Genomic DNA, 57,671 nt, shown 5'->3' on the forward strand with positions numbered 1-57,671 from the left:
GAATTGGTGTACGACCAACAAATTGCTACCAATGCCTCGGTGTTTAACTACGAGCTACAAATGGCGTCCATTTTTGGTGTGACGGTTGACGTAAAAGACGGCGTTGACGTTGCGAGAGTGGAAAAAGAAATAGATAAAGTCATTAGCGAGTTTTTGCGTAAAGGTCCAAGCAAAGATGAAGTTAAATTGGTGTCGACTAAGCGACGTGCTTCAATTATTCGCGGGCTTGAAGAGGTTGGGGGCTTTGGCGGTAAAGCCGATACGCTTGCTAGTGGTGAGTTCATTGCTGGCGACCCTAACTACTTCAAAACTGAATTGAGTGAGCTAGGACAGGCTACTCCTAAAGGGGTTAAAGCGGCTGCGAATAAATGGCTAAAAGAAGGGTGGCATCAAATCACGGTTGTTCCATTTATTGAGCACACAGCATCTTCCGAAGGCGTTGACCGCAGCTCTGGCTTGCCTTCAATCGATGCAGAGACTCAACTGAGCTTTCCTGAGGTGACAGAAACTACGCTTTCTAACGGTGTAAAGGTAGTATTTGCAAAACGCTCTACGGTTCCATTGGTGAATGTTGCGGTGCAATTCGACGCAGGTTACGCTGCCGATGCGGGTGGCAAGTTAGGACTTGCGAGCTTTACCACACAGATGCTTGACGAAGGCGCGGGAAAATATGATGCGCTGGAGCTTGCGGCAGAGCTTGAGCAGTTAGGTACTGATTTAAACGCCGGCTCAAACCTAGATACCACCACAGTTAGCATGTCAATGTTAACGGAAAACATGGAGCCTTCTTTGGCGCTAATGGGTGATATCTTGAAATCACCAACGTTCAAAAAGGAAGAGATTGAACGTCAACGAGCGCTTATATTAAGTAATATTGCACAGCAAAAAACGCGCCCTGTAAGTATTGCACTTACGTTACTTCCGCCTCTTATTTATGGTGAAGGCCATGCGTACGGTATTCCGTTTACCGGTACCGGAACAGAACAAGACGTACAAGCGATTACGCGAGATGACCTTGTTAACTTTAAAAATACGTGGCTACGCCCAGACAATGCGACAATTTTTGTTGTTGGCGACACCACGTTAGGTGCCATTAAACCCATGCTTGAGAAAGAGTTTGGCAAATGGAAGGTAGAGGGTAGCAAAGGTGCGAAGCAAATTGCTGAAGCGTCAATGCCTGAGCAAGGCCAAGCGATTATTATCGACCGCCCTGGTGCACAACAGTCACTTATTCTGGCTGCACATTTAGCGCCACCAACAGGGGCTGACAACAATATTGCAATTAATGCCATGAATTTAACCTTAGGTGGTGCTTTTACTGCTCGCGTTAATATGAACCTGCGTGAAGATAAAAGCTGGTCTTATGGCGCGTACACCTTCCTGCAAGATGCTAGGGGACAGCGCCCGTTTATGGTTTATGCGCCGGTGCAAACCGATAAAACAGGTCCATCACTGCTTGAGCTTAAGAAAGAGCTTAACGCTTACTTAGGTGAAAAACCGCCAATGGCGAATGAACTTGAAAGGGCGCGGTTAGACGAAGTTCGCTCTTTGCCAGGTCAATTTGAGACGGCTAACGCGGTATTGTATAGCTTACTGTCGAGTGAAAGATTTAACAGACAATATAACTACCCAGAGTCCTTGGTCGAGAAATACAACAGCTTGTCTTTAGACGATTTGAGTAACGCGGCGAAAGAAGTGCTGCACCCAGAGAAATTAACCTGGATAATCATCGGAGATGCCGAGAAGATTAAAGCAGAAGTTGAAGCGGCTCAGCTCGGGCCTGTTAGCGTGCAAAGCATGAATTCACTGTAATTGGTAAATAATTAACCAAGAGATAAAGGGCCGATATCATTTTCGGCCCTTTTTTATGTGACAAATGCGTCTTTTGTAGAATAGATTGCGTTCAATAGATGCTTTATGGTTAAGAAAGTTTAATTTAATGTCTTGATTCCACTTTGAAGAATGCCTTCTTTGCGAGCATAACAAATCCTGTACTTGCACCAGTGCGCTTGTTTGCAATAGCTCTTCTCTGCCTGTTTTATGTTCCCTGTGTTTATCCATCTAATGCAGACAAGCTGATGAATGAGTATTCGGTTGAGCTTTTAACTGCCGAAGATGGCTTCGTCTCATCAGAGATTTATTCCATTATCCAAGATCGCCAAGGCTTTTTGTGGTTTGGTACTGCCGAAAACGGTGTAATGCGTTACGACGGTCGTAGAGTCACGTTGTTTGAGTCTGACAGCGATCCTAGCCAAGGGCTATCACACAACGACGCTGGCAATTTGATGTTGGATGCAGAGGGCAATATATGGATTGGAACGTGGGGAGGTGGAGTTAACAAGTACGACCCAACAACAGGTCGCTATTCTCGTTACTTGAATGATCCAGACGACCCTCGCTCCATATCTTCAAACCGAATCCAATCACTCTTCCACGACAAAACAGGCCAAATTTGGCTAGGTTCGTATGATCAAGGTTTAAATCGTTTTCTAGGAAATGGGGAATTCGAAAGGGTTCAGAAGAAAAGCAATGAGGACCACAGTCTGTCTCATAATCGCATTTGGGACATTATGGATAATAATGACAACAGCCTGTGGGTAGCCACCAGTTTTGGCTTGAACTTGCTAGACAAAAGAACTCTCACCGCCAAACACTTCTTTCCCGACCCTGATAATCGTACTGCAACAGGAGCCAATGAAATACGTAGCTTGCTGCGTACGTCGTCAAGCCAATTCTATGTGGCGACTCAGGAAGGCCCTTTTCTTTTCTTTCCAAGTTCAGGCGTGTTCCTTGCACAAACTACGCGAGACGGCAAAGCATTAGGCCAAGTGAACTCAATGATTGAAGATCACGAAGGGTGCATTTGGTTTGTGACCACCACGGGTCTTTATAGACATACAGGTGAGGGAAATTACGTAGAGAAGATGGACTTCGGCTATGACAACGGACTTCGCATAATATATGAAGACCACACTAAAACAAAATGGGTAACCAGTGAAGTTCACGGCATATTTAAACTATCTCCTCGCCGTAAAATCAAGCAGATCAATAGTGACTCATTGGTTTCACCCAGTGGCATTGAGCTAGATACCTTCAAAAATAGTGGCGATGTATTGATTGCTACAGCAAATGCTGAAATTTATACATGGAAAGTGAAAGAGCAAATACTCCAAAAGGAATTTGACTCGGTATTTAAAGAAGACAGTGAATATTCAAATAGGGGAGTTATAGAACGACCTATTATTGTCCCCGATAAACACGGCAATATTTGGGTGGCACAAGACAACTTTATTGCACATGTTAACAGAAAGAATGGAAATGTAAGTCGCTTAGAATATCCCAGAGAAAACAGCAAATATCGCCAGTTCAGAGAATTCAGAGCGTTAGCGCTAGATAACGAAGGCAATGTATGGATAGGTACCTACAAGCATGGTGTTTATATATACAACGTGCAATCTGGCGCCTTTGAGCATCTTTCAACGACTGACGGCTTAGCTCACCCAGAGATTCACGCCATTGTTAATGACTCTCAAGGAAATATGTGGATTGGCACTGGAAGCGGCGTAAATTTATGGTCCATTCAGGACAATACTTTCACTCAGATTGAATACAATAAAGATCACAATGCAGGTCTGTTGGGCAGCATTGTCGAAGATATTCATGAGACCAAAAACGGCCAAATTTGGATTGCAACCCAACGGGGGTTGAACCTTTATAAGCCCGAATCGAAATCCTTCGAGTGGTTTGGGGAGCAGAAAGGGTTGCCCGCTACCTTAGTAAGAGCGATTGCAGACGGCGACGAGGGCCAGCTCTGGCTTACCACGAATAAAGGGATCTTTCTTTTTAATCCGGCTACTGAAAGTGCCATTAATTACACTAGCACTGCCGGGGCTGTAAGTCAGAATTTCTATTCAAACAGTTTACTTAGAGCCACTAACAACACGTTCTTTACCAGTAGCCAGCGAGGTATTGAATACTTTGAGTATGTGCCAGGACAGTCTGAGTTGGTCGATTCTAAAATTGTGCTAACTGGCTTCAACAAAATGGGCGAAGCAGTAAGCCTTGATAAGCCACTATCCTACGTTACGGATATTAATCTTTCCTACGAAGACTATTTCTTCTCATTAGACTTTGCTCTTCTAGACTTCTCTGATCCCAAGCGTTCTCATTTTTCCTACAAATTAGAAGGGTACGATGAACAGTGGATTGATATCGGAAATCACAACAACGTTTCATTTACTAACCTAAATGGCGGCACCTATACATTGCTGGTCAAAGCAATGAAGCCCAATGGTGAATGGGGCAGCGAAGTCATGTCGGTTAATTTGCATGTAGCAGCAGCTCCTTGGAAAACATGGTGGGCATACAGCATTTACATTGCGTTTTTACTCGGCATTGTTCTGTTGATCATTTACTTAAGAACCCACTTACAGCAAACAGAAATTACCAAGCAGAAGCGCTTTGTTCAGGCGTTAGAGCAACAAGTTTCAGAAAAAACAGCCTCGTTGAAAGCTCAGGCCAACGATTTGAAAAAAGCGCTGGAACAAGCCGAAGAAGCAACAAAGTTGAAGTCTGAATTCCTTGCAAATATGAGCCATGAAATTAGAACGCCAATGAACGGCGTGATAGGGATGCTGGGTCTGCTTAAGAAAAGCAACCTAACTACTGAGCAATCACAGCGCGTCAACATCGCAAGCTCAAGCGCTAATTCTCTACTGGCCCTGATTAATGATATTTTGGATTTCTCTAAAATAGAAGCGGATAAGCTCGAGATTGAGTCCGTCGAATTTGATGTAAGGGAATTGATTGAGAGCATTGCTCAATCGGTCGCGCATTTAGCGCAAGAAAAAGGGCTGGATGTTGTTGTAGATTTGTCAAAGGTCAGTGAGTCGAAAATAAACTCAGATCCCAGCCGAATTCAACAAATCCTCACAAACCTTTTAAGTAACGCCGTTAAATTTACCGAGCAGGGAGAGCTCTCTGTCACGGCAGAATTGCTTCCTACTAACAATCAGAATACTGCGCTTATGCACATTGCGGTGGCAGATACGGGCATTGGTATTCCCGCGTCAAAACTACCTCACTTGTTCGATGCGTTTACACAGGTCGACGCTTCTACAACTAGACGCTATGGCGGAACAGGGCTTGGGTTGAGCATTACCAAAAAGCTATGCCAATTGTTAGGAGGAGACATAAGTGTTACCACCGAGCTTGGCAAAGGCAGCCGTTTTGATGTGACATGCGAAATTCGCTACGCCGAGCAACGCAACGCTGTGCGCCCTCAACTTGCTAAACAAGACATGTGTTGCCTGATTATTGACGACAATGCTTCAACAAGACGTGCCATGCAAAGCCAGCTGAAACTTTGGGGACTGCTTACGCTGACCGCATCTTCGATTGAGGAAGCGATTAGCTTATATTTGAAAGGCAGCGAGCAAGAGATACCGGCAATACCCATTGATGTTGTATTTCTGGAGAAAGCAGAAGAGGAGGAGTTTTCACAACACTTCGGCCAGATACTTTTAAATAACCCCAGAACAAAACATACGCGTTTGGTATTAATGACACAGCTAAGCGACATGGAGAGCTCTGTTGTCTATGGCGGAGTAGACGTTGATGAGAGTCTTCCTAAGCCACTGACCTCTTCAGATTTAATTCGAATTGTAGAGGAATCAGTAAATACATCTGACTATGAAGCTAAACCACGCTTTAAAAAACGGGAGGATGATCCGGTTCATATTATCGAAGGCAACACTCAGCACGTTCAATCACCTGAAGAAAACGCAAAGTCCACCTCTGATGATAATGCTTATCGAATCTTGTTAGTAGAAGACAATGCCATTAATCAAATAGTGGCCACCAATGTTCTAGAAAGCGAAGGGTATGTGGTTGACGTTGCCAACAACGGTGTAGAAGCGTTAGAACTGTTAAAAAGCAGCAAGCTAAAGGCGCATTACAGCGCAATTGTCATGGATTGCCAAATGCCGGAAATGGACGGGTTCGAAGCAACCAAGCTTATTCGCTATGGTGCAGCCGGCGAAGTTTACAAACGTGTACCCATCATAGCGATGACGGCGAATGCTATGCAGGGCGACAAAGATATGTGTATGAAAGCCGGTATGGATGATTTCCTCACCAAACCCATAGAGCACAATAAAGTAACTTCAACATTACAGCACTGGCTCAACAAAGTTAATTAGACCCTCGCCAACGGGGAAATAAACGCGTTAATATGCAACAAGTTTTTAACATATTGTGAGAGCGTTAATGCTAAACCGAGCATCAAAACCCTTCGTCAAACTCGTCGAACGATATCTTCCTGACCCCTACATTTTCGTTTTATTACTCACCCTAATTACGTTTGCGTTTGCAGTGGTCATTCAAAATCAGTCTCCACTTACCACTATTCAACAGTGGGGGGACGGATTTTGGGGGCTGCTCACATTTTCAATGCAAATGCTCTTGGTGCTAGTCACTGGGTTTATGTTGGCATGCACGCCATTAGTAAAAGCCTTACTTGAAAGGCTTGCGAGCTTAGCAAAAAGCCCTGGGAGCGCCATTGTGCTGGTCACGTTGGTGTCGCTTATCGCAAGCTGGATAAACTGGGGCTTTGGTCTTGTTGTAGGCGCGTTGTTCGCTAAAGCCTTAGCAAGAAAAGTGTCGGTTGATTATCGGTTATTGGTGGCAAGCGCGTACTCAGGCTTTATTGTATGGCATGGTGGTTTAGCGGGCTCTGTGCCCTTAACTATTGCAACGCCGGGTCATTTTTCAGAAGCACAGATTGGCGTAGTTGGCACTGGAGAGACTATTTTCAGTGGGTTTAACTTGCTGTTATTGGCAATCATGTTCGTGATTATTCCTCTTGTTAATCGTTTAATGTTACCGCCTGAATCTGAAAGCATTATTGTCGATAGCGCCAAGCTAAAAGACGACGCTTTGCCTTCGGCAACAAACGAGCGGCCCGCCGACAAACTTGAAAACAGCAAGGTGCTTGGGTTACTGGTAGGCTTTGCAGGGCTTGCTTATCTCACTAACTACTTTGTTTCAGGGGGCGGGCTTAATCTCAATATCGTTAATACGCTATTTCTCTTTCTCGCTATTGTCCTTCACGGTACACCACGCAATGTACTGCACAGCCTGCAGCAAGCCGTTCAGGGCGGTAGTGGTATTGTTATACAGTTCCCATTTTATGCGGGGATCATGGCGGTAATGGTTCAATCAGGATTGGCCCAAACCATGTCAGAATGGCTGATTAGCTTTGCATCTGCAGAGTCGCTGCCAGTATGGAGTTTTATTAGCGCAGGCATTGTTAATATTTTTGTGCCTTCGGGGGGAGGTCAGTGGGCAGTGCAAGCTCCAGTAATCTTGCCCGCTGCCGCTGAACTTGGAGCCGAAATAAATAGAGTTGCCATGGCGGTAGCGTGGGGTGATGCGTGGACCAATTTGATTCAGCCATTTTGGGCGCTACCCGTACTTGCCATAGCTGGCCTGAAAGCCAAAGACATTATGGGCTTTTGCTTAGTTCAGCTTATCGTAACCGGTGTCATTATTTCCTTGGTATTGCGGTTTGTGTGAGGATTTCGAGAGCAATTTAACGCCGTAAAACAAAGCGAAAAGAGCCGAATGTGAAGCCACAACTAACATACAAGCGGTGTGAATGATGCATTTAGACGAAGAAAAGGTAGGGTTGTTGATCGTAGATGTTCAGGGCGCGCTGGCTCGAAAAGTCAATGATAGCCAGACAATGATCTGCAAAACAGTAAAGCTAATACAGTGTTGTAAATTGCTCAATATTCCCGTAGTTGTACTTGAGCAAAATCCTGATGGCTTGGAGAGAACGGTCCCTGAAATTGAAACTCATGTCGCAAGCGATCCTCACTTTAAGAAATTTACTTTTAACGCAGTAGCAGGTACTGACCAGTGCTCGTCCGAAATACTGGCGTACATTGGTGAAATGGAATTAAGTCGATGGCTGGTTGTGGGAATTGAAGCGCACGTATGCGTTTATCAAACGGTAACGGGTTTATTGGAAAATAATCACATTGTGGAAGTAATACAGGACTGCATTTCTTCAAGAGAGTCTTCAAATGCTGTGCTCGCCATCCAAAATATGCGTGAGCAGGGCGCACGGATCAGCAGTTTTGAGATGACACTTTTTGGCCTTTTAAAATCATGCCAACATCCAAAATTCCGAGAAGTGTTAGCGCTCATCAAGTAGTCGAACAACGTGATGAGCGAAACAAGTCGGAGCTAAGCGAATGCGGTTTCTATCGATACAATGTCAATACCACGCACTTGCATAGAATCCAGCGCCAATAGATGACCAATGGCGTCACGCGTGCAGGTGCAAGGTTCAATGACTTTGGGGGAATACTTGGCAGCAGCTGGTGATAATGCTGTGTGAGTTACGCAGTTGTGCGTCATCATACCTGCAAGAAGAATTTCATCCACGCCCAATGACTGTAAGGTTTCTTCTAAATTGGTGTTCTCAAAACAATCGGCGTGTTGCTTTGTGATGATTGGTGCATCCGGGGCAGCGGCTATCACCTCTTTATGAATTTCAGCGCCATGAGATCCTTCATAGAAAAACAACCCTTCTCCGGCCTCAACAGGCACAAGGTGCTGTATGTGAATAATCGGAATGCTCTTTTCCTTTGCAATAGCCATCGCTTTAAGTGTTTCTTGCATCGCAAGCTCTGGTTTGTGTAAAGGATACTTCCCTTCAGGAAAGTAATCGTTTTGAATATCTATAACAATAAGTGCTTGTTTAACCACGGTCTTACCCTCTTTTTCCAAGAAATAGTCTCTAGCACGGTTTAAGTTGTGCTTACTCGATATTGACTATTTTGCAGATTTTCACGTGTAATAGAGAGTGACGATAATGACAAAAAGCGCGCCAAATGCGACAGCGTTCACAGAACGACAATGAAACGATGAAAGAAATAAAAATAGCAGTAATAAACTATCCAACCGCAAGCCAATCTGCGCTTTACGGCATCGTTGAGATGTTAGAGTTAGCAAATACGATGTGTGAGCAAATCAACGCTGATGTGGCATTTAGCGCGAGTATTTACAAAGCGGAACAGTTGAATTCAAATGCACTAGTTGATGTCGTCATCTTGCCGCCAAGCATTAGTGAAACATTTTTTGAGCATGACTTCACATCACTCATTAACTATATGGAAGTCATGCAGTCCCAAGGTGCATTGCTCGCATCTGCTTGCGTAGGTGCATTTATTCTAGGCAAAGGGGGCTTTTTAGATAACAAAGTGTGTACTACACACTGGCGAATTGCCGATCACTTCATGGCAGCCTTTCCCACAGCAAAACTAGATGCTAAGGCTATCGTGGTAAACGGGGAGGGCGTAATAACAGCTGGCGGGAGAATGGCGTGGATTGATCTTGTGTTTGAAATCATATCGACCTTAAGTTCACCCACCATTGCCTTGAATCTTTCTAAAGAGATGGTGGTGGATACAGGTTACAGGGAGCAAGGCTTTTATCACCAGTTTTCACCTAAAAAAGATCATGGCGATGCTCTCGTTGTTAAAGCGCAAAATTACTTGGCAAACCATTACAGTCAGCCAATTTCTCTTAGCGATTTAGCTAGCCACACTTTCGTTAGTCAGCGAACCTTACAGCGAAGATTTGCGCAAGCGTTAGGTATGTCAGTCATCGATTATCTGCAGAAGCTGAGACTTCATCATGCTTGTCAGCAAATTGAAGTATCAACGCGCAGCATTGCTGATATTGCATTCAACGTGGGCTATCAAAACGTCAATGCGTTTAGGAAGATATTCCGTAAAGAGTATGGGCTTAGTCCGGTGGAATACCGCAAGCGTTTTGCAATAAATTAATCATATCGTTATTTTCATTTTAATTGTTATGTTATAACATTTATTAAATTCGAGATTTAAAATGAAACTTAGCGAGTCGTTATGTCAATTCAAACTCAGCTTCCCGTTACCGTACTCTCGGGCTTCCTAGGCGCTGGTAAGACCACGGTTCTAAATCATATTCTGAATAATCGTGATGGATTAAGAGTAGCCGTTATTGTTAACGATATGAGTGAAATCACTATCGATGCTGCTACGGTGAAAAATGAAATTAGCTTTAATCGAGCCGAAGAAAAGCTAGTTGAAATGAGCAATGGCTGTATTTGCTGCACGTTGCGAGAAGATTTGCTTGAAGAGATAGAGCGTTTAGCGCATGAAGGTAAATACGATTATCTGGTAATAGAGTCTACAGGTATTTCGGAGCCTTTACCTGTAGCTGAGACCTTCACGTTTGCCGATGAAGACGGTAAAAGCTTGTCGGAAATATCACGCCTCGATTCGATGGTTACCGTTGTCGATGCATTGAATTTTCTTAAAGACTATGACGAAGCTAAGTTTCTCAACGAAGTGGGTGAGAGCTTGGGGGAGGAAGACGAGCGAAGTGTGGCAGACTTGTTGGTCGAACAAGTGGAATTTGCTGATATATTGCTAATAAGCAAAACCGACTTAGTCTCTGAACAAGAGTTGGCGCGCCTTAAAAGTATTCTGCAAACCCTCAACACCGAGGCTATTCAAGTTCCGATCGAGCATGGAAAAGTGCCCCTCGACAAAGTGCTGAACACAGGGCGATTTAGCTTCGAGCGTGCTCAGCAGTCGCCCGGTTGGCTGAAAGAAATGCGTGGCGAGCACGTACCAGAGACTGAAGAGTTTGGTATAAGCAGCTTTTCGTACGAAGCGCGACGTCCGTTTGATCCGCAAAAGTTTTATGATTTTATTCATAGTAAAGACATTGCAGGTAAATTAATTCGTTCAAAAGGCTTCTTCTGGCTGGCAACACGCCCTCAATTAGCGGGCAGCTGGAGCCAAGCTGGCGGTATGGCGAGATACGGGGCCGCTGGACTATTTTGGAAAGCCGTACCCAAAGAGCAGTGGCCAGAAGACCCTGAATACCTTAAAGCGATTGAAGAACAATGGATGGAGCCCTTCGGTGACATGCGTCAAGAGCTGGTGTTCATTGGGCAAGGGCTTAATAAAAACGACATTATCGAGCGGTTAGATAGTTGCTTGTTAACAGACGAACAGCTTATTCAAGGTCATCATGTTTGGGCTGAAATGCCTGACCCATTTCCTGCGTGGGAGCACTAATATGCAGGCGCTACAAGACCACATTACTTCCTTTGAACACAGCGAATCTTGGCGTTCAAGCGCCGATGCTATGGTGTTGGGCGATATCTTTGATAAAGGTATTAGCGTTGCCATATGGACAAGGCCCGAAACGCCACTCATCTCGCAATATTATGACGACATTTTTAAATCATTAGGAATGGGGATTCGCGGTGTTTTCTCTTTAATATCACTGAAAGAGGAAATCGCAAAGCTTTTACCTGATGGAAGAAATAGTGCCGGAAAGCAGGCTGCCATTGACGATATTTATTTGCTGTCTGACATGCTCACCACGCTATTTGACTGTGACAGTGTGGGCGTAAGGTTAGTGCCCCTTTCATCAGCAATGTGCCCAAGCTTTCATGTGGACAATATTCCTGTTCGGTTGGTGAATACTTATTTAGGCGAAGGTACAGAGTGGCTGCCGAAAGAAAGTGTGGTTACACGCCAAATGATTGGTCTTAACGACGCGAATACACAAGGGCTTACTAAGAATAGGTTGGGCCAGCACTATCGAGAGAGCAGCGTTAGGCAAATGAACGCGTTTGATGTGGGTTTACTTAAAGGTAAGTCGTGGCAGGGCCATGAAGAATTTGCCGCCGTGCATCGGTCCTGCAAAGTCATACCTGGTACTCATCGCGTGTTGCTTACCCTGGATCCCATGTAGTTTTTAAGTTCTTATTGTACCTCACCCTCGGTTACTTCGGCGCTATCACTTTTTCCATGAGTTTTCCCTTGTGATAGCGCTTTTTTCTTTCTCGGTACCTAGCCTCGCTAATATTTTTAAATATTAGCTTTTAAGCTTCCAGCTTTAAGGCTAATTGTCTTACAGGCAAGTGCCACACCTTTTTAGCGAAAACTTGAAAAGCCAAGGTTTTCAACATATACCCTTAAACATTATAGTCTTTTATATTTAACGTATTGTGAATGCTAGGAATGCGTTCTTCTGCATGGTGATTCACATACAGCAGTGTACTTGTGCCAGCCCTAGCCAATATATCAATAAGCTTAAGCGCTTTCTGTCGGTTGAAGTCATCTAAACCATTGCAAGGTTCATCCAAAATAAGCACGGCGGGGTGCTTAACCATAGAACGTGCAATAAGTACTAATCGCTGGTCACCAAAAGACAGCGACTGAAACGGCGAGTTCTTTTTCTGTTTCAAACCCAGTACTTCAAGCCACTGCTCTGCCACCATGCGTTCCGCTAGCGTGGGGCGAGTGTACAGACCAATACTGTCGTGAAAGCCTGAAATGATAACGTGCTCAACACTTGCATTCACTTTGTACTGCATGTGGAGCGCATTCGACATAATTCCAATGTGCTTTTTAATGTCCCATATGCTTTCGCCTGTGCCACGTTTTATGCCAAACATTGTTAAATCGTTGGTATAACAATGGGAATTATCACCGGTAAACATTTGAAGCAAACAGGTTTTGCCTGACCCATTTGGACCAGTGATCTGCCAATGCTCATTTTTGTTAAGCGTAAAGTTAAGCTTTTCAAATACGGTTCGCTCATCGAAGCGCACGAATCCATCTTTAAGCTGAATTAAGGTATGAGGAAGTGAATCTAACTCACTGTTTTGATCATTGAGGTTTCGGTTATTGCGATTGGGGTCATCGCCGTGTTTGTCTTTAGCGTTAAGGGCTGAGGGAACATCGATATCATCAGACTCTAGTGCAAACCAGGTGCTTAGTTCTGAGCGCAAACCGTCATAGTTAAGTTTATCTTCAGATTTCCACGTAATAGCCAAGTCATCCATGACAATCAACTGGGCTTGCATATTCTTTGGAATATCTGCGAGTTTGTTGGCGGTAAGTACTAAAGAAGCTTGCTGCTGAGAGACAAGAAAGCGACTAAATGCGCTTATCGCTTCAGCATCTAAACCTTCGAAGGGTTCATCAAGCAAAATAATAGAGGCATTACTTAACCATGCCAACATGATAATAATCTTGCGGGTTTCACCTGTTGAAAGTGAAAGAAACCCATTATCTAGCAAATGCTCAATTCTAAGCGCAGAGGCGAGTTCGTCGTAATAAGGGTGGTTTTGATAATCCTCATTAGTCTGTGCGAATAGTTCGCGAACCTGTGTTGGCTCAGCTATTACGTCTAAAATATCTGCACTGTCTTTTTGTTTTTCTTCTTCAATTATCGCTTGCTGTTTAAAAACCGATACCTCTGCAACAACCGAAGTACATTCACGACTACCGCTTGCTACCTTCCCATTACCGGCAAGCGCGGAAATTAAGAGTGACTTTCCGCTACTGTTTCTACCTGCGATAAGGAAGTGCGACGGCGCACTTTCAGTACAGAGCGCTAGCGAAAATGCAGGAGTAATGTATTGATTAGAAAGCTTTATTTGAAATTCAGAAAGGTACAGCATTAATGATCGCGAGTGAATATAAAGTAGAACCATTGTGAAGTTTTCTGTTTATGTGTCAATGGTGAATAAGACTTTCTGAAGCCAGAACTAGCTGGTAAGTTAGTCTTATAAAATTAGCGCCACGTTCAATGGCCAGTTAAGGGAATCAAATTGTGGGCAAGGTAGTTATTGTCACAGGTGCTAGTCGTGGTATTGGTGCCGCGACTGCTAAATTGTTGGGAAGTAGCGATTATAAAGTTTGCGTAAATTATCTTTCGGATAAAAACGCAGCTGATAGCGTGTGTGCGTCGATAGCTGACAACGGTGGCGTTGCATTTGCTCATAAAGCCGATGTTTCAGATGAAACGCAAGTGCTGAACATGTTTGAGACTGTGAACGTCCGATGGGGTGAAATAACGCACCTGGTTAACAATGTGGGTGTTTTATTCACCAAAACTGAGTTAATTAACGTCACCGCAGAGCGCTTCACTAAAGTACTTAATACCAATGTGCTTAGCGCATTCTTGTGTTCGAAGGCTTTTGTAAAACAAAACGTTGCAGGGGGCGCAATCGTTAATGTTTCGTCCATTGCCTCTCGTACTGGTGCTCCTTTTGAATACGTCGACTATGCGACGTCGAAAGGGGCAATGGATTCATTTACTAAAGGGCTTTCATTAGAACTTGCTGCGAAGAACATTCGTGTAAACAGCGTCCGGCCTGGTTTTATTAAAACAGACATTCATGCCGATGGTGGTGAACCTGGCAGAGTAGAACGGATAAGCTCACAAATTCCTATGCAGCGGGGCGGTACAGCAGATGAAGTCGCACAGGCGATAGCCTGGCTTCTATCACCTCAGTCTTCATATGTTACAGGGTCGTTTATTGATTTAGCGGGTGGGAAGTAAAGCGCGTGATAACACTCAGAGATTTTAAAATGAGCGATGTAGGTAGACTGGTAGATATTTTGAATCAACCGTCGGTCACGCAATTTCTGTCGACAAAAATTCCCAGCCCTTATACAAAAGAAGATGCCACATGGTGGATTCAAGAGGGGAGCAAAGAGGGTTTTATAAGAGCTGTAGAGTACGACGGCGAGTTAGTAGGGTGTATTGGTGTTAACCCAGGAAACTTTGAATATGAAAGAGCCGGAGAGGTCGGGTACTGGCTTTGTTCATCACATTGGCGAAAAGGGATTATGCGTGACGCGCTGCGCCAAATTATCGCCCTTACCTTCTCAAACACAAGTATAGAGCGCATTTTTGCCTGCGTATTTTCATCCAATCTTGCTTCGCAAAAGCTGCTGTTAGATGCAGGGTTTAAGCAAGAAGCGATATTGCAACGCGCCATTTTTAAAAATGGACGGTTTTACGATAGCCATATTTTTGCCATTTTGAGGTAGCTCTGCGATGGTGATTTTAGTACCCGCAAAGCGCTGAGTGGTTTCCATTGATACGGATTTTTATTTTACTGCTTTATTCGCGGCAACGCCTTCAATCACCCCTGCGGCTGCAAGGTTCATCAATCGACGAAACCTCGGACATTCCAAATGACTCGGTGCTGTGCAAGCAGCTGCATGGTGCAGACCATCACGCATTGCTTCTAATTTTTTGATTGTTTCATCTAATTCGTTCGCTTTTTTAAGTAGTAGATCGCGATCTATATCAGGCTTTGCATTGGTTCCTAATATCCCAGAAATTTCTTCCAGCGAAAAACCTGCTGCGCGGCCTAGTGCGATTAATTCAAGGCGCTCTAGTACGTTTGAGCTAAATACGCGACGTATACCTTGTCGACCAATAGATTTGATAAGGCCTTTTTCTTCATAAAAGCGCAGTGTTGATGCCGACACTCCTGACTTTTTGGCGACCTGAGATATTTCCATACTTTTTCCCAAAGGAATGCTTGACTTAAAGTTAACTTGAAGTTGTAGGCTAGCATCTCATGTTAATTGAAACTAGTTATTGAGAGTGAATATGGAAAGTATTGTTTTTATCTTGCTGATAGGTATTGGAGCTACTTTAGTGATGGATTTATGGGCCTTGTTGAGAAAGCAATTGTTTGGTATTTCCCCTACCAATTGGGGCATGGTGGGGCGCTGGATAGGGCACATGAGAAAAGGGCAGTTACGTCATACTTCTATTTCAAGTGCCCATGCTGTTCACGGGGAAAGTACTATTGGGTGGACAGCCCATTACCTAATTGGAATTGCCTATGCAGCACTGCTTATTTTCATATGCGGAGAGTCTTGGTTGTTCGAACCGACGCTAGGTCCAGCAGTGGCGCTCGGTATCGCTACGGTCGTTGCACCGTTCTTTATATTGCAGCCAGGTATGGGCGCTGGTATTGCCGCATCGAAAACGCCTAACCCTAATACCGCTCGGTTACACAGTATTATTAATCACGTCGTATTTGGCGTTGGGCTGTACCTTTCGGCTTTGTTAATTAGGCCTTTACTATCAATATGGCTATAAACGACTAATGATGACTTGAGTGAACTTCAGCTTATAATGGCAAGAAAGCAGCGTGCATTTATAAGAAGATAGGATGAAAATTTCACTGGAAGAAATAAACAAATCTAACTATGAGCAGGTTTGTGACTTGGATGTGGCTGATGATCAACAAGCGTTTGTAGCGTGCAATATGTGGTCGTTGGTTGAGTCTTTCTACAACGAGAACCATACCTGCAAAGCCATTTATTGCAACGACCAGCCCGTAGGGTTCTTGATGTGGGTTCAGGAAACGCCAACCAAAGTGTCCATTTGGCGCTTTATGATTGATGAGAGCCATCAGAATAATGGAATTGGCAGAGTTGCTTTATCTCAAGCTATCACGCTTATAAAGCAAACTTCTGAGCTCAAACAGATAGAGATATGCTATAACCCCAAAAATCCTGTCGCCAAAGCCTTCTATTCAAGCTTTGGTTTCGAAGAGGTGGGGTTAGATGAAGATGGCGAAGACATGCTTGCTGTTATTGCCATTTAGCCACGACTTAAATTTAAAGCAGCGAAATGCGAGGGATCTCAAGATATGGACGTCATAGATATTAAGACTTTTATTCCAAGCAAAAACTACGATATTTCTAAAGCATTTTATTCTGAGATTGGATTTAATGCTTCATACGTAAATGAAGACCTAACACTGTTTGAGAATGGTGATTGTCTCTTCTTTCTTCAGCGCTTTTATAATCCTGAATTGGCGAATAACTTTATGCTACAAATATGTGTAGCAGACATTCAGGACGCTTTTGATTTGTGCTCACGCTCGTTACATAAAACGAAAATTTCATCAATTGAGCAACAACATTGGGGAAGTGTTTTCTATCTATGGGGCCCGTCGGGCGAACTACTTCACATTACCGAATTAGGTAGCTTTTGCGAAAACGAGGGGCGGAATGACGAATGATGCATACGAATTACACCGTTAAAGAAAGTCCTCCGTCAGCTGAAGACTTTGCCAGTCTGAGAAAATTGATTGGATGGAGTAACCCGTGTTTATCGGTTGTTCAAAAAAGTATTGATGCCTCGTTGTTTTGGGCAACAATTTACCTCGACAGCAACCTTGTAGGCTGTGGTCGGGTGATTGGCGATGGCGCAATGTATTTTTATATTCAAGACGTCATTATTCATCCAGGACATCAGAATAAAGGCTTGGGATCGAAAATAATGAACACGTTGATTGCACATTTGGAGTCTTGCTGCGCACCTGGCGCAACCATTGGCTTGTTGGCTGCGCATGGTAAGGAAAGTTTTTATCTTAAATTCGGTTTTGAACCTCGTGACGGTGAAAGTTTAGGTTTAGGCATGTGCAGGTTTATTTAGCTAATTGGTCATTAACGCGGCATGAGAGTCCCGGGAGTTCTCAAGTTTTTTAATCACTTGGCATTGTGATCATTGCCTATTTAATTATCGGCAGCTTTCTGTCCTAAGGCGGCAAGTCGCCTCCGCTTTTCATGAATTGGATGGCGATGGATATTAAATTCCTTCAGCACTGAAAAACTATATCTCCCTGAAATTAGCCGCCTTATCTAACACGCTTAAAAGTAGCGTTCTCAATGCTACTTGTAGTCTCTCTTTGGTGTGAATTTTGCAAAAGCCTGTCTAAAGACACTGAAAATGTCGGTTTGCGTAGTAGCTGATCACTGTTTTTCGATGAGTTTTTGCTTCTTTCCGATAGAAATTTGACGTTTTTCACTGGACATGTGTAATGAAAAGTATGACAAAACCTGTCTCTCACGCTTTGCTGACAGAAAATGGTCGCTTAGTCGCGAAAGCCTTGGCATATACCGCGCTTCTCTTGGGCTTACTCTCTGGTTGCTCTTCATCTGACGAACCTAAGAGTCAATTTGCGCAAACCGATGCCAGCGACGTATCGGCATTGGGGAATGTGGAATACCATACCTATATGTTGGCAAACGAACTTTTTGCTGATGTGGGTCCAGCACGTCAGTCTCGCTATGCGGTAGTTGGCTTTGTACCTGCCGATACTATGAAATACAGTGCCGATCACCAACATCCGCTAATGTTGTTGGGCCATCAACTTGAACAGGGAATGATTACTGAGGCCACGAAAAGAGGCTTTTCTACTCAAGAATTTAAGCTTTCGAACGATATAATTGTTAGTAACGAAAGCGACAGAGTATTAACCCGCGATATCGACCAGCTTTCCAACATTGAGCGCGTCGATTTTTATATAACCGGCACTATGGTGTATCAAGAGTCTGGCGCGGTGGTTAACGCTCGAATTATCAACGCTAGAAATAAAAACATTGTCGCTGCAGCAACACGCTTTTTCCCTGCCGAACTGTTTTGGCGCGAAGAACAAGTAACCACCAGAAACGGCAAGTTATACAGAACTGAAGGTACGAGGTAACCCCATGAAAAGACGAAATCAATACGCGGCGCTTTCGCTTTGTGCTTCACTGCTAAGCGTCAGCGGGTGCTCTATGATGATGGGGGAAGAAGAGGTAGCCGAACAAGCGCCTCAGCGCCCGGCCATGAACGTGATTGATATTACTGCCGCCGACCGCGCTCCCTCAAAGCCAGTTGAAAATACCACTGATACCCAGTCTCAGGGTATGGACGCGTACGGCGCTATCGGTCAACCTCCTTTGTATTCGAGTGTACAGGGCGCGTATAAAGGTCGACCTCTAACCAAGCATATTGGCGACTATGTGAAGAACATGGCGCAAGACTTAATTGCCAATATGGAATATGTGAATAACAAGACACCTATTGGTGTAACCCATTTCGCACTGCTAGATACTGACTTGCAGAAAACAGATTTGCTTGGTCGTCAGATGGCGGAATCTTTTGTTCACGAACTGCATAAATTCCGCGTGCCGGTTATCGACTTCAAAGCCACTGAATATATTCGCATTACTGACGATGGCGATTTTGTATTAAGCCGAGACTATCTGGAATTGAGCAGCAGCCTTCCTATTGAATACGTGTTAACGGGAACGATGACAAAGCACCAAGGTGGCGTGTTAGTTAACGCTCGTATTTTGGGCATGGAGTCGCGCGCAGTTGTGGCAACTGCGCAAATGTTAGTGCCGTTCTACGTAGTAGATGCACTTATTCCAAGTGACGGTAGCCAGCAAAACGGTATGCGCGATGGCGTTAAGCTAAGTCGCGGCTAGGAGTTTCAGCATGGTGTATACAAAGAAGCTTGTGTCAAGCAGTTGGGCAGCCGTTGGCGTAATGCTGAGTGTATGTATGACAGGGTGCACTAGCACAGAGTCTATTGGCTCATTTTGGTTAGGTGAAGACGGTGAAATTACTCATCACGCCGAGCCAGTACCTGTACCAAGCCGTTCAGGGCTGGAGTACTCACCAGATTCTCGCGATAGACAATATCAACAGCACGTGGAAGTCGAACCCGGCTATAAAGACCCACTACACCATGCCTATTCCCCTTCACAAACGCACAAGCGCTTAAATGATTACGCCTCGCAACTTGCGATGGAGTTAATGGACAATGCAACCCGTCTTACGCAGCAAGATATGGTGGGTGTGGCGAGTTTTGTGAGGCTTAATCAGTCGTTGAGCGACAGCACCGTGTTAGGCAATCAGCTTTCAGAGTATCTAATAGCCGAGCTACAAGACTTTGGGTTAGCGGTTGTCGACTTTAAGCTTGCAGGTGGCATTACCGTAACGCCAATTGGCGATTTCGTACTTACTCGAGATGGTACTGCACTCGCTAAACAGGTTGAAATGGACCATGTTGTAACAGGCACTATCATTGAAGATGACAGAGGCGTCCGCGTAAACGCCCGTATCGTGTCGCTGGAAAATAAACAAGTGGTGGCAAGCGCCAACGTATACATTCCTGCGTTTATCGTGATGGATTTAAATAAAATGGCTAGCGTAAACTAGCCATTTACTTCCACTGGGCTCTGTTTTTTCAAAGCGAATTCCTTTCATGTTCGCTTTAAATCCTCTAAACGTCCGATCTTTTGTGTCTAGGCACAGTAGAAGTTTCACAAAGACCTCTCCGTTTATTAACCCTGACTTCTTATTGCTTCGCGAGTCATAAAGCGGCTTGTGTTTACAGCATTAAGCAGATCGTTGCTTAAAGGTAGCGGCTCCTTACATAGACTGCTCACCAAGACCTCTGCCATTAAAGGCGCTGTGGTTAACCCTCGCGACCCTAAGCAAGTAAGGGTGGAAACTACGCTGCTTGGTAACACTGGCGCGCTAGTCAACGGTTTGCCCACGCCTAGCATAGTGTAGTGTTCTTTTAATGAGTCAAAATTATGTAGTGCACCGACAACAGGTTGGTGGTCGGGTGAACCTAAACGCGTAGCCGCTCTGGCTTTACCGTCATGTTGTAATGCTTGCACGATGTCGGTGTTTGCCAGCGCCTGTTCGTGTGTGGCGAGGTTCATTTCAGTTTCGTCACTTCTCACATCGGTACTTAAGTCGTTTTTAACGTAGGTCGAACCTAACGCGTGCCGACCTTCGAATACAGGTGTCATATAGCCTTTGTGACACAACACAGTGTTAAGCTGTTCAATTGGCATTTGGGTGGGAATAGCTTCAACCTGGCCGCGAACAGGGCGAAGGGACAGGCTGTCAAAATCGCTAGCGTTTACCGCACCTGCTCCAAGGGCAAGGATAAGGTGATCGGCAGTAATAACTTCTTCATTCTCAACGCTATCTAAATTAAAACGAATTTGCACCTGCTGCTTTGTTGTCTCAACTGCTTCATGAGATACATAAGTATGATTGGGTTTCAGCGTGAGTTTGCCACTTTGAAGTGCTTCTTCAATCATGGCAGTAACTAGCTGCGGAGGAGAAAGCCAACCACCGAGGCCAATGTATAAGCCAGAGTAGGGAAGAGCTAGGTTAGCGATATCGCTCACTTCTTTGCTGTTCACCGGCTTAATCAAAGCTTCAGGCCATACGTCGGCTGCTGCCAGTTTATTTTGACGTTCTGCTACCTTGTCGTTAAAGCTTAGTTGAATAACGCCACAGAAATCGTGGGCAACGTCGGCTAGGCCACAGACTTTTGCATGTTCAACAGTATGGTCGTAGGCTTGTCTAGCATACAAAAAACTGTGCGCCTGAATGCGGCTGGCAATACTTGCTTCGCTATGGAGCTGCGGATAAAAGCCGCCTTGCGGGTTGCCAGAAGCGCCGCTTGCAAGGGTGTCACCATCAAAATACAAAGTAGTGCAAATGCCGCGTTTTACTAAAGCCAGGCATGCCGTAGCTGCTGCAAGGCCGGAGCCTACTACTGCGACTTTGCTTGTTTTATCTAAACTGCCGTTAACGTACCTGTAATAGGGGCCAGCAGGCAGGCGAAGTTTATGCTGCACATTCTCATGGTCTTGGTCAAAAACGCCGGTCAACATGTCGCGCTTACGGCCAAAACCGTTGCGTTTTTTAATGGTAAAACCCACACCAGCTAGCCCACGTTTTACGATGCCTGCGGCGGTAAAGGTTCCAAATGTTGTACCTGTTTTTGACAAGCGAGCCATTTGGCTAAACAGAGCATCGGTCCACATATCAGGGTTTTTGCTTGGTGCAAAACCATCTAAAAACCAGGCATCGATGAGGCCATTTACAGGGGAATGCCACTGAGGTAGAAGTTCGTGAACATCACCAATCCACAAGTCGAGTGTGGTTGAATGGTTATCAAAATGAAGGCGATGACAACCTTCTAGGCCCATGGGGTAAAGTGAGGCGAGTGCTTGCGCTTCGTCTTTAAGAGCAGGAAAAGCTTCTAGCGCACGCTGCATATCCTGTTGAGGCAGTGGAAACTTTTCCGTGGTAATAAAATACAGGCGCTTTAACGGATGATCAGGGTTCGCTGCTCTAAATTCGTTAAAGGCACGCATGGCGACCAAAAAGTTCAGCCCAGTTCCAAAACCTGTTTCGGCGATGACAAAAGTAGGGTTGCGCCACTGTTGCCAGCGCTCAGCAAGGTCGTTGCCTGCAACAAAAACGTGTTGGGTTTCATCAATTCCGCTGTCGTTAGAAAAATAAACGTCGTCAAAATGGTCGGCGACAGGCGTACCGCTCTCATTAAAATGAACCTGTGCATGCTTAGATTTCACTGTTTATTTTTCTCCGTTTATGTCGTTTCTGTGTTGGCACTTTGAATTGGTAGCAGTTTTCACTACTTCAATAGCTTGCCCATCCGATGCTTGTTTTGAAACGTCAGAGCTAGCCTGCCTTTTAGATAAACAAGACACTTCTGCGAGTGTTGAAAAGTGCGGGATTACTTTACTGGTCACGAGCTGTGCGCCAAGCATACCGCCAATGGTGCTCCAAGAACCATTAACGTTAATTAACCCGCGGTGATCCATTGTAGGCACTTCAGCATCTGTTTTTAATATAACCCAGGTTTCTTCCGCAATATCAAAGATCCAGATGGCGTCATCTGCAGTTGAAGGCTCGCCGTTATAGCCAATGCCATTGTAGTTGTACGGATTAGTCGAGCCGCCAACAAAATAGATTTTACTGGTGTCCTTATCGCCCGCTGCCGCCATGCGATAGCGTGCAGTACCCGTTGGATGGTCAAGCGTACGCCAATCAATTTTGAATGGATTTTCCTTGTCAATTTCACCTTTAAAGCAGGCTGTTTCTGGCGCGAAGCTGCGGCGTTTATCGCTGTGAGGTGTTACTGATACGCCGTCACAAATTACCATAGTGCTGTTAACGATGCCGCCAGCTTGCCCGAATACCGGATTGCCAAGAAAAGGGCTCGCCTGTTGCCATTGGCCGGTTTGCGTATCGTAAACCTGCACAAGATTTACGTTGCCATCGTTGTGCCAGCCAGAAACTAAGTACACGTAACGGTCTTGGTAGACTAAAGCAGTTGCATCATCAACAGGGACGGGCATAGGCGTTAATAGCGTATATTCCCCAGTTACAGGAGCGTATTTATATACATCTGGCGTACTAATTTCATTGTGATCTTCATCAACCGTGTAACCGCCAAAAATATAAACGCTGTCATTAACGCCCACTGCTACGGAAGCCAAACGACCTTTTAGTGCAAGGCTGGATGGAACTGGGGGAAGGTCTTGCCACTGCAAAGGTTTATCTTTGCTATCAATAGGAAGCTGCCAAGCACGGTTGTGCACGTCTTTATGGGTTTTGCCTTTGCCCAGTCCCATAAAACTAAATACATATTGTGTGTCGTCTATGGTTACAGAAGCTACGGCATTGTTTGAAACTGGCTCTGGTAGCGCGGGGAGGGCGATAGGCGTAGCTGTTGCTGAGACAGTCGCTGCAGAAGCAATGATAAAGGCAGCCACCATGAAAGAAAGTCGGGGTGCCGCACTTTGGAATATACGTAGAGCAAGAGGTCTTAGCTTTTTTAATAACACAGCAATCTTCAGGTTTATCTAAATTTCGAACGTTTGGCCGCGTATTCTACCTGTCACCTTTTTGTTTTTCCGCAAAAGTTTGTGCCTGCTTAAAACTCTTCTTTTCATATTGCTTCTGCAAATAACAATCTATCAGTAAAAACAATACGTTTATTTAATTGTTGTTGTAAATATTTTGTTAAATTTAGCGCTAAGTCTATTGAAGATAGTTCAGGGAGAAGGTATGGCGGGCGTGTTTCACCAATGTGGTCAAAGCATTTGCAAACGCACTAGAGACGAAATGGATGATCGTGCACGTATCATAGCACGTGCACTTGCTGAGCAAGGTGTGTGCGATAACGATGTGGTAGCTATTTTTATGCGAAACCATGTCGATATATTTGAAATAGTTGAGGCATGCCGATATGTGGGTTCGCGCTATGTTCTGCTTAATTGGCACAGCCCTGTTGCCGAACTTCTGCCTATTTTAGACGACTGCAGCGCTAAAGTGCTGTTCGCTCATCGCGATTTATTAAAGGGGGAGAATGACCGCCAAACCTTATTACAAGTTTCCACCTTGTCAGTGATATACACGATTAAAACGCCGGAAAGCATTTTAGAGCGCTATCATTTAACAGATAATTCACTGTTAGCATCAGAGGCGAAAACTGGGGAACAGTACCAGTGTCTTGATACGCTATTAGCTGCCCCAAACGCAACGCGCCACGATGAACCGCCAAAACGCTTTAAGGGCATGTTTCCCTACACATCTGGCAGCACCGGAAAACCCAAAGGTATTAAGCGAGATGAAGACCTAACGCGGCCAGACCCTTATTTAATATTTAAAGGGCTGTCTGAAGCGTTAATGCAGCTATCAATAGGTGATCGCTTTTTCGTCTCGGCACCGCTTTATCACAGTGCACCACACGCGCTTACGCTCTGCTGTTTAGCAGCGGGTAATATTGATGTATACATTGAGCCTCAATTCGACCCCGAACGCTTTTTACAAGACATAGAGCGGTTTAAGCTGACTCACGCCTATATTGTTCCCACTATGATGGTGAGGCTACTTAAACTACCCGAGTCGATAAGAAGCAAATACGACACTTCAAGTTTGCGATTTGCCTTATCAACCGGGTCCGCACTGCCAAGCGATGTGAAAGAAGCAATGATTAACTGGTTTGGTCCAATTTTCTATGAATCTTATGGTGCTAGTGAATTAGGCTTTATGACCCTAATTTCATCTCAAGAAGCATTAGATAAGCCAAATTCTGTGGGTAAGCCCATTCCCGGTGCCGCGATTAAAATACTGAGCGACGATAAAGAGGAGTGCGAAGTAGGTGGTGTTGGCGTTATATATGCGCACCTTTCCATGTTCGCGCCATTCAAATATACCAATACTACGGGCACGCAAAGCGACTTACATGTTGGTGAATTCACGACATTAGGCGATATGGGTTATGTGGACGAAGATGGCTACTTATATATTTGCGATAGGAAAAAAGACATGATCATCTCAGGTGGCGCCAATATATTTCCTGCTGAAATAGAAAGCGTCATCATCGAAATGCTTGAGGTTGCAGACTGTGCGGTATTCGGTGTGCCTGATGCTGAGTATGGTGAAAAAGTGGTGGTGGCTGTTCAATGCTCACCCGGCAATGCGCTGTCGATTGATGCGCTACATGGGTATTTAGATGGCAAACTGGCGCGGTTCAAGTGGCCTAAAATGTTGCAAATACTCGATGCCCTGCCTAGAGAAGATACGGGTAAAATATTTAAGAACAAACTTAGAGCTCACTTTTGTCAATAAAAGAAACCGCTAAAGCTATTTTGAAGGTTTTATGAAGGTATAAATTAACGCTGGTCATGACCCTGTGCATTCGTGCTACATTGGAAATATTCTGAACAAGAAAGCTTAGACAAAGACGGCAGAAACGAAAAAGAAGGGAAGTGGGAAACTACCTGTTTATACACACAAGCCCAGAATTGAAACAGGTATTGCAACGCTGAAGTTTGGATAATTTGAGTATGGCAATTGGCAGAGCAGACCACTTTACCATTCAAAATCGTTACCATAAGCCGCAACAACGCAAAGGGTAAACTATGAGAAGAGCAGTTATCACCGGTCTTGGTATCGTATCAAGCATCGGCGTAAATAAAGAAGACGTACTTGCTTCACTTAAAGCGGGTAAGTCTGGAATTACATTTTCGGAACAGTTCGCCGAAATGGGCCTTCGCAGCCAAGTTTGGGGCAACATCGACATCGATTTGAAAGACCATATTGACCGTAAAGCTATGCGCTTTATGGGCGATGCGGCAGGCTACGCATACGTGGCGATGCAACAAGCCATTGCAGACTCTGGTTTAGAAGAAAGCGACATTTCAAACGAGCGCACGGGTATTATTGCTGGCTCAGGTGGCGCGTCTTCTGAAAACCAAGTGCTTTCTGCTGATATTCTTCGCGAAAAGGGCGTTAAGCGTGTTGGTCCATATATGGTTCCCCGCTGTATGGCATCTACGGTATCGGCTTGCTTAGCGACACCGTTTAAAATTCGTGGCGTGAACTATTCAATTGCCTCTGCGTGTGCAACTAGTGCCCACTGTATTGGTAATGCGCTAGAGCTTATTCAGCTTGGTAAGCAAGACGTAGTATTCGCCGGTGGCGGTGAAGAATTACATTGGTCACTATCAAGCCAATTCGACGCTATGGGCGCACTAAGCTCTAAATATAACGACAATCCTGCTGTGGCATCACGTACTTATGACGCAGCACGCGACGGCTTTGTAAGTTCAGGCGGCGGCGGTATGGTTGTTGTTGAAGAACTTGAGCACGCGCTTGCACGCGGCGCAAAAATCTACGGCGAAGTAGTAGGTTACGGCGCTACATCAGACGGTTTCGACATGGTTGCGCCGTCGGGTGAAGGCGCAATTCGCTGTATGAAAATGGCAATGCAAAATATCGATGCTCCAATCGATTACTTGAATACCCACGGCACATCTACGCCTGTAGGTGACGTGAAGGAACTTGCGGCGATTCAAGAAGTGTTTGGCCAAGCGGGCGTACCTATTAGTGCAACCAAGTCACTGACAGGTCACGCACTAGGAGCTGCGGGTGTAAACGAAGCTATTTACAGCTTGTTGATGATGGAGCATAACTTTATTGCGCCATCAATTAACATCGACACACTGGACGACGCGGCACAAGGGCTAGATATTGTTACCCAAGCACGTGAAGCAACGTTAAACACTATTATGTCTAACAGCTTTGGCTTCGGCGGCACTAACGCAACGCTTGTTATGCAGCGTTATAACGGTTAATTAAAACCGCTTGAACCAGTAAGCTTTTTAGCTTCAGTTAAGAGTTTCAAAAAAGACAAAAGGGCGTAAACCTGAGCACCGTGGGTGCTTGTGTTTACGCCCTTTTTTGTTGCTGTTTTTTTGATTAAACCTGCGGTTTTAGAAGAGGCCGCATAAGTGATTGTAATTTGAGGCTTTCTACGTATTGCAGTCATTGACACATTTGTGATCACGCGGTGACAAAGAGTGAATTGTGGTCTAATTGTTTTAGCATGTTTGTTTTAGCCAACTTTACTTGTGGGGAAAAGCAGATTTTGGGATAGTTTGAAAAAAGCAATTTGATGGAATCAGAATGGAGACTTCTCACAAGGAATTAATAAACCTCATCGATCTGTGTCGTTTGGACGAACACTTTAAATCATCAGTAAGTCCAATGTTTGCGTGGCGGGATTGGCTTATAAGAGAAGGTTTCTCAAAACATACTATAAAACTAATGGATATTCTCCAAGAGGATTACTCTGAAGTTTTTGAAAGGAGTTGGGGGACACCTAATAGCCATAAATCAGTATCGCCTTTCGACCTTGCAAAGTGGTTGTGTACCAAAGCTAACAATGTCGGAGCAAAGGTCTCACTTCAATTATTTCTCGATTTTATAGAAAAACCCATAGTGCCTCTATACGTTATATCGTTAGTCGAGGGAGTAATGCCCAGTGAAACATACTATTTTGATAAGAGAACGTACTTATGTACATTTGAAGGGTTACCTGAAGGCGTACGTGAAAGGATGAACCTATGTTGGCGCGGTGAGTCGAGGGATTTTCATGGTGAGGTACCTGCTTACATTGTGACGAGAGTCGAGTGCAATGTTTTAAATTTTAGCAGTTACGAAGGCACTGAGAGTGTTACACAAGATCAGCTTTTTGAGATAAGTCAGAGTCATCTTTTAAAGTCTTTTTTTCTGTCACTTTTTACAAGAAAGGTGGCGGCTTGTATAAAGAAGGAGTGGTGCGTGTTTGAAGAATCGACCCCCTGCTCAGGTTTTATAGATAGCAATGAAACAACATTTTTGCAGGTTGAAAGACCATTTTACTCAGAAACACTCCAATTGATTGATAAGAACTGTTTGCAGATATTGCTTGAAAAGTTTGAGAGGCTGCCAGAAGCGACTCAGGGCTCAATAGAACTAGCAATTAAACGCAAAACATCAGCTATGAATGTTAACGATACCGTTGATGCTGCTATAGACTTAGGAATGTGCGCAGAGTCTATCTTGACCAAAAGTGAGAGCTCAGAACAACTTTCCCTTCAAGTGCGCCTTTTAGGCTCAAGATTATCTTCAGATGTCTATGAAGAAAGGGTACAGAATTATAATCAACTCAAAGCATTTTACAGTATCCGTTCTGATGCGGTACATAATGCCAAAATTAAAGACGAGTACAAGGTGAGGGACATAGGTAAAATTGAGCCAAAACGAATTCTAAATGAGACTTCAAAAATACTCTCACTCTGTATTTTGGAAATTATTGAGCTTGGTGGGATAAGTGATCTCGATAAAGAGTTAATTTTACTTCGATAATTATGATTACCAACAGACTCTATAGATTACTACTAGCGATTTTTTTTACCGTCTTTTCCTTGTCTTGAGCAGACCTCAAAGATGCAGTCGAATGTAGGTCCTCAACATATCCCATCAGGTGCAAATCCATATACGATTTAGTAAAACCGTAAGCTCACGTTGGTAGTAGTGGACATCTGTTGTGTCATTACTAGGTTTTCAGAAAATGTTCAGAAGACGTTTCGCTACGTAATTCTCGTATTAGTTAAAGGCTTTCGGCTAATGTTTGGATAGCTTCAATAACAATTTCAGGCTGCATTTTGTGAATGGAATGCTGACGCGCCCCTGAAAAAATAATTGTGCTATTGGTAGAGCGCGTGGCAATGTTTTCTTGCAAGGTCGCCCATACCAGGTCTCTAGCTTTCGTGTTATCTATTTCAGAAGACGCTTTATTTCGCGCAATAACCACCAAGGGCATATCGCCATAGTTAGGCGTTAACTCATTTAATTCGCTAAGGCTTCTTGGAAAGTATTCGGCTTCATCTAAGCTGGTATATTGATGTTTGGTTGTACTTTTTTTAGCTTTTTCTTCTGGGTTAATGTTGGAAAGGTACAACCTGGGAATACCGACAGGGGCTGCCCACATTCCAAATTTGAAAAGGTATTTTTGAAGATAATTCGTTTGAGGCATCTCCTCTATCTGATCTTCATGGGCAGAGTCTACCAACACCAAAGCGGCTATATATTCAGGATAGGTAAGGGCATAGCGCTGCATGTTAACCCCACCAAATGAATGGCCTACAAGGATAATTGGTCCAGTAATATCTTTGTCTTTTAGAACCGAGTGAAGTTCAGCGACAATGACTTTACTGTCTCTATCGTGCGGGCTTTCCTCACTCCACCCAAGTCCAGCTCTGTCATAGGTAATAACCCGAGAAAACTGTGAGACTTCCTCTGCTACTTTGTTCCAGACTGATGAGTCATCACCCATACCAGCATCAAAAATTACGGTAACTTTTCCTGTTCCAATGTCCTCGACATACAGGCTATAGTCACCGATATCTATCATTTCTCCACGCTTGTCAAAAGAGGTGGAATCGACATAGCTTGAATATGACTGATATAGAAAACCGACTAATAAAAGCAAAACTATGCTGGCAGATAAAATTTTCAACGCGAACTTTCCTTTTCTTTGCGTTTCCACGACTTTATTAATATTCCACAAGTTCTTTAGCAATTCAGCTAGTTATTTCGGTTAAATAAACTGGTAACGACTAAACAAGGTATCTGGCTCGGGAATAGTGATTTTCCCGTAATGCCGTTTTACCAAACCTTCTTGTTGAAGTTCACCTAATAACTGATTCACCGTTTGCCTACTGCTATTTATCATTTGCGCTAAAGACTCTTGCGAAAGGGTTAGCGTAATCGCGTTGTGTTTGGGCAAATGCTGACCGTAACTGGTGGTAAGCATTAAAAGCCGTTTTACCAGCTGGTGCTTAAGGCTAAGCCCTGCGCTTGAGTCAATAAACTGAAAAGCGCTGCGCACTCGTGTGCATAAAAGGCGGGTGAAATGCGGGTAAAGTTCAGGGAACTGTTCAAGCAGTGCTTTAAACGCGTTCTTTTGAATAATCGCCACGGTGCAATTTGTCTCACAGAAGTTGTCGTGAGTACGAGGGAGGTCGTCAAACATCGATATCTCACCAAACCAGGTGCCGGGGCCCAGTAGCGCAAATAGCATTTCGCGACCATCCACGCCCACAGTGACAACTCTTAAACGGCCTTCGCATACGCCATAAAAACCGACACCGTCTTCACCTTTGGCATGCAGTTGCTGCCCAGCTTTTAAGTGTTTTAGACGCATCTTGTCGAACATGGCTTCCTGCAAATAGGGTGGAAGAGCGCCGAACCATGTAGAGCTAGCGAGTACCGGTTTAAATTTTTCCATTTAACAAATTTCTTACAATGTCGTATATCCGACAGTGTATAGCAATTACTGCGCGTAATGTAGGTGGTAAGAGAAAGTAAGTGGAAGTTTAATTGAAACGTTCAAGGTATCGAGCCTTCCACCTAGGGCCCTCCCGCCTCAAATGAAATTAATTTATACATTAAAAGAGTAAAGCTATGACAGATTCAGTAAAGTCGAAAGTTAGCAGTGAAGAATGGCAAACCCGTGTTGATCTAGCCGCATGCTACCGCGCAGTTGCTATGTATGGTTGGGACGACCTTATTTTCACCCATATTTCTGCCCGTGTTCCTGGGCCTGATCATCATTTCTTGATCAATCCTTACGGTTTAATGTTTGATGAAGTTACTGCATCAAGCTTGGTTAAAGTTGATCTTCACGGTAACAAGGTAATGGAAAGTGAGTACGACATTAACCCAGCAGGCTTTACCATTCATAGCGCCGTTCATGAGGCTAGAGACGATGCAAAGTGCGTGTTGCATTTGCATACAGCAGAAGGTGTGGCGGTATCCATTTTAGAAGAAGGGCTGCAGCCTTACTCGCAACAATCGCTTTTTCCGCTGGCGTCGCTTTCCTATCATGCCTACGAAGGCGTGGCGCTAAACCCAGAAGAAAAAGTGCGATTGGTTCGCGACCTTGGCGATACCCAATTTATGATTTTGCGCAATCACGGGCTTTTAACCTGTGCAGACAATATTCCCGATGCATTCTTGTTTATGTTTATTATGCAGCGCGCCTGTGAAATTCAGTTAAAAGCGCAGGCCACAGGCAAACCGCTTATTCCAATTCACTCGGCAATTCTAGATGGCATTCGTACACAGGCCGATCAAGTCACCCGGCAGGCGGGTGGTTCGTTAGCATGGCCGGGTATTAAACGACGCGTTGAACGCCGTTTCCCTGGATACGATAAGTAACTATTTAAAGTTAACGTTATCAAACACCACGATCGCGAAGGATGAGGTGGACAAAAAACGCGAGCTTAAGCGTTCCCGTTTTAAAAGATTGTATGAACTTCCGCCGTCTCTTTAATGCTGTGGCCAAACGTGCATCAAAATGACGTAAATTAAACGAATCACAGATAAGATAAATCAAGGGCGCTGGGTTACTAAAAGCCTAAGTTAAGGTACACTTAGCGCCATGAAAATACTTCTTGAAGATACCATTCCGTTTGGCACCGATTATCTTAATAGCGTAGGTGAGATTGAAACCTATGCGTGGCAATCTCTTGTGCCTGAAATGCTGCGCGATGTAGATATTCTTGCGCTACGTTCTACCACCAAGGTTACCCCTGAACTGCTGACCAGCGCTAGCAAGCTCAAGTTTGTTACTACGGCAACGGCGGGGACCAATCATCTAGATAAAACGCATTTAGATAGCGTGGGTATTATGCATAGCAGTGCAGCAGGCTGTAATGCCGTAGCGGTTGCCGAGTACGTGTTAAGTACTTTGCTGCACGCGCAAAAAGCCCAAAAGCTCGATTTATATAATGCGACAGTGGGAATAGTAGGTGCTGGTAATGTGGGAACTGCATTATCAAGAATTTTAATGGCAATTGGCGTTAAACACTGTCTGTATGACCCACCGCTACAGCAAGCGCTAGCAAAATCTGGTAAGAAGGAGCATAACGGTCAGTCATTTGTAGACTTAGCGCAAATAGCAAAGTGCGATGTTATCTCGCTTCACGTGCCTTTTATTAAAGGCGGAGAATATCCTACATATCAGATGATAGACGAAGCGTTTCTGGAAGGATTAACATCAAACCAGCTGCTTATAAATGCATGCCGGGGTGAGGTTATTGATGAAGTGGCACTACTTAGCGTACTTCAAGGGGAAAAAGCGCCAACGGTGGTACTCGACGTATTCGACAATGAGCCTGCCATAAATACAGCATTATTTGACTATGTTTGGTTCGTTACACCACATATCGCGGGGCACTCTGTAGAAGGCAAAGTGCGCGGTACGCAAATGATTTACGAGCAAATTTGTGACGTAGTGGGCAAAGCCCCAGACAAAGTGCTTAGCGACTTTTTAGAGCAAACTAACCCGATCAAAGCTGCGTTAAATTCGCCAGAGGCAACGCGGTTGTCTGTTGATGATCTCATTGCCGTATTCCACAATGTGTATGATGTAGCTATTGACGATGAGATAACGCGAAACGCGTTTGCGTCAGGCCATAATGAAACGCCAGAGACACACATAGCAAATACGTTCTCTACATTGCGCAAGCAATACAGAGTGCGTCGCGAGTGCAGCGCCTATGCGTTACACTTGCCAAAAAACACCAGTAAGCAAATCCAAGACACATTCACCAAACTGGGCTTTCACGTAAGTCTGGTTTAGTTATTTTAATATTAGGAGCATAAAGCATTATGTCGCAAGCGTTTGACGTAGCGGTACTTGGCGCCACAGGTTTAGTGGGCCAAACCATGATTGAACTATTAGAAGAGCGAGACTTTCCGGTAAACCGTTTGTATCCGCTTGCCAGTAAACGTTCAGCAGGTAGTACCGTGTCGTTTAAAGGCGAAGACATTGAAGTATTAGATGCTGATGATTTCGACTGGTCATTAGTGCAATTTGGCTTTTTCTCAGCCGGTGGCAGCATTTCTGCAAAATTTGCGCCGTTAGCGGCAGAGGAAGGCTGCATTGTAATCGACAATACTTCAGAGTTTCGTTACGAGCCAGATATCCCACTTGTGGTGCCAGAAGTTAACGCCCATGCACTGGCAGAGTTTCGCAATAGAAATATTATTGCGAACCCAAATTGCTCAACCATTCAAATGTTGGTTGCACTTAAACCTATTCAAGACGCGGTTGGTATTGACCGTATTAATGTATGCACATACCAGTCAGTTTCTGGTGCAGGTAAAGAAGCCATGGAAGAGCTGGCTAAACAAACCGCAGGTTTGCTAAACGCACGTGAAGTAAAGCCAGAGTCGTTTAGTCGTCAAATTGCCTTTAACGTTATCCCTCAAATCGACGTATTCCAAGACAACGACTACACCAAAGAAGAAATGAAAATGCTGTGGGAAACCCAAAAAATTATGGGCGATCAGAGTATTTTGGTAAATGCGACGGCTGTGCGTGTACCGGTTTTCTACGGGCATGCTGAAGCTATTCACCTTGAAACGCGTTCGCCAATAGATGCGCAGCATGTTAAAGAGCTTTTAGCCGATGCGCCAGGCGTAACAGTTTACGACGGCAATGAGCAATTCCCAACGCAAGTAAGCAGTGCTAGCGGCAACGACATTGTGCATGTAGGGCGTATCAGGAATGATATTACTCACCCTTGTGGTTTAAATTTGTGGGTGGTGTCAGACAACATTCGCAAAGGTGCAGCGACAAACAGCATTCAAATTGCTGAGACACTTATTCGCGACTACTTATAAGTATTCTACAGAGACACAGCCTCTGATTAATCGGATAAGCACAGGAAAAGGTAAACATTTTTCTGTGCTTGCCGATACGCAATGAAAGGGGCATTACCTGTTGCAATGAAGCGGCACTATTCAACGGGATAGAAAGACAGCACTCTAAGCTACTGAATGACGGTTTTTAGCGAAAATTTGAGCATTAGAGCGCTTCAATACTACTGTCTAACTAGATCACCCTTAATAACTGGTTTATAGTTTGTAAAGTTAGGAATAGAACAACGTTAAAAACAATACTCAGTCAGATACTTAGGCGAAGGGTAAGAACTCTATAAAGCGCAAATAAATCTTACTGCTAAGTTCAAAAAGACTGTAAAACGCTGGCTTGATTATTAATGGTTTCAAGGTGGCTTAAGAATAAAAATAAAAGCCAATATTTTCTTCCGTACTGATTGGCTAGAAAATCCGCCCATACGTCTCGGGTGGTAAAGACGCTTGAGGGCATATAGGACTGCTATGAAATTGCATTTGACGGGCTTACTTTTACTAACACTTTGTTTGTCTGGCCCTATTATCACTGTTGATGCACAAGAACGCGCTACCTTCTTAAAAGGTCCCAAAGACGCAACTGATCAGTATTCAGGCCTGGAATATGGGCCCATCGACACCAACGATACCTTATGGCGTATTGCTGAGCGCTATCGCCAAAACAATAACCTGAGCGTATATCAGGTTATGACCGCCATTTACGAGCTCAATCCAAACGCATTTGAAAACGGCAATTTAAATTTATTAGTTGATGGTGCGGTATTAAAGCTACCATCAGAGCGCTATATTGCCAGAATTGATAAGCAAAAAGCCCAAATGCGCGCTGAGCAGGATGATAGAGCATTTGCTGAATTGCTTAATAAGCCCGGCAGTAGCGTAAGAAATATCAAGCCTGCATCGCCTTTAGTCAATCAACAAGACTTAACTCAAACCCAAACTGATATTGAGCAGAAAATCACTCGCTTGGATCAGGAGCAAACCCGACAATTTGACGAACTGCGTATGCAGTTTGCAGCCTCACTGGAAAATGTTGAAGCGATTCTTAACGAAAACAGACGTTTGTACGAGCGTGTTGAGGCTGTTAATGGCGAGCTAGAAACCTTGCGTGGACAAGTGGAAGGTGATGTTAAGAGCCAGCTTGATATGCAAGTGGCGCTTCAGCAAGAATTGCTCGACATGATCAAGGCCGAGCAAGCGCAGCGCGAAGCAGAAAAGCAGTCTTCTTTTTTAAGCGCACTTACCAGCCCACTGAGTCTAATTATAGGCTCTGCAATTCTGTCACTATTGTTAGTAGGTGGCCTTATCCTGTGGCTGCTAAAACGTAATAGTAAGCCTGACGAAGCGCCTGCGGCTGGACCTACGATTACAGCCGATAACGATGAAGTGCCGGTACCTGATTCTGACATTGGCGATCTTTCAAGTGCACTGGCCCCTGACTTTGATGATAAAGCAGAGTTGTCAGATGATGACTTGTTCAATGACGACGACCTACTTGATGACGTACTTACATCAGATTTAGAAGAAAGCCTAGATGACGAACTAGAAACCTTCGCCGACCTTGAAGACGACATGTTGGTGCCAGACGATGGTAGTGATGACTTGTTTGAAGCTGGTGATGATGAGCTTGATCAAAGTGAACTAGATAGCCTGTTCGATGACGATGACCTGTCAGATAAAGTATTAAACGAAAACGACACTGACGACCTTGAAGGCTTCGACCTGTCAGGGGATGACGACATCTTTGATGAAGATTCTGCCGATGAAAGCGAGCCAGAGACGGAAGTTGCTGACGAGGCTGCATCGACAGATGACGATGATTTTGACATTGATGACTTGCTTGATGATGTGCAAAGCCAAGACGCGGCAGAACTTGAGAGTGATGAGCTAGATGAGTCGGGCGACATAGACCCTGACGACATACTGGCTGAGGTCAACGGTACCGCTGAATCTGACAATGTTGATGAAGACGATATCGACGCGTTGCTTGCCAGCTCGGTTGATGATTTATCTGACGCTGACGAAGAAACAGAAAGTGTTTCACCTTTGCCAACCGTAGAAGATGAGGACGATAAGCCTGAAATCAGTATTGACGATTTGCTAGAAGAGCACGGCGTTGATGCAGGTCTTACTGATGAGCTAGACAGCAATGATGACCTTATCAATGAGGATATGTTGAGCAAGCTCGACGACGAGATTAATCAGCAAAATAAAGAAATTGATAAAATCACCGACGATTTGTTAAATGAAATTGAGCAAATCGAAATGATGGGTGGCCTAGGTGAAGAAGATGACGAAGACGAGGATGATCTTGAGGAAGAAATAACAACTTCTTCGCCGTCGCCGCAGTCTATTCAGAGTCTTGATGCCATTACCGACGATTTAGACGAAATAGTCACCGACGAAATCGAAACTAACGCGGACTTCAGTGACCCTCTTTCCGATGAGCTTATTGCTGAGCTACAGGCGGAAGATGAGCTTGCTGAAGAGCCTTCAGCGGATCAAATGCCCTCAGCGGATCAAGAGCCTTCAGCGGATCAACTGCCCTCAGCTGATGAAGAGCTCGATGAAAGCGCTTCTAGCGATTTACCTACTCAATCCGATGAGGAAGGTGATTTTGACGATCCGTTTACTGATGAACTACTTGCAGAGCTTGAAGCAGAGTTGGATGGCGAGCCTGAAGTTAGTCCTGAAGCTCACGATGAAGACGTAGACCTTGAAACGCCTGAAAGTGATGAAGAAGGTGCTAGCGAAGATGATTTTAGCGACCCGCTAACTGATGAGTTACTTGCTGAACTAGAAGCTGAAGAATCTAAAAGCAGTGAAGATGTAGATTTGCTGACAGACGAGCTACTTTCTGAGCTTGAGTCTGAAATAGAACCTGATGATGAAACAGATTCAGAGTTCGAACCTGAAGCTTTGAGCGAGTCAGAAGCAGAAGCTGAGCGAGAAGCTGACTTTGAAGATGAAGTAGAACTTGAGACGGAAGCCGAAGGTGAACCGCAGTCAGAACTAGAATCAGAGCTTGGCACTGAAGTAGAAGCAGAGCAAGATGCTGAGATTGAGCCTGAACTAGAAGCGGAACTTGAGTCTGAGCCGGAGCCGGAATCAGAGCTAGAATTTGAAGCTGATTCTGAATCTGAATTCGAACAGGATTTCGATTCTGAAACAGAACTAGACCAAGAAGCAGAAGAAAAAGCTGAGCCTGAAGCCGCCTCGGAAGATGCAGTAGAGTTAGAGACGGAAGCCCAGGGTAAAACGGAGTCAGAACTAGATTCAGAGCCGGAGTTTGGCACTGAGGTAGAAGCAGAACAAGACGCTGATATTGAGCCTGAACTAGAAACAGAACTTGAGTCTGAACCAGCGACGGAGTCAGAGCTTGAATTTGAAGCTGAGCCTGAGCTTGAATCTGAATTAGAACAGGATATCGATTCTGAAACAGAACAAGACCAAGAACCAGAAGAAAAAGTTGAACCTGAAACTGAAGCTGAACCTGAAGCCGACTTGGAAGATGAAGTAGAGCTAGAGGCGGAAGCCGAAGGTGAACCAGAGTCAGAACTAGATTCAGAGCCAGAGTTTGGCACTGAAATAGAAGCAGAACAAGACGCTGAGATTGAGCCTGAACTAGAAACGGAACTTGAATCTGAATTAGAGCAGGATATCGATTCTGAAACAGAACAAGACCAGGAACCAGAAGAAAAAGTTGAACCTGAAACTGAAGCCGACTTGGAAGATGAAGTAGAGCTAGAGGCGGAAGCCGAAGGTGAACCAGAGTCAGAACTAGATTCAGAGCTAGAGTTTGGCACTGAAGTAGATGCAGAACAAGACACTGAGATTGAGCCTGAATTAGAGGCGGAACTTGAATCTGAGCCAGAGCCAGAATCAGAGCTAGAATTCGAAGCTGAGCCTGAAGCCGACTCGGAAGATGAAGTAGAGCTAGAAACGGAAGCCGAGGCAGGACTACAGCCAGAAACAGGCGTAGAGCCAGAGCTCGACGCTGTCGATGAAGACGCTGAAGAAAAGGCAGGGCAAACGTCAGACGATCCACTAGATGACGCTATTGAAGCGTTTGAAAGACAGATGATGGATGATATTCCTTCGTTCAGTCAGATGGATACGGAAGAGCCCTCAGCGCAGGAAAAGCCTTTAGCGGGAGAAGAGCCATCAGCGCAGGAAAAGCCCTCAGCGCCAACAGAGCCAGCGGAAGATGCTTCAGCAGAAGACAGTAATGAATACGACGACAGCCTGTTAAACGCTGCGTATGACGAAGTAGAAAGCTTTGAATTAGAGCAAGAAATTGACGGTGTAGTAGACGGTGAAGATGAAGTTGACGAAATATCATCAGAATCTAGTGCTGCTGAAGAATCGAGTTCACCTGAAGAAACTGATTTAAACCAAAGCGATTCAGATAAGAACAGCGAAGAAGACTTTAACGAACTTGACGATGTTCCTGGCCTTGATGATTGGCTGTCTGCTTCCGATGACGACGATCATGTAGACGACAACGAGATTCTTGACGATCTTGACAGTGCGGAATTCGATGAGCTTCTTCAAAGTCTTGAGTCAGACGCTATTGTTGATACAAGTGATGTCGACACCAGTGAAATTGAAAGTGATGACGACGGTCAGGATCCAGAAGCATCTTCAGCAGAGAGTGAAGATACTTTCGAACTTGAGCAGGAAGATGATGAAGCCACATTCGAGTTAGAAGGGAGTGACGACAACCTTGGATTCGACGAAAGCGATGATACGTTTGAACTAGACGAAGAAGATGAAACCTTTGAGCTAGACGAAGATGGTGCTTTTGAGTCTGAGCAAGAAGACGACGAAGATACTTTCGCCCTTGAAGAAGATGATTCGGAACTTGCATTAGACGACCTTGAAATTCCAGATGATGTGGAATTGGATATTGCCACGCCAACTGAAATTGAAGAGGACGAACAAGAGGCTCAATCCGTTGAGACTGAAAAGGCTCAAGAGGATGATCTTAAACTCGATAACCCTGATTTAGATCTTGCCGCCTTACTTAGTGATGTCGACAGTGAAAGTGACGCGCAAACGCCACCAGAAGACTTCCTTGATGTAGAGGCTTTAATGGACGATGGCGATGATGCAGACGCTATTGACCCGGATAGCCAAGCGCTAGATCTTGATGTAAGTTTATCTGACTTCACAGGTGTATCTGATGAAGATACGGTGATTGATATAGATAAAGACGCAGGGCAGAACGCTAACCTGGACTTAGCTCGCGCTTATATTGAAATGGACGATGTGGACGCTGCAAAAGAGTTGCTTGAAGAAGTAATGAAAGAGGGTAGCGAAGAGCAAAAACAGGAAGCCGCATCGATTTTAGCGAATATTGCTTAAGTAGTTTGCTCTTATGCGCATAACCGCGCTCTCGTTTGAGATTTTGGACGGCCAGTATATTTACAAGATATACAGGCCGTTTTTGTTTTAGGTGATGTACATTTATTTTCTATGACCTAAAAGAATTTTGCGTATTAGCGGCATTGCATGTTGCAAGCGACATGACTACACTTAGCGCCTTTTCAGAAACGGGGTAATACAGATATGGGGCGAATTGCCTTAGGGATTGAATACGACGGTGCTGCTGTATACGGATGGCAACGCCAGCGTGAAGTACCAAGTGTTCAGGAACATCTTGAAAAGGCACTATCGACAGTAGCCAACGAACCCATTGAAGTGCAATGCGCTGGACGTACCGATGCTGGTGTACATGCTACTGGGCAAGTGGTTCACTTTAACTGTGATGCACCACGCTCAGAGCGCGCTTGGACACTCGGCGTAAATGCGAATCTGCCTAACTCTGTTGCTGTTACCTGGGCAAAGAACGTCAGCGATGACTTCCATGCACGTTTTTCTGCTACCCATCGCCGCTATCGTTACGTTATTCATAATGCGAAAATGCGTCCTGCTATTCTCCATTCCGGTGTTACCCATATTCACCGCGAATTAGATGAGAAAAAAATGCATGTTGCCGCACAAGCCTTGCTAGGCGAGCAAGACTTTACCTCGTTCCGCGCAGCGCTTTGCCAAAGTAAAACGCCATTTCGCAACGTTACTGATGTAAGCGTATATCGCCAAGGGCGATACGTTATTATCGATATTCGCGCCAATGCTTTCTTGCATCATATGGTTCGCAATATCACGGGCGCGCTTGTTGAGATTGGGGCAGGGGAGCAAGATGTAAATTGGATAGCTCACTTGTTAAGCCTGAAAGACAGAAGTAAATCTGCAGCTACGGCGAAGCCAAATGGGTTGTACTTGGTTGACGTCACATACCCTGACGAGCACGGTTTGCCTAAACCGCCTTTAGGGCCGCTATTCCTTCCAGAGGCCTAATCTATCTACCTTCGTCTTTAAATTTTTCAATCTGAGTTAGTTGCACATCATCTAGCAGTTAACTCAGGTTGTATTGAAGCATGTATCTTCAAATCATCCCTTGCCAACTTCTAAGACCAGTTTTGTTTTTTCCATTTCGTTGTATTGTGGTCTAATAGCGCGCTATATTAGGTAGCTGTTCTATTGTGTTACGTATTTTTTCTTTGTAATACAGTATGAAACTTAAAAAATTAATGTGTTGTTGGCCACAAGTATGAACAAACATCAATCGTCACGGTCGGCAAACAAAAAACAAAGGATTCAATTTCCATGAGCTGGATTCAAAAAATTCTTCCTCGCACGCAAACATCAACCAAAGGTAACGTACCAGAGGGTATCTGGACGAAGTGTGGTTCATGCCAAGCAGTGCTGTATAAGAGCGAACTGGAAAAACTTCAGGAAGTTTGCCCTAAATGTGACCATCACATGCGTATTACGGCACGCCGCCGTATCGATGCGTTCCTAGATGATGGCGATCGCGTTGAGTTAGGTGCAGAGCACGAGCCGCAAGACGTACTTAAGTTTAAAGACTCTAAGCGCTATAAAGACCGTATCGTTGCTGCACAAAAGGCAACGAACGAGAAAGACGCGCTAGTGGTAATGCAGGGCAAGCTAAAAGGTATGCCGGTAGTGGTTGCGTGTTTTGAGTTTGCGTTTATGGGCGGCTCAATGGCATCGGTTGTAGGTGCTCGCTTCGTTGCTGCTGTTAATGCATGCTTAGAAAACGATATGCCGCTTATTTGCTTTAGTGCTAGTGGCGGTGCGCGTATGCAAGAAGCACTGATGTCGCTAATGCAAATGGCTAAAACATCTGCAGCGCTTGCTAAAATGAGTAAGAAAGGCCTGCCTTATATTAGTGTACTTACAGACCCTACAATGGGTGGTGTATCTGCAAGTTTGGCAATGCTTGGTGACGTAAACGTAGCCGAGCCAAAAGCGCTAATCGGCTTTGCGGGTCCTCGCGTAATCGAACAAACAGTAAGAGAAAAGCTGCCTGAAGGTTTCCAACGCAGTGAGTTCCTTGTTGAGAAAGGTGCAATTGATATGATTGTTGACCGCAGAGATATGCGTGATAGATTACACAGCCTGTTGGTTAAGTTGCATTATAAGAATTAGTGAATAACGAAAACAATCTAAATACTGGCTCAGCGCCACACGCAGAAAACGCTTCAGCGTCTTCATCTTCGCAAAAAAGCCTGAGCCAGTGGTTATCCTACCTAGAATCTATTCATCCTAGCGCCATCGATATGGGGCTAGACAGAGTGAAAGCGGTGGCCAATGCCATGGGACTTTCGCTTAGCCAGTCTTTGGTTATTACTGTTGCAGGCACTAACGGTAAAGGCACAACGTGTCGCTTACTCGAACAGGCCATGCTATCGCAAGGAAAAAGTGTTGCGGTATACAGTTCACCCCATTTAACCGACTATCGTGAACGCGTGCGTTACAACGGTGAATTACCTCCTGCCGATGAATTTGTGAATGCATTTGAGTTTGTTGAAAGCGCGCGAAAAGACACGGGTGGCGAACCTATTACTCTAACTTACTTTGAGTTCGGTACACTGGCTGCCATGAAAATGATGCAGTCATGGGATGTTGATGTGGTCATTCTTGAAGTGGGCCTAGGCGGACGTTTGGATGCCACCAACATTATTGACCCCTATCTAGCTGTTATTACGACTATCGATCTTGACCATCAAGATTGGCTTGGTAATACCCGCGAAAAAATTGCTCGGGAAAAAGCGGGCATTATGCGCAAAAGCGGCAACGCAGTGGTTGGTGAGCTGTTTCCTCCATCATCGCTTTACGATGTGGCTAACGAGCTACAAGCTAACGTACGTTGGGCTACACAAGATTTCGAAACAGTGGTAGCAAGTGATTACAGTGAGTGGAGCTGGAAAGGGAAGGGCAATAGTTATACGTCGCTACCTTACCCTAAAATTCCACTTCAAAATGCGAGTACAGCGTTGGCCGCGCTGGAGCTACTAGATTTGCTGCCCGAAGAAAGCGTGGTAAGAGATATTATTGAGAACACCACCATGCCGGGGCGCCAGCAGACTATCAGTGATTCCCCGTTAGTAGTTGTAGACGTTGCCCATAATCCACAAGCGACGACAGCTATGCAAGATTGGCTAAACCGTTACGATGTAAGCCAAATGCGCGTTGTGGTGGGCATGCTAAAAGATAAGTCTATTGCAGAGACCTTAGCGCCACTGGCGACACTTAATGCCAAGTGGTACGTAGCGTCAACGAGTGGTCCTCGGGGCTGCAGGGCAGAAGTACTTGAAAATGCACTTGTTAATGCCGGCACAACCATAGAGAATATAGACACGTTTCAGGACGTGACCTCGGCATATCAGCGCGCGCTTGCAGATTATCAAACTGGTGAACTTATTCTCGTTTTTGGTTCTTTTGTTACCGTAGCAGACGTGCTTGCTGAGCAAAACTAACACGCGCCTTGTAGAGTAAAACCGTGTATTCAAGCAGGAGAGCACAGTGACATCGGCATTAAAGAATAGACTGGTGGGGACAATTATTGTTGTCGCCCTAGCGGTAATCTTTTTACCAGACTTTCTTGATGGCAAAAAGCAAACAAACAGAGAACCTTTTGTCTCTGTACCTGCTAATCCGCCTAAAAAGCCCATCGTAGAGCCAGAATCTTTTCCATCAGAGCGCGTGGCGAAAGCTGCGGTGCCAGCGGTTGAAATTCAAGATGAAACGGCATTAGATGATGATTTGGATTCTTCTGGCACAGGGGAAAGTGGTCGTGCAGGTGAAGCCACTACCGCAAAAGCGCCAGCGGTGAAAACTTTTGAAGAAGACAATCTAGCAAGCCAAACGGTGGTTAATACAAAAAGTGCCGCAGACGATGACGCTGGTTGGGTTATTCAACTTGGCAGCTTCCGACACGAGAAAAACGTGAAGGCACTGCTGACGAAACTGGAAAAGGCTGGGTATCGTGCGTTTAGTCGCAAAATTCAAACCAGTTCTGGCCCGCTTAATAAAGTTTTCGTTGGCCCAGATTTAGACAAGAAAAAACTGGAATCGGCACTACCTCACTTAAAGGAACTCACGAGTCTTAAAGGTAAGGTCACTACGTTCAAAGTTGAATAGTGCGCATTGTTCCTGGTGCTTGTCGAATTAAGCACGGACAGAGCAACAGGGATTGGTATTACAGACTAGTAATATTTTTATCTTCTGTTAGAATGCGCGCCATCTCGCCAAAGGCTCGTTGCTTTACGATAAAAAGCAACATCAACGCAATAAAGAGACGATGAACTGGGTAGACTTTTCCATACTGGGTATCATTGCGGTATCTACCTTAATAAGCCTGATCAGAGGGTTTGTTAAAGAAGCCATCTCGTTAGTGGTATGGTTTGCTGCACTCTTTATTTCAAGCAATTTCTACGCTGACCTCGCCGTTTACTTCACAGCCATTGACGATCCTTACTTAAAAAACGGTGCTGCAATTGCAGCATTGTTTGTCACCACGCTCATTCTTGGCGGCATGATCAATTACGTGATTAGCCAATTGGTTCAGGCAACAGGGCTGTCTGGAACAGATAGGGCCCTCGGTATAGTTTTTGGCGCACTGCGTGGCGTGCTTATAGTTAGCGCATTGCTCTTTTTTATGGATACCTTTACTGGTGCAGCTTCCTCAGATTGGTGGCAAGCATCGGTACTCATTCCAGAGTTTGGTGTCATCATTGAGTGGTTTTTCAGCTATGTGAAAGACTCCTCCAGTTTCTTAAATCCCGCTTGAAATAGGTAACGCACATGTGTGGTATAGTCGGAATAGTTGGTAAAACGCCCGTAGCTCAGTCACTGTACGACGGTCTAACGGTTATTCAACACCGTGGACAGGATGCCGCAGGCATAATGACTATCGACCAAAATATGTTTAATTTGCGTAAGGCAAATGGTTTGGTTCGAGATGTTTTCCATACGCGTCATATGAAGAGGCTGTCTGGCAACATGGGTATTGGCCATGTTCGCTATCCTACCGCGGGTACATCAAGCTCTGCAGAGGCGCAACCGTTTTATGTGAACTCGCCGTTTGGTATTGCCTTTGCTCATAACGGCAACCTCACCAACGCCCATGAACTACAGGAAGAAGTATTCCGCATTGCACGCCGCCACATCAACACCACCTCAGATTCAGAATTATTGCTTAACATTCTTGCGCATGAACTGCAGCAGGTAGCAGGTTTAAGCGTAAGTGCCGAACACATTTTTGAAGTGGTAACGAAAGTTCATAAGAAAATTCGTGGTGCCTACGCAGTTGTTGCGGCCATCATCGGCCAAGGTATTGTAGCGTTTCGCGACCCGCACGGTATTCGTCCTCTAGCACTCGGTAAGCGTATGAGCGAGCTGGGTGAGGAATGGATGGTGGCATCTGAAAGCGTGGCGCTTGATGCTGTTGGCTTCCAGTTTGTACGCGATGTAATGCCAGGTGAAGCGGTATTCATTACCGAAGAGGGTCAACTGCACACCAGACAGTGTGCCGAGAATCCAGTAACCTCTCCGTGTATCTTTGAGTTTGTTTATTTTGCTCGCCCAGATAGCTTCATAGATGGCATTTCAGTTTATGCATCGCGTGTAAACATGGGCCGTAAGCTAGGTGAAAAAATTAAGCGCGAATGGGCAGATCTGGATATCGACGTGGTTATTCCTATTCCTGAAACGTCGATGGATGTGGCGCTTCAAATCGCAAACACACTGGATTTGCCATATCGCCAAGGCTTCGTTAAAAACCGCTACATTGGACGTACTTTCATTATGCCTGGCCAAACCATGCGTAAAAAATCAGTACGCCGTAAGCTAAACGCAATCTCATCTGAGTTTAAAGGTAAGAGTGTACTACTTGTCGATGACTCTATCGTGCGCGGTACTACATCGGGTCAAATCATTGAGATGGCGCGTGAGTCAGGTGCGAAGAAAGTATACTTTGCGTCAGCTGCTCCAGAAATTCGTTTCCCAAATGTGTATGGTATTGATATGCCATCGGCAAACGAACTGATTGCTTATGGTCGTGAAATAGATCAAATTGCAGAGCTTATCCAAGCAGATGGCCTTATCTTCCAAGACATTTCTGACTTAGTAGATGCCGTTCGCGAAGAGAACGAAACTATTCAGCGTTTTGAAACGTCTGTTTTTGATGGTAACTATATTACTGCGGATATCGACCAAGAGTACCTTGAGCGAATTGATATGTCGCGCGGTGAAGCGTCAAGAAAAGCGCCAGTGGTGCAAGCAGAGCTTAGCAACCTTGATGTGCATAATATTGATGCCGCTGATTAATGTAAGACGCTCTTTGATATAACAAAAAGCCGCTTTTTAAAGCGGCTTTTTTAATGCTTTATTTCAATGAAAGAGGCTAGTGAACAAATACTGGCCCGCCAGACAGTCCCCACACCAAAACTGAACCTGTCATTAGAATAACGAGCAATACTAGCCCACATGTCACTACCGAGCTTGAATAAATGAACCCTTTATCTTCTGGCATATGCATCAAAATTGGCACGCCAGAGTAGAGCAGGTATACCGAATAGCTAATACCGACTAACAGCGCCGTCATCACTACCCAGAGTTCTGGGTAAAGACCTGCGAAGCCCACCATAAACAACGGTGTAGCCGTGTAGGCCGCAAGTTCCAGCGACTGCGTATAAGTTGGCGTCGCATCAAACGCTTTAGCCAACTCATGAATAAGTACAGCCAATGCGACCACGCCTGCAATCAAGCCAAAATACATGCCTATACCCATCATAATGGCGGTATTTTCGCTAAGGCGAATTATGTCACCTGCGCCGATTCTCCAGCCAGTATGGGCACTGGAATAATAGGCCACGAGTGAAGGAATGAGAGATATAAAAGCGATATGGGTAAGCGCGTAAAAATAGGTTTCGTGTTTGGTATCAATGGTTTGCCACTCTTCTTTTGGATGAGTGTAAATACCAATTAAATGATTCAAAATCATAAAGTCCTGCCTTGTTCACCAACGTTATTATTTTAAAAAATATTGTTGTGAGGCAGGGAGAACACACGGACTAACCGTAAAACCAAGGAGACACAAACATAGCGCAAAGCGCTAAACACTGCCGTTAACAATATGTTTACAAATTGAGTGTGCAGCAGAATGACTAAGCCGTCAATATAAATTGATTAATTTATAAACGGATGCAAAGCGTTAACTTTAGCGTGGTGCACCTGAGTGGAAACGCAATTCGTCATCGTCGCTTTCAATCAGCGATTTTTCAACGCTTCCGAAGTGGGCAACGCGCTCTGAAATATCGGTTTTAGCGATTTGCCCAGCCAGCGTTAGGTAGTCTTCAAAGTGTCTGGCCTCAGAGCGCAACAGCGACACATAGAACTTGCCTAAATTTTCGGAAACATACGGCGCAAGTTTGGCAAAGCGTTCACAGGAGCGCGCTTCAATGTAGGCACCACAAATGAGCTTGTCGACAAGCTTTTCAGGTTCGTAAGTGCGTACGTGACGCAACAAGCCATTGGCGTAACGACTGGATGTTACCGACTTATATTCAAACCCCAACTCGTGCATAATTTCTAGCACTTGGTAAAAATGATGAAGCTCTTCTTTAATTAGCATGACCATTTTATCAAGCATGTCTTTTTTAAAAGGGTCTAGCCCTTCAGTGTTAAATACATTTTTGGAAAGGTGCTTAGTATTAAGCGATTGCCAATCGCCTTCGTGGCGGTAAGTGAAGTCTTCGTAAGGTTTCAACCAGCCCAGCAATACCTTACTGGTTTCCTCATCGGCTACATAGCGGCGAAGTAGGTACATAGCCGACTGAGCCGCTTTAAGCTCGCAAATTAGGTGGTCAGTAAGGATAACGCGAAGGTTTTCCTCTTTCTGCGCTTCGTCTATCCACGACTGTGGCGTCTCGCAATGTAAAAAGGCATTGATTGGTGAAAGTAGAGACGTGACTTCAGAAGTGGAAATTACAGACATGTTGAAACTCAATTTTAAGTGCTACGGTTTTTCAGTTACATTTGAATTTGGCTGCTGCCAACGCTAGTTTCGGCAGTTTCGGTTTATAAAAGCACAAAATTCAGCGTATCTGAATTGAACCGTAATTTTACTTGATACCTACAAGCCCTTACAACTTAAAATAGAGGCCAATAAATTACAAAATGAATTATCTTGCCCATCTTTTCTTAGCCCGACCAACTGCCGATTCTCAATTCGGTAACCTACTCGGTGATTTCAGGCGGGGTGTTGATATTAAAGAGTTTGGACAAGCGGTACGGCTAGGTCTTAAAAACCACTATGAAGTCGATAGGTTCACCGACAGTCATACCAGCGTCTTAGCAGCAAAGGCGTTATTTCATAAAAGTCGTCGGCGCTTTGCACCTGTGGCGCTGGATATCTACTTCGATCACTTGCTAATTAAACATTGGGCGTCGTTTACAACACAGGGTTTTGACGAATTCAGGGAACAAAGTTTCGCATTGTTAGAACAGCGATTGCCCACTATGCCAAGAACGATGCAGCACAGTGTCGGGCATATGATAACCCATGACTGGTTTGAAGGTTATGCTAAGGAAGAGGGCATTGCTAAGGCGATTACTGTGGTTGCTAAACGTATTCGTTTTCCCAACACGTTTCATCTTGCTGTGGATGATATTAATGCGAACAGAGACGAGATTGAAGCGAGATTCTTAACGTTTTTCCCTGAACTCATTACACACATAAAAATCAATGGCCCTGAGAATATTTGAAAGGCTTAACCGTGTTACAGAAATGTATCGAAGAAATTGGTCGTTTTGTCGTTCATTGCTAAGCTGTCATGTGAACAGCGATATAGTAAAGCGTGCAATACAAAGACAACACAAAAAAGATAAAATTAACGACACTCAAAGATAATAATGATGAATATTCAATCCTTAGTTAGAAATACATCGCCCGTATTATTAAGTCTGGGTAAAAATAAACACAAAGCGCAATCGCACGCGACCCTAGCATGGTTAACGGCAGCCTTAATTGCTTTTGTAAGCTTAACTACCAGTGCTTCAGCGCAAGAAGAAAGCGCATCTGCCCATGCTCGTTCAATAAAAATTGATAGCAGTGTAGTGACAGAGCACGAAACTAAAATCCTAGGCAAGCGCGTAAAGTACAGTGCTACCACGGGTACTCAACCGGTTTGGAACAGTAAAGACGAAGCGGTTGCCACTTTGTTTTACACTTACTATCAGCGCACTGACGTAAAAGAGAATACTGAGCGCCCGCTTATTATTTCTTTTAACGGTGGTCCAGGCTCTGCGTCAGTGTGGATGCATGTAGCCTACACAGGCCCTCGTATTCTTAATATTGACGATGAAGGCTATCCAGTTCAGCCCTATGGTGTTCAAACCAATCCTTACTCCATTTTGGATGTGGCTGACATTGTGTTTGTTAACCCAGTGAATACAGGGTACAGCCGCGTGCTGCCTAAAGCTGACGGCAGCATGCCATCGCAAGATGAACAGCAGAAAATGTTCTTTGGTGTAAATGCCGATATTAGCTATTTGGCAGACTGGGTGAATACTTTTGTAACGCGTAATAATCGCTGGCGTTCACCTAAATATCTTATCGGTGAAAGTTACGGCACGACGCGTGTGTCAGGATTAGCATTAGAGCTTCAAAATCGCCAATGGATGTACTTAAACGGCGTTGTGCTTGTATCGCCAACCGATATTGGTATAGAGCGCAACGGGCCGGTAAAAGCCGCTAATCGACTGCCTTATTTTGCTGCCGCGGCGTGGTATCACAATAAGCTTGAACCCGCGTTGCAAAACAAAGATCTTACTGAGCTATTGCCTGAAGTTGAAGACTTCACCATCAATACGCTTATTCCTGCTCTGGCCAAAGGTGGCTTCATTGGTGAAACGGAAAAGCGAGATGTGTTAACGCAAATGGCACGCTATTCTGGGTTAAGTGAAGCGTCTATTGCGCAAAACAACTTAGACGTGAGCACTGCATTTTTCTGGAAAGACTTACTGCGCGACGAAGGGAAGACGCTAGGTCGTTTAGACAGCCGCTATTTAGGTATAGATGCTAAGCAAAGCGGCGACCGCCCTGACTATTGGGCTGAGCTAACATCATGGCTTCATTCGTTCACGCCCGCTATTAATTACTATTTGCGTGAAGAGTTAAACTACAAAACTGATATTAAGTACAACATGTTTGGAAACGTGCACCCGTGGGATAGAAGCAATAATCAATCGGGTGAGAACTTGCGATTAGCCATGGCGCAAAACCCGTATCTGAATGTGATGATTCAAGCTGGCTATTACGACGGCGCAACGAACTACTTTGATGCCAAGTATACGATGTGGCAGCTCGATCAAAGTGGCAATTTAAAAGACCGTTTGAGCTTTAAGGGATATCGCAGCGGCCACATGATGTATCTGCGTCGCGACGACTTAAAACAGTCCAACCAAGACCTACGCGAGTTTATTAAAATGAGCACACCAGGCAAAGGCATACCTGCTGAATACAAGCGATAGTACGTCTGAAAATCTAAAGACAAGGATGTCAGGTTTTTTTACATTATATTAAACTAATTCATTATTTATTTTTTAAGCTTCTGTATTTAAAAGCTATTTTAGATTTGGCTTACACTTTGCTAAATCGGGTCTGCTAAATAATGAAATTCTTATTAACATAAACTACAAGGACGTATACATGAAAAAGTCTTCGCGTTTTTCATTATCCCTGTTGGCGAGCGCAGCGCTAGCATTCTCAATCTCAAGCACCACAGCCAATGCTTCAGTGCTCCTTTCCGGCTGGGAAGGCTCTACTGAAAGTGGATTTGGTAACTTAGCGATGAATGGTAACGACGACGGTTCATCGGGCGCTATCGTATTTGACGCATTTGAATCGCTTGCCTTCGATAGTGGCGTAAATTTCTTTGGTACTTCATACGATAGATTCTTCATTAACAATAACGGTAATATAACCTTCAATGGCACCGTGAGCTCCTTTACGCCAAGACCCTTCCCCATAAGCAACCAGCCAATGATCGCGCCATTTTGGGGCGATGTAGATACGCGCTGTGCAGAGTGTGGCGACGTGTTTATCGGTTCACCGAATGAAAACACGCTGGTAGTGACATGGAACGATGTTGGTTACTACAGTCAAAACAGTAACCCCACAAACACGTTCCAATTAGTGTTAATTGATCGGGAAGACACAGGTGCGGGAAATTTCGACGTTGAGTTTAGATATGAAGATATCGGCTGGACTTCAGGTAGTGCGTCAAACGGCGTTCCAGCACAAGCGGGTTATGACGCGGGAGATGGGGAAAACTTTTTCACTGTGCCGGGGTCTCAAACCGCCGCTATCGCTGATATAGACGAAAGTAACAGCAACACGGGCACGCCTGGTATTTGGAAGTTTGCTATTCGCGATGGCGTACTACCGGGTGATACTCCAGAAAACCCTATATTGCCAATTGTTAATCCAGAAACACCGACAGACTATGAATTTGAATTCTCTATCGATGATCCAGATGAACTTGTATTCATCGACCCAGATGTGGCAGTAGGCTATGACTATATTGTAAATAGTGGTCCAAACATCGCGTCAGTGCTTTTGCCTGAAGGTTACGACGACGACATGTTTGACCTATTTCTTTGGGACAATGTTCTGATGGATTGGTTCGATACAGGCACAGATATCACTGGTGGTGAGGAGTACGACTTCAATACCCCAGTTGACCGCTTCAGAATTATGGGAATTGATGTTTCGAATATGCTCGAGCCTACGCCGGACGCATTTGTAACCGGCCTCACTTTCGATGGTTCTGGCGTTGTTAATATGAACCAGAATGCCGTTACTGTGTTTGTACCTGATCCTGTATCTGTGCCAACACCCAATACTCTATTTCTAATGCTAAGTGCAATGTTTGCTACGCTTGTTATAAGAAAGCGGAAGCAATAAAGTTGTCATAAAAGAGGGGGAGCGTGCGCTCCCCGTTTTGCTAAGAGGTGAAAGTGAAATATTTAGTAGCAGTTAGTTTAGTACTTGCATCGTTTTTTTCATGGGCTGTAACCACAAGTGACTTTGGTAGTTGGAGTTTGCTATGTAATGATTCGTCTGTGTGTACGCTTAGCCAGCTCGTTGCCAAAGACAAAGAAGCAAAAAAAGTGCTATTGGGCGTCAACGTTGACTACTCCTATTCGCAAGATTTTCCAGTATTGAAAATAAAGCTTCCAAAAAATACACTCACAAAAAATGGTGTAGGAGTAAAAATCGACGATTTTGCATCCATACAAGTGCCATTCTCAGGCTGTGACGAGAAGTCTTGCCAAAGTATAGTGAAAATCGACAATGAGCTTTTGAAACAAATGCACAATGGACAGACTATGCTAATAGCGTTTCAAAAATCTGAAAACCAGCAAGTTACCTTGCCCATATCGTTGACAGGTTTTGAGGAAGCTTACGCACAGCTAAATCAAAGTATTCAAAAGTAAATGCACAGATACTCGTCTATTTTTGATATTTTGATACGCTGAATGCGGCTAGCTGCGCTAAACATTCAGCGCAGCGCTCTTTCAGCATATCTCTGAATAGTCTTACTGCTGGAGTAATAGATTGGCGGCTAGGGCAAATCAGCCAAAGCTGTTTCGGTTTAGGTTGATATTCGGGCAACAAGGTTACAAGTCGACCCTTTAAAATGTCGTCGCACGCATCTAAGCCAGATTTAACAGCAATACCTTTACCCGCAACGGCCCAACGCTTTACTATCTCTCCGTCGTTTGCGGTTCTGTTGCCTCGCATTTTTATCTTCAGCGGTGTCCCTTTGTGAAAAAACTCCCATTCGTTATATACCTTGTCGTGTAGTTGGTAAAAAAGTCCGTTGTGTGTTTGCAAGTCTCCAAATTTTTCAGGGGCACCATGAGAGCTGATATAAGAAGGGGAGGCAACAAGTAAACTTGGTACATCACAAATTTTGAAACCGTATACATTCGCATCGGTTGGAGTACCGTACCTTAGCGCTAAATCGACGGGATCGCGATAAAAGTCAATGTTGCTGTCACTCAGGTTGAGCTTTACGGTTATTTTGTCATGCAAATCCATAAAGTCATCTAGCCACGGCGCAATCACATTTCGGCCTAAATCAGACGATAAACCTAACCTAAGCTCGCCCTCAATCACGCCTGTATCGCCCTTTAAGTTCTGCTTGGCATTAGCCAGCATTGACATGGCTTCTTGGCACGTTGGCAAAAACCTTTCACCCGCAGACGACAGGCGTAGTGAGCGTGTAGTACGAACAAATAATTCGGCACCAAGGGCCTGTTCTACGCGTTTTACCGCAGCACTTGCGGTTGCTGTACGCATATTCAAATGTGTCGCTGCTGCAGTAATGTTTCTAAATTCAGCAACTTTTATCACTACATTCAAGTCGTCGAGTAACATGGCTTTCAAAAACTATTTGATAATGTTTCTTTTATTGTGCTGTTTATCCAAATTTAATCAAGAGTATGATGATGATATTACTCAAAGGAGAGACAAATGATGAAAGCTATTGGTTATACCCACTCACTTGGTATTAATGAGCCTAATGCACTGGTGGATATTGACATCGAAAAGCCCAGCGCGTCGGGTCGAGATTTACTTGTAAAAATAAGTGCGATAGCAGTCAACCCGGTCGATTATAAAATTCGTCATCGCGTTAATCCTAATGGAGGTGATCCCAAAATTCTGGGGTGGGATGCAGTAGGTGAAATCGTTGATATAGGCGCTGATGTTACCGAGTTCGCAGTTGGTGACAGAGTTTACTACGCTGGCGACCTTACCAGAGCCGGCTCAAACGCAGAGTTTCAATTAGTTGATGAACGTATTGTCGGTAAAGCGCCTAAGTCTCTGTCAGACAGCGATGCTGCGGCACTTCCTCTAACCACAATCACAGCATACGAATTGTTGTTTGAGCATCTTGCTCTAAGGCAACAAAGTGAAAAGAGCGATGAGGTTGTGCTTGTGGTAGGCGCAGCTGGTGGCGTGGGTTCTATTATGCTGCAATTGCTTAAAGTACTAACGGGGGCTACCGTGATCGCCACTGCCTCGCGTGAAAGCTCAAAAAGCTGGGTTCAGGAGTTAGGTGCCGACTACGTAGTGGATCACAGCAAGCCTATGGCTGAGCAAATCAAGGCGTTAAACATTGGTGAAGTGACTCATGTCGCAAGTTTAAATAATACGCACAAGTACATTGAAAGCTTTGTTGAAGTTATGAAGCCAAAGGGCAAACTAGCGCTAATTGACGACCCAGAAAGTCTTGACGTAGCCAAGCTAAAGCAGAAGAGCTTGTCACTTCATTGGGAGTTCATGTTTACGCGCTCAATGTTTGAAACCGACGATATGGCAGAGCAAAGCCGTCTGCTTGCTCATGTAGCATCGCTTATTGACGAAGGCAAAATTAGAACTACCGTTGGCAAACACTTAGGTAAAATTAACGCTGCTAACTTAATCGACGCGCACAAGATTTTAGAAGAAGGGCGAGCTATCGGTAAGTTGGTTCTAGAGGGCTTCTAAAGAAAGCGTGCTTGAGATGATATTCCGTAATACTATGCGCTAAATTAGGTGGTTTTGGCTAAGGTTTATAGCGCAAATGTTTGAATGGCTTGCGAGTCCAGAAGCTTGGGTGGCATTAGGCACCTTAATGGCATTAGAGATAGTGCTTGGTATTGATAACATAATCTTTATTTCAATATTGGTGGGCAGGCTACCTGAACATCAAAGAAATAAAGCACGTCAAATAGGCCTTGGTTTAGCCATGGGCTCGCGACTGTTATTGCTATTTAGTTTGGCTTGGGTAATGGGCTTAGTTAATCCGTTATTTAGCCTCTTTGGGAATGAAATATCTGGCCGTGACATTATTTTAGTGTTGGGCGGCCTCTTTCTTATTGCAAAATCAACCCACGAAATACATGCCAGTTTCGAGGTGACCGAAGCATCAACTACGGAAGTAGCAGCTTCTGGTTTTTTCTCAATTTTGGTTCAAATTGCGGTGCTCGATGTTATCTTTTCTCTCGACTCTGTTATCACAGCAGTAGGGTTAGTTGAACATTTGAGCATCATGGTTATTGCTATTGTTGCGTCAGTAGCAGTGATGCTAGTAGCTGCAAAGCCGATTGGCGACTTTGTGGATGCAAACCCAACCATTAAAATGCTGGCTTTATCGTTTTTGATTTTAGTGGGCTTTACCTTAATAACAGAAGGCTTTGATGTTCATGTACCTAAGGGGTATGTTTATTTTGCGATGGCGTTCTCGTTTATTGTAGAAATTCTGAATATTAAGGTTCGCTCGCGAAGAGCAAAGCAGGTCAGCACCATTCACTTGTCTAAAAAAATGAGTAACGACGGAAACTAGTTGCTCGTCGGGGCGAGTCAGATAAACCGAAGGCACCATATTAAGGTGCCTTCTTTTTATGTACTTAGCCTTGAACATTAACCAAAGTACGGCCAGAAATCTGCCCTTTTAAGATTACGTCTATGTTTTCATTTACCGCATCAAGAGTCACTTCCTCGGTAAGGTTATCAAGGCAGTTTAGCTTCCATTCACTAGCAAGCTTGTCCCACAACCTCAATCTTGGAGGCATTGGGCACTGCACAGAGTCGATTCCAAGCAATGAAACGCCTCGCAAGATAAATGGAAATACGCTCACGTTAAGATCTGCAGCAGCCGTAAGACCGCAGCACGTCACCGCGCCGCCATATTGCGTAGCTTTGATTGCCTGTGCTAGATACTCTCCGCCTACTGTATCAACGGCGCCAGCGAATTGCTCCTTAAGCATGGGGCGTTCTTTGTTTTCTAATAGTTCGTCGCGAGTTATCACTTTGCTTGCGCCAAGTGTCTTTAAAAATGACTCATGCTCTTTTTTTCCGGTGCATGCCACAACCGAAAAGCCAGCTTTGGCCAACAGGGCAACAGCGACAGAGCCCACGCCTCCTGTAGCGCCAGTGACTAGAATATCGCCTTTGTCAGGAGTCACGCCGTGTTCAACCAAGCCTTGTACCGATAGTCCTGCAGTAAAACCTGCGGTACCAATGATCATTGACTCTCTCAACGTAAGTCCATTTGGCTTAGCTACCGCCCATTCACTTGGAATTCTGATGTATTCGCCAAAGCCTCCAGCGGTGTTCATGCCGAGGTCAAATCCGGTGACAATAACTTCGTCTCCTTCTTTAAAGCGATTGTCACCACACGATACCACCGTGCCTGCTGCATCAATTCCTGGGGTATGAGGAAAGTTTCTGCTCACACCTGGATTGCCGGTGGCTGACAGTGCATCTTTGTAGTTAAGCGATGAATAATGCACCTTAATGAGTAGCGTGCCTTCAGGCAAGTCATCAAGTGAGCGCTGCGTTACGTTGCGCGTGAAGGATTTATCTTCCTGCTTTTCTACGAGCAAGGCTTTAAACGATGTCATACCTGTCTCCGTTAGTCGAATGATTACGCTACCCATTGTGACGATATATAAACTTTGCGCAAGTATGCACTTTTTAGTAGGGTAGTACCCTAAAAAATACTATTGGCGTGATGTAAACCCTTTGCTCGATTTAACAAAGACCACTGACATCAATGCTGACATTAATAATAAAGCCTTTTACGTAGTGAATATGAACGTAATTACTCTAAGAGGGAGTAGTATGACCGCAACTTTGAACAGTGTAGTGGCAGAGGAAAGTGATGTGACATCAGACATTGATAATAACGCCGTCCTAAAAAGCCAGAAACAAGATAATGCGCCCAATGCTGTAGAAAATACGAACGGCTCAAATCAATACATTTGTGGCGTAGCAGTATCCCTTGAGATAATAGGCGGTAAATGGAAAGGGGTTATTTTGTGGCACCTTTGCCATAAAACGCTACGTTTCAGTCAGTTGCGTAGACGATTGCAAGGCGTTACCCAGAAAATGCTTACACAGCAACTCAGAGAGTTAGAGCGTGATGGGTTGGTAAACAGGAAAGTGTATGCTGAAGTGCCCCCTCGTGTAGAGTATTCTCTTACCGATTTAGGCCGTACACTAGAGCCAACTTTACGTCAGCTATGTGACTGGGGTAGGGCGTATAACGACGACTACAGATAAAACACCAACACAAAATAATACGTCGTTTAGGTAAACGAGTACTGAGTTAATTCACAACAATACCAGTTCTTCTGGTGGGGCTTGTAATACTTAAATCGTAATGGCTAATCCAAGGTTTACGTGCCGCTAATGCGTTTAAGCGCATTGACGGCACGTGTTAGTTCCTGAATAGCTGAGCGCTAAGTAGCTAAACTATCGCTAAAGATTGCGTTTTAAGCAAGTAGCGAGTTGATTGACAACACGCTTTCTTCACCATTATCCACCGTATGAATTGTTGCATCCATGGTGCTGAAGTTCACGTTTAGTGACGCCGCATGGTTGCCGTTTTTCCACGAAAGCACGAATACGTTGTTGATGTAACTCACGTCAAATACACCGTTAAAAGCATCGCTTTCGTTTCTTAGCCTAATAAGCTGCATAAGGCCTTTAACCACTGGCTTCTCAACGGCTTCTTTTACCATGGCAGTAGACAAGTATGGGCGGTTGATGTCGCGGCCAACATTGGTTTTAGCAAGTAACGCCATGTCATTGTGCGCAGCAAGCAAGCCACCGTAATAAACTTGAGGGATACCCGGGCTAAAAAATTGAATGGCGCGTGCAACCAAATAAGCGAAGTCATCTTTACCTAACGCATCGTAATATGTGCAGTTTACCTGGTAAAGGTCTACATTATTTGCAGCGGCACCGGTGGCTTTTTTAGACTCGCCATTGGAATTTTCATGTATTTGGTCAACGAGCGAATTAATCGCATCTGCGGTAAGCAGGCCTGGTTTGTCACCATTCGCGCCCACGTCAACAATGCCGATGCCATCGTGAGTATCTAGCACGGTAAAGCAGTTACGTGGCGAAATTGAAAGCCAGTATGCCAATGCCTCTGCATTTTTAGAGAACAAGGTGTGTAGTACAAGCGGAGGTAAAGCGAAGTCGTAAACACTGTCGCAACGCGCAGCAATATCAATTTGAGTTTGATAGTGACTGTGTATTTCGACCAAACACTGCATGCCCATACCACGTGCGCGGTTTGATAATTCTTCGATAAATTCGAAGGTTTCTTCAAGCATAAAGCAGTTCGAACCTGCGCGTTTAATTGCATAGCCCGCCGCATCTAAGCGAATAAGATCAACATTACTTTCAGTAAACGACTGAAGAATAGAAGATAGGTAGTCTTTGCCTAACTGTGACTCCACATCAATATCAATTTGATTAGAGGTAAAAGTTGTCCAGAACGGCACGGTTTCAGGGTTACCAGTCTCTGTGCCCACCTCGTAATCGCTGAAAAACGGTGTGGGTCGAGGGCGGAACACTTGTGCTATTTGTTCGTCAATTTGCGTTTGATCGTTGCCCTTAAAAATATCTTCCTTGGTTAAGAACAGCGGCCAATAACTCGATTCGCGCCCGTTTTTCAGCACGTCTTTGAACGCTTCACTTTGCCCCGACATATGGTTAACAATGAGGTCGGCCATGATATCTACCGATTCGCCAAGCTTTTTAACGTTGTCCCAATCGCCCAAGCGCTCATCGACCAAGGTATGATCGATAGGATCGAAACCCGCGTCTTCACCATCGTAAGGGTAGTAAAAAGGAAGGATGTGAACACCCGTAAACAGGCCACCTA

At 44.6% G+C, this 57,671-nt stretch carries 48 protein-coding genes (1 of these 48 running past the window's edge); 36 read left to right on the forward strand and 12 right to left on the reverse strand.

The genetic code is table 11. The features are described from left to right. The 4 genes from QVA83_RS05520 to QVA83_RS05535 all read left to right on the forward strand — a co-directional run. Window positions 1–1,812: insulinase family protein (locus tag QVA83_RS05520; RefSeq protein WP_287498226.1), on the forward strand; the 1,812-nt coding region annotated here is incomplete at its 5' end. Window positions 1,813–2,078: 266 nt separating this feature from the next. Then, entirely contained in the window at window positions 2,079–6,200 is a 4,122-nt protein-coding gene (locus tag QVA83_RS05525; protein WP_069944564.1) for a hybrid sensor histidine kinase/response regulator, read from the forward strand. Between the two features lie 67 nt (window positions 6,201–6,267). Then, entirely contained in the window at window positions 6,268–7,575 is a 1,308-nt protein-coding gene (locus QVA83_RS05530; protein ID WP_039236405.1) for a short-chain fatty acid transporter, read from the forward strand. 82 nt (window positions 7,576–7,657) lie between these two features. Further along, window positions 7,658–8,218: an isochorismatase family protein gene (locus tag QVA83_RS05535; RefSeq protein WP_231513085.1), complete on the forward strand. Its 561-nt coding sequence runs from the start codon at window positions 7,658–7,660 to the stop codon at window positions 8,216–8,218. Window positions 8,219–8,250: 32 nt separating this feature from the next. On the opposite strand, the gene QVA83_RS05540 is transcribed toward QVA83_RS05535, so the two are convergent. Further along, window positions 8,251–8,796, reverse strand: coding sequence for a cysteine hydrolase family protein (locus QVA83_RS05540; RefSeq protein ID WP_272492316.1), 546 nt, complete (start codon window positions 8,794–8,796; stop codon window positions 8,251–8,253). Window positions 8,797–8,900: 104 nt separating this feature from the next. Between QVA83_RS05540 and QVA83_RS05545 the strand changes: the two genes are divergently transcribed. The 3 genes from QVA83_RS05545 (at window position 8,901) to QVA83_RS05555 (ending at window position 11,826) form a co-directional block, all read left to right on the forward strand. Continuing rightward, the gene (locus tag QVA83_RS05545) at window positions 8,901–9,857 is read left to right on the forward strand and encodes a GlxA family transcriptional regulator (protein ID WP_061486097.1); all 957 of its coding nucleotides are present in this window, start codon (window positions 8,901–8,903) and stop codon (window positions 9,855–9,857) included. An 81-nt stretch (window positions 9,858–9,938) separates the two neighbouring features. Then, the gene (gene zigA / locus QVA83_RS05550; RefSeq protein ID WP_061486096.1) at window positions 9,939–11,141 is read left to right on the forward strand and encodes a zinc metallochaperone GTPase ZigA; all 1,203 of its coding nucleotides are present in this window, start codon (window positions 9,939–9,941) and stop codon (window positions 11,139–11,141) included. A 1-nt stretch (window position 11,142) separates the two neighbouring features. Then, on the forward strand, window positions 11,143–11,826 hold the full coding sequence (locus QVA83_RS05555; protein WP_014949968.1) for a DUF1826 domain-containing protein: 684 nt from the start codon (window positions 11,143–11,145) through the stop codon (window positions 11,824–11,826). A 223-nt stretch (window positions 11,827–12,049) separates the two neighbouring features. Here the strand turns inward: QVA83_RS05555 and QVA83_RS05560 are convergent, their stop codons facing one another. Continuing rightward, window positions 12,050–13,576: an ATP-binding cassette domain-containing protein gene (locus tag QVA83_RS05560; RefSeq protein WP_061486095.1), complete on the reverse strand. Its 1,527-nt coding sequence runs from the start codon at window positions 13,574–13,576 to the stop codon at window positions 12,050–12,052. 119 nt (window positions 13,577–13,695) lie between these two features. On the opposite strand from QVA83_RS05560, the gene QVA83_RS05565 reads away from it, so the two are divergent. Both QVA83_RS05565 and QVA83_RS05570 read left to right on the forward strand, forming a co-directional pair. Further along, window positions 13,696–14,427, forward strand: a complete 732-nt coding sequence (locus QVA83_RS05565) for an SDR family oxidoreductase (protein ID WP_014976896.1) — start codon at window positions 13,696–13,698, stop codon at window positions 14,425–14,427. Between the two features lie 5 nt (window positions 14,428–14,432). Then, window positions 14,433–14,921, forward strand: coding sequence for a GNAT family N-acetyltransferase (locus QVA83_RS05570; protein WP_075177498.1), 489 nt, complete (start codon window positions 14,433–14,435; stop codon window positions 14,919–14,921). A 60-nt stretch (window positions 14,922–14,981) separates the two neighbouring features. Here QVA83_RS05570 and QVA83_RS05575 read toward each other — a convergent pair whose 3' ends face one another. After that, window positions 14,982–15,401: a helix-turn-helix domain-containing protein gene (locus QVA83_RS05575; RefSeq protein ID WP_014949964.1), complete on the reverse strand. Its 420-nt coding sequence runs from the start codon at window positions 15,399–15,401 to the stop codon at window positions 14,982–14,984. Window positions 15,402–15,492: 91 nt separating this feature from the next. On the opposite strand from QVA83_RS05575, the gene QVA83_RS05580 reads away from it, so the two are divergent. The 7 genes from QVA83_RS05580 (at window position 15,493) to QVA83_RS05610 (ending at window position 19,893) form a co-directional block, all read left to right on the forward strand. Beyond that, on the forward strand, window positions 15,493–15,990 hold the full coding sequence (locus QVA83_RS05580) for a DUF2938 domain-containing protein (RefSeq protein WP_014949963.1): 498 nt from the start codon (window positions 15,493–15,495) through the stop codon (window positions 15,988–15,990). A 73-nt stretch (window positions 15,991–16,063) separates the two neighbouring features. Beyond that, window positions 16,064–16,501, forward strand: a complete 438-nt coding sequence (locus QVA83_RS05585; protein ID WP_014949962.1) for a GNAT family N-acetyltransferase — start codon at window positions 16,064–16,066, stop codon at window positions 16,499–16,501. 45 nt (window positions 16,502–16,546) lie between these two features. After that, a complete protein-coding gene (locus QVA83_RS05590; RefSeq protein ID WP_014949961.1) occupies window positions 16,547–16,921 on the forward strand; it encodes a VOC family protein in 375 nt (124 codons plus the stop codon). Further along, window positions 16,918–17,337: a GNAT family N-acetyltransferase gene (locus QVA83_RS05595; RefSeq protein WP_014949960.1), complete on the forward strand. Its 420-nt coding sequence runs from the start codon at window positions 16,918–16,920 to the stop codon at window positions 17,335–17,337. Before QVA83_RS05590 ends, QVA83_RS05595 begins: the two co-directional genes overlap by 4 nt. 385 nt (window positions 17,338–17,722) lie before the next feature. Further along, window positions 17,723–18,388: a FlgO family outer membrane protein gene (locus tag QVA83_RS05600; RefSeq protein ID WP_014976894.1), complete on the forward strand. Its 666-nt coding sequence runs from the start codon at window positions 17,723–17,725 to the stop codon at window positions 18,386–18,388. Between the two features lie 4 nt (window positions 18,389–18,392). Next, window positions 18,393–19,157 carry a FlgO family outer membrane protein gene (locus QVA83_RS05605; RefSeq protein WP_014976893.1) on the forward strand — a complete coding sequence of 255 codons (765 nt, stop codon included), beginning with the start codon at window positions 18,393–18,395 and terminating at the stop codon, window positions 19,155–19,157. A 10-nt stretch (window positions 19,158–19,167) separates the two neighbouring features. Then, a complete protein-coding gene (locus tag QVA83_RS05610; protein ID WP_061486094.1) occupies window positions 19,168–19,893 on the forward strand; it encodes a FlgO family outer membrane protein in 726 nt (241 codons plus the stop codon). A 125-nt stretch (window positions 19,894–20,018) separates the two neighbouring features. Here QVA83_RS05610 and mnmC read toward each other — a convergent pair whose 3' ends face one another. Together mnmC and QVA83_RS05620 are read right to left on the reverse strand one after the other, a co-directional pair. Next, entirely contained in the window at window positions 20,019–22,079 is a 2,061-nt protein-coding gene (mnmC, locus tag QVA83_RS05615) for a bifunctional tRNA (5-methylaminomethyl-2-thiouridine)(34)-methyltransferase MnmC2/FAD-dependent 5-carboxymethylaminomethyl-2-thiouridine(34) oxidoreductase MnmC1 (RefSeq protein WP_069944563.1), read from the reverse strand. Window positions 22,080–22,082: 3 nt separating this feature from the next. Continuing rightward, the gene (locus QVA83_RS05620; protein ID WP_069944562.1) at window positions 22,083–23,357 is read right to left on the reverse strand and encodes a Kelch repeat-containing protein; all 1,275 of its coding nucleotides are present in this window, start codon (window positions 23,355–23,357) and stop codon (window positions 22,083–22,085) included. Window positions 23,358–23,580: 223 nt separating this feature from the next. Between QVA83_RS05620 and QVA83_RS05625 the strand changes: the two genes are divergently transcribed. The 3 genes from QVA83_RS05625 to QVA83_RS05635 all read left to right on the forward strand — a co-directional run bounded on the left by QVA83_RS05625 (window position 23,581) and on the right by QVA83_RS05635 (window position 28,209). Continuing rightward, complete coding sequence (locus QVA83_RS05625) at window positions 23,581–25,146, forward strand: AMP-binding protein (RefSeq protein ID WP_069944561.1); 1,566 nt, start codon at window positions 23,581–23,583, stop codon at window positions 25,144–25,146. Between the two features lie 293 nt (window positions 25,147–25,439). Then, on the forward strand, window positions 25,440–26,654 hold the full coding sequence (gene fabB / locus QVA83_RS05630) for a beta-ketoacyl-ACP synthase I (RefSeq protein ID WP_069944560.1): 1,215 nt from the start codon (window positions 25,440–25,442) through the stop codon (window positions 26,652–26,654). 331 nt (window positions 26,655–26,985) lie between these two features. After that, window positions 26,986–28,209 carry a HEPN domain-containing protein gene (locus QVA83_RS05635; protein ID WP_069944558.1) on the forward strand — a complete coding sequence of 408 codons (1,224 nt, stop codon included), beginning with the start codon at window positions 26,986–26,988 and terminating at the stop codon, window positions 28,207–28,209. A 244-nt stretch (window positions 28,210–28,453) separates the two neighbouring features. Here the strand turns inward: QVA83_RS05635 and QVA83_RS05640 are convergent, their stop codons facing one another. Further along, a complete protein-coding gene (locus QVA83_RS05640; RefSeq protein WP_139125431.1) occupies window positions 28,454–29,362 on the reverse strand; it encodes an alpha/beta fold hydrolase in 909 nt (302 codons plus the stop codon). An 81-nt stretch (window positions 29,363–29,443) separates the two neighbouring features. Continuing rightward, window positions 29,444–30,133, reverse strand: coding sequence for a Crp/Fnr family transcriptional regulator (locus tag QVA83_RS05645; RefSeq protein ID WP_014979674.1), 690 nt, complete (start codon window positions 30,131–30,133; stop codon window positions 29,444–29,446). A 176-nt stretch (window positions 30,134–30,309) separates the two neighbouring features. Here QVA83_RS05645 and QVA83_RS05650 point away from each other — a divergent pair, with 176 nt between their 5' ends. The 10 genes from QVA83_RS05650 (at window position 30,310) to purF (ending at window position 45,264) form a co-directional block, all read left to right on the forward strand. Beyond that, window positions 30,310–31,065 carry a class II aldolase/adducin family protein gene (locus QVA83_RS05650; RefSeq protein WP_039225270.1) on the forward strand — a complete coding sequence of 252 codons (756 nt, stop codon included), beginning with the start codon at window positions 30,310–30,312 and terminating at the stop codon, window positions 31,063–31,065. Between the two features lie 223 nt (window positions 31,066–31,288). Next, window positions 31,289–32,491: a 4-phosphoerythronate dehydrogenase gene (locus QVA83_RS05655; RefSeq protein WP_287498227.1), complete on the forward strand. Its 1,203-nt coding sequence runs from the start codon at window positions 31,289–31,291 to the stop codon at window positions 32,489–32,491. Between the two features lie 29 nt (window positions 32,492–32,520). Continuing rightward, a complete protein-coding gene (locus QVA83_RS05660) occupies window positions 32,521–33,537 on the forward strand; it encodes an aspartate-semialdehyde dehydrogenase (RefSeq protein ID WP_014979671.1) in 1,017 nt (338 codons plus the stop codon). 498 nt (window positions 33,538–34,035) lie between these two features. After that, window positions 34,036–38,931 carry a FimV/HubP family polar landmark protein gene (locus tag QVA83_RS05665; protein ID WP_287498228.1) on the forward strand — a complete coding sequence of 1,632 codons (4,896 nt, stop codon included), beginning with the start codon at window positions 34,036–34,038 and terminating at the stop codon, window positions 38,929–38,931. Between the two features lie 204 nt (window positions 38,932–39,135). Beyond that, window positions 39,136–39,927 carry a tRNA pseudouridine(38-40) synthase TruA gene (gene truA, locus QVA83_RS05670; protein ID WP_014949946.1) on the forward strand — a complete coding sequence of 264 codons (792 nt, stop codon included), beginning with the start codon at window positions 39,136–39,138 and terminating at the stop codon, window positions 39,925–39,927. A gap of 309 nt (window positions 39,928–40,236) precedes the next feature. Then, window positions 40,237–41,082, forward strand: a complete 846-nt coding sequence (accD, locus tag QVA83_RS05675) for an acetyl-CoA carboxylase, carboxyltransferase subunit beta (RefSeq protein ID WP_014949945.1) — start codon at window positions 40,237–40,239, stop codon at window positions 41,080–41,082. Further along, window positions 41,082–42,413, forward strand: a complete 1,332-nt coding sequence (gene folC, locus QVA83_RS05680; protein ID WP_081334009.1) for a bifunctional tetrahydrofolate synthase/dihydrofolate synthase — start codon at window positions 41,082–41,084, stop codon at window positions 42,411–42,413. The genes accD and folC overlap by 1 nt, the downstream gene beginning before the upstream one ends. 46 nt (window positions 42,414–42,459) lie before the next feature. Further along, window positions 42,460–43,077 carry an SPOR domain-containing protein gene (locus tag QVA83_RS05685; RefSeq protein WP_061486083.1) on the forward strand — a complete coding sequence of 206 codons (618 nt, stop codon included), beginning with the start codon at window positions 42,460–42,462 and terminating at the stop codon, window positions 43,075–43,077. A 160-nt stretch (window positions 43,078–43,237) separates the two neighbouring features. Beyond that, window positions 43,238–43,726: a CvpA family protein gene (locus tag QVA83_RS05690; RefSeq protein ID WP_014949942.1), complete on the forward strand. Its 489-nt coding sequence runs from the start codon at window positions 43,238–43,240 to the stop codon at window positions 43,724–43,726. A 14-nt stretch (window positions 43,727–43,740) separates the two neighbouring features. After that, window positions 43,741–45,264 (forward strand): amidophosphoribosyltransferase, encoded by a 1,524-nt coding sequence (gene purF, locus QVA83_RS05695; RefSeq protein ID WP_014949941.1) that lies wholly within the window; start codon window positions 43,741–43,743, stop codon window positions 45,262–45,264. A gap of 76 nt (window positions 45,265–45,340) precedes the next feature. On the opposite strand, the gene QVA83_RS05700 is transcribed toward purF, so the two are convergent. Both QVA83_RS05700 and miaE read right to left on the reverse strand, forming a co-directional pair. Then, window positions 45,341–45,940 carry a Yip1 family protein gene (locus QVA83_RS05700; RefSeq protein WP_061486082.1) on the reverse strand — a complete coding sequence of 200 codons (600 nt, stop codon included), beginning with the start codon at window positions 45,938–45,940 and terminating at the stop codon, window positions 45,341–45,343. A gap of 216 nt (window positions 45,941–46,156) precedes the next feature. Then, on the reverse strand, window positions 46,157–46,933 hold the full coding sequence (gene miaE, locus QVA83_RS05705; protein ID WP_014976880.1) for a tRNA isopentenyl-2-thiomethyl-A-37 hydroxylase MiaE: 777 nt from the start codon (window positions 46,931–46,933) through the stop codon (window positions 46,157–46,159). A gap of 182 nt (window positions 46,934–47,115) precedes the next feature. Between miaE and QVA83_RS05710 the strand changes: the two genes are divergently transcribed. The 4 genes from QVA83_RS05710 (at window position 47,116) to QVA83_RS05725 (ending at window position 51,438) form a co-directional block, all read left to right on the forward strand. Next, window positions 47,116–47,703, forward strand: a complete 588-nt coding sequence (locus QVA83_RS05710) for an acyl carrier protein phosphodiesterase (RefSeq protein ID WP_061486081.1) — start codon at window positions 47,116–47,118, stop codon at window positions 47,701–47,703. A gap of 150 nt (window positions 47,704–47,853) precedes the next feature. Beyond that, on the forward strand, window positions 47,854–49,470 hold the full coding sequence (locus QVA83_RS05715) for a S10 family peptidase (RefSeq protein WP_014949937.1): 1,617 nt from the start codon (window positions 47,854–47,856) through the stop codon (window positions 49,468–49,470). Between the two features lie 178 nt (window positions 49,471–49,648). Then, window positions 49,649–50,905 (forward strand): nidogen-like domain-containing protein, encoded by a 1,257-nt coding sequence (locus tag QVA83_RS05720; protein ID WP_014949936.1) that lies wholly within the window; start codon window positions 49,649–49,651, stop codon window positions 50,903–50,905. Window positions 50,906–50,958: 53 nt separating this feature from the next. Then, complete coding sequence (locus QVA83_RS05725; protein ID WP_039236473.1) at window positions 50,959–51,438, forward strand: invasion associated locus B family protein; 480 nt, start codon at window positions 50,959–50,961, stop codon at window positions 51,436–51,438. A 16-nt stretch (window positions 51,439–51,454) separates the two neighbouring features. On the opposite strand, the gene QVA83_RS05730 is transcribed toward QVA83_RS05725, so the two are convergent. Next, window positions 51,455–52,384, reverse strand: a complete 930-nt coding sequence (locus QVA83_RS05730; RefSeq protein WP_170826510.1) for a LysR family transcriptional regulator — start codon at window positions 52,382–52,384, stop codon at window positions 51,455–51,457. Window positions 52,385–52,483: 99 nt separating this feature from the next. Here QVA83_RS05730 and QVA83_RS05735 point away from each other — a divergent pair, with 99 nt between their 5' ends. Both QVA83_RS05735 and QVA83_RS05740 read left to right on the forward strand, forming a co-directional pair. Beyond that, window positions 52,484–53,497, forward strand: a complete 1,014-nt coding sequence (locus QVA83_RS05735; RefSeq protein ID WP_061486984.1) for a zinc-binding alcohol dehydrogenase family protein — start codon at window positions 52,484–52,486, stop codon at window positions 53,495–53,497. A 76-nt stretch (window positions 53,498–53,573) separates the two neighbouring features. Further along, complete coding sequence (locus QVA83_RS05740) at window positions 53,574–54,335, forward strand: TerC family protein (protein ID WP_061486080.1); 762 nt, start codon at window positions 53,574–53,576, stop codon at window positions 54,333–54,335. 64 nt (window positions 54,336–54,399) lie between these two features. Here QVA83_RS05740 and QVA83_RS05745 read toward each other — a convergent pair whose 3' ends face one another. Continuing rightward, complete coding sequence (locus QVA83_RS05745) at window positions 54,400–55,395, reverse strand: YhdH/YhfP family quinone oxidoreductase (protein WP_061486079.1); 996 nt, start codon at window positions 55,393–55,395, stop codon at window positions 54,400–54,402. A gap of 220 nt (window positions 55,396–55,615) precedes the next feature. Here QVA83_RS05745 and QVA83_RS05750 point away from each other — a divergent pair, with 220 nt between their 5' ends. Further along, window positions 55,616–56,056 (forward strand): winged helix-turn-helix transcriptional regulator, encoded by a 441-nt coding sequence (locus QVA83_RS05750; protein WP_061486078.1) that lies wholly within the window; start codon window positions 55,616–55,618, stop codon window positions 56,054–56,056. 212 nt (window positions 56,057–56,268) lie between these two features. Here the strand turns inward: QVA83_RS05750 and gtfA are convergent, their stop codons facing one another. Beyond that, window positions 56,269–57,671, reverse strand: partial view of a sucrose phosphorylase gene (gene gtfA, locus QVA83_RS05755; protein WP_069944553.1) — the 3' portion only. It continues 94 nt past the right edge of the window; 1,403 of the gene's 1,497 nt are visible here — the last part of the coding sequence; its start codon lies beyond the right edge, outside the window; its stop codon occupies window positions 56,269–56,271.

The organism is Alteromonas sp. AO-Serp, from assembly GCF_017849675.1.
Classification (GTDB): Bacteria; Pseudomonadota; Gammaproteobacteria; order Enterobacterales; family Alteromonadaceae; genus Alteromonas; species Alteromonas macleodii.

Bases quoted from the DNA above. Each gene is read 5' to 3' on its own strand.
- QVA83_RS05580 (WP_014949963.1), top strand. From the start codon at position 15,493: ATGGAAAGTATTGTTTTTATCTTGCTGATAGGTATTGGAGCTACTTTA.
- QVA83_RS05700 (WP_061486082.1), bottom strand. From the start codon at position 45,940: ATGATTTTGAATCATTTAATTGGTATTTACACTCATCCAAAAGAAGAG.
- zigA (WP_061486096.1), top strand. From the start codon at position 9,939: ATGTCAATTCAAACTCAGCTTCCCGTTACCGTACTCTCGGGCTTCCTA.
- purF (WP_014949941.1), top strand. From the start codon at position 43,741: ATGTGTGGTATAGTCGGAATAGTTGGTAAAACGCCCGTAGCTCAGTCA.
- QVA83_RS05710 (WP_061486081.1), top strand. From the start codon at position 47,116: ATGAATTATCTTGCCCATCTTTTCTTAGCCCGACCAACTGCCGATTCT.
- QVA83_RS05645 (WP_014979674.1), bottom strand. From the start codon at position 30,133: ATGGAAAAATTTAAACCGGTACTCGCTAGCTCTACATGGTTCGGCGCT.
- QVA83_RS05535 (WP_231513085.1), top strand. From the start codon at position 7,658: ATGATGCATTTAGACGAAGAAAAGGTAGGGTTGTTGATCGTAGATGTT.
- miaE (WP_014976880.1), bottom strand. From the start codon at position 46,933: ATGTCTGTAATTTCCACTTCTGAAGTCACGTCTCTACTTTCACCAATC.
- accD (WP_014949945.1), top strand. From the start codon at position 40,237: ATGAGCTGGATTCAAAAAATTCTTCCTCGCACGCAAACATCAACCAAA.
- QVA83_RS05575 (WP_014949964.1), bottom strand. From the start codon at position 15,401: ATGGAAATATCTCAGGTCGCCAAAAAGTCAGGAGTGTCGGCATCAACA.
- QVA83_RS05720 (WP_014949936.1), top strand. From the start codon at position 49,649: ATGAAAAAGTCTTCGCGTTTTTCATTATCCCTGTTGGCGAGCGCAGCG.
- QVA83_RS05560 (WP_061486095.1), bottom strand. From the start codon at position 13,576: ATGGTTCTACTTTATATTCACTCGCGATCATTAATGCTGTACCTTTCT.
- QVA83_RS05735 (WP_061486984.1), top strand. From the start codon at position 52,484: ATGAAAGCTATTGGTTATACCCACTCACTTGGTATTAATGAGCCTAAT.
- fabB (WP_069944560.1), top strand. From the start codon at position 25,440: ATGAGAAGAGCAGTTATCACCGGTCTTGGTATCGTATCAAGCATCGGC.
- QVA83_RS05665 (WP_287498228.1), top strand. From the start codon at position 34,036: ATGAAATTGCATTTGACGGGCTTACTTTTACTAACACTTTGTTTGTCT.
- QVA83_RS05625 (WP_069944561.1), top strand. From the start codon at position 23,581: ATGGCGGGCGTGTTTCACCAATGTGGTCAAAGCATTTGCAAACGCACT.
- QVA83_RS05745 (WP_061486079.1), bottom strand. From the start codon at position 55,395: ATGACATCGTTTAAAGCCTTGCTCGTAGAAAAGCAGGAAGATAAATCC.
- QVA83_RS05730 (WP_170826510.1), bottom strand. From the start codon at position 52,384: ATGTTACTCGACGACTTGAATGTAGTGATAAAAGTTGCTGAATTTAGA.
- QVA83_RS05555 (WP_014949968.1), top strand. From the start codon at position 11,143: ATGCAGGCGCTACAAGACCACATTACTTCCTTTGAACACAGCGAATCT.
- QVA83_RS05650 (WP_039225270.1), top strand. From the start codon at position 30,310: ATGACAGATTCAGTAAAGTCGAAAGTTAGCAGTGAAGAATGGCAAACC.
- QVA83_RS05545 (WP_061486097.1), top strand. From the start codon at position 8,901: ATGCGACAGCGTTCACAGAACGACAATGAAACGATGAAAGAAATAAAA.
- QVA83_RS05715 (WP_014949937.1), top strand. From the start codon at position 47,854: ATGAATATTCAATCCTTAGTTAGAAATACATCGCCCGTATTATTAAGT.
- QVA83_RS05600 (WP_014976894.1), top strand. From the start codon at position 17,723: ATGAAAAGTATGACAAAACCTGTCTCTCACGCTTTGCTGACAGAAAAT.
- QVA83_RS05740 (WP_061486080.1), top strand. From the start codon at position 53,574: ATGTTTGAATGGCTTGCGAGTCCAGAAGCTTGGGTGGCATTAGGCACC.
- QVA83_RS05605 (WP_014976893.1), top strand. From the start codon at position 18,393: ATGAAAAGACGAAATCAATACGCGGCGCTTTCGCTTTGTGCTTCACTG.
- truA (WP_014949946.1), top strand. From the start codon at position 39,136: ATGGGGCGAATTGCCTTAGGGATTGAATACGACGGTGCTGCTGTATAC.
- QVA83_RS05655 (WP_287498227.1), top strand. From the start codon at position 31,289: ATGAAAATACTTCTTGAAGATACCATTCCGTTTGGCACCGATTATCTT.
- QVA83_RS05635 (WP_069944558.1), top strand. From the start codon at position 26,986: ATGGAGACTTCTCACAAGGAATTAATAAACCTCATCGATCTGTGTCGT.
- QVA83_RS05660 (WP_014979671.1), top strand. From the start codon at position 32,521: ATGTCGCAAGCGTTTGACGTAGCGGTACTTGGCGCCACAGGTTTAGTG.
- QVA83_RS05525 (WP_069944564.1), top strand. From the start codon at position 2,079: ATGAATGAGTATTCGGTTGAGCTTTTAACTGCCGAAGATGGCTTCGTC.
- QVA83_RS05690 (WP_014949942.1), top strand. From the start codon at position 43,238: ATGAACTGGGTAGACTTTTCCATACTGGGTATCATTGCGGTATCTACC.
- QVA83_RS05750 (WP_061486078.1), top strand. From the start codon at position 55,616: ATGACCGCAACTTTGAACAGTGTAGTGGCAGAGGAAAGTGATGTGACA.
- QVA83_RS05530 (WP_039236405.1), top strand. From the start codon at position 6,268: ATGCTAAACCGAGCATCAAAACCCTTCGTCAAACTCGTCGAACGATAT.
- QVA83_RS05585 (WP_014949962.1), top strand. From the start codon at position 16,064: ATGAAAATTTCACTGGAAGAAATAAACAAATCTAACTATGAGCAGGTT.
- QVA83_RS05595 (WP_014949960.1), top strand. From the start codon at position 16,918: ATGATGCATACGAATTACACCGTTAAAGAAAGTCCTCCGTCAGCTGAA.
- QVA83_RS05610 (WP_061486094.1), top strand. From the start codon at position 19,168: ATGGTGTATACAAAGAAGCTTGTGTCAAGCAGTTGGGCAGCCGTTGGC.
- QVA83_RS05590 (WP_014949961.1), top strand. From the start codon at position 16,547: ATGGACGTCATAGATATTAAGACTTTTATTCCAAGCAAAAACTACGAT.